We start from the raw sequence: 55,721 nt of genomic DNA on the forward strand, positions 1-55,721 counted from the left end.
TGCAACATCTAAAAAAATAAAGTATATAAGGGAAGGAAAAATTAAAAAAAATACTATAGAAAGGTTTTTACATGACAGAGATAAAAGCATTTAATGGAACACGGTACAATAACATTATAATAGATATAGCAAAAGTTGTTGCACCGCCTTACGATGTAATAAACGAAACGCAACAGGACGAGTTTTATAAAATGCATCCATATAATGTTATAAGATTAATACTCGGTAAACAGCATGAAGATGATAATGAAAACAATAACAGGTACACAAGAGCTAAAAGGTTTATAGATGAATGGAAAGAAAAAGGAATTCTTATAAGGGACGATGAACCTGCCATTTACCTCTATGTGCAGAAATATAAGATTGGCAATAAAAACTATGAGAGGCGCGGATTTATAGCCCTTATGAGGCTTGATAGTGATATATATAAGCATGAAAAAACTCTGTCGAAGCCAAAGGAAGACAGATTTGAATTGATGAAGGCATGCAATAGCAATCTCTCGCCCATCTTTGTTTTATATGATGACAAAAAAAAATGCGTGGAATGTATAACAATAAATCCTAAAATTCATATACCTATTGCACATTTAAAAGATGGAGAAGTTGAGCATTTCTTCTACAAGGTTCCGGATAAAAAAATCATTTCAATTATAACGGATATGATTGGGAAACAACGGGTATACATTGCGGACGGGCATCATAGGTATGAAACCGCCTTAAAGTATAGGGATTATATGTTTTCAAAGTACGGTAAAGATGATGATGCCGACTACAACTATGTTATGTCATACTTCACGAATATGAGTGATGATGGACTTGTTATTCTGCCAACACACAGGGTTGTTCATAATATTAAATACAGAGATGAAGAACTTCTAGATAAATTAAAGGCGGGTTTTAGTATTAAACAATTTTTAGCAGCACCCGATAAAAATAAAATAGAACAATGGCTTTCTGAGATAGGTAAAAACAATAAAGGATTTGGCGTAAAGTTTTATGACAGCGATAAGCTCTACATACTTTATGATTACAAGCCCTTCAACCTAAAAAAAGATAACTCATCGGATGTTTTAAAATCACTTGATGTTTATATCCTTAACAAAGAGATTCTTGAGCACATATTTGACATTGGGGAGGTTGACCTTTCAAGAGGAGAAAAACTATCATACTTCCATAACATAAATGAGGCACTTAATTCCATGATAAATGGAGATGTTATTTTTGTCCTCAATCCTCCATCTGCAATGGATGTAAAATCCGTAGCACTTGCCTCTCTAACGATGCCTCAGAAAACCACATTCTTTTATCCGAAATTGCTCTCCGGGCTGGTTTTTAATTTTTTTAATATAAAACAATAAGAACCGATGTCTTTACAGGATATAAAAGAACGCGTTGAAAGGGTTAAAGAAGAGATCAAAATGGCATGCCGGAATAGCGGCAGGAATACATCCGATGTAAAGCTTGTTGCAGTTACGAAAACGGTTGGTATTGATGTAATAAGACAGGCGATAGATGCAGGGCTTGATACTTTCGGGGAAAACTATGTAAAGGAAGCTATTGAGAAAGCTCAGGGATTACCGCCGCACATACATTGGCATTTTATCGGGAATATTCAGAAAAATAAGGTAAAACATATGGTAAGCCATTTCGAGCTTATTCATTCTATAGGCACCAAGGAGATAATTTCCGAGATTGACGGAAGGGCTATGCAGACAGGTATTATTCAACCGGTATTGTTTGAGATAAACCTTGCACAGGAGGCCACTAAATCGGGATTTACAAAGGATGATTTTTATGAAGCAATACCTTTTATAAAATCATTGAAACACATAATACCTTCCGGTTTGATGACCATACCGCCTCCGGTAAATGATGAACCGCGGTTATCGGGATATTTTTCAGCGCTGCGGGAGATGAGAGATAAATTTTCAGCTGATAATTGGTTGGGAAGCACCTTTAAAGAACTCTCGATGGGGATGTCTTCTGATTTTAAAATTGCTATAAAGGAAGGTGCAACTATGATAAGGATTGGTACAATGATTTTTGGACCAAGGGGGTAATAATAATGGATAAAAAAATAAGTTTTGTTGGTACAGGGAAGATGGCGGGTGCAATAATAGAGGGTTTGCTTGCCAAAAAAAGGGCAAGCAATAAGGATATCATAATAAGCGATAAGTATGATCTCAGACGCTTGGAGGTTGAAAAAACGTACAACGTAAAAAGTGAAGCGAGCAATAAAACATGCATTCGGAATGGAGAGATCATATTTTTCTCAGTAAAGCCTCAGGACATGGGCGCAGTGCTGACCGAATGCCGTGATGAAATAAAAAATAAACTTGTTGTTTCTATAGCAGCGGGGATTGACATCAGTTTTATAGAAAATATTATAGGTACGGGAATACACATCATAAGAGTTATGCCAAACATAGCAGTTACAGTAGCAGAAGGTATGAGCGTAATCATAAAAAACAACAGTGCAGATGCGACAGACATAAACTATGTAAAAGAACTGCTCTCGAGTGTTGGCGATGTCATAGAGTTAAAAAAAGAATCCCTATTACACGCTGTAACAGCACTTAGCGGTTCCGGTCCTGCTTATGTGTTTATGATGCTTGAAGCCTTATCAGATGCCGGAGTGAGAATGGGACTAAATGACGAAGACTCAAAAAGGCTTGCGATACAGACATTTGCAGGGGCCTCCAAAATGGCAAAAGAATCAAATCTTGCTTTTGCCGCATTAAAAAATGCTGTTACTTCCCCCGCAGGAACAACGGCCGAAGCTCTGGCGGTGCTCGAGCATTACGGCATAAGGTCTGCAATTATAGAGGCTGTAAAATCAGCAACCAACAGGTCAATGGAGATCGCATCTGAATCAAAAAATTAAAACGTATAGCTTACTTTGATAAATGCCTCTGAATTATCCTTTACACTGCCAAGATGGGTCGAACTATTTCCGGTAAAAATGTAAGCACCTATTGACGTTATAAGATTATCATACGGCATCCAGTCGATTTGCGGTATAAACATATAGCCTGTTTTATTTTGATGAGCAAGTTCAAACATGCCCGCCAATTGGACCTTCAGCTTGTCATAAAAGAAATTTCTGTATGTATCAAAAAGTAAATAGTCCTCAAGCATATAGCCTTCAAGTTGATCGCCTATCTCATAAGATTGGCCATGCAGATATTGAACATTTAAATATATACCGTTTTCAAAGCTGTAATCCGTACCAATTATATATTTGACAAATGGTTTTGTTGCTATATCCATTGTTTCCGATTGAACATGGTTACCAAGGATATAAGCATTAAACTGCAATGGCTGCTGCGGTATGTTTAAAGCAACCTCACCCCATATACCGTGATCCCCTATTGAACCTGCGAAATCACCTCCTATTATGGAAAATCTCGGGAAATCCAATCCTATATTGGCAATAATATTATTGGCAGATGTGGTTATATTTGCAGAGCTAAGAACTGGAAAACTGTATAACCCGTTATAATAGCTTAAAGAAAAATCGTATCCCAATAATGCCTTCTTAGCAATTCTAACAGCATAGCTAATACTGTCAGGAAATGATTGCTTCGGCATAGACAGATCAAGATTAATCTTACCGATTGGTAACCATGAAGGTATTGGAATACTCGGCTGGAATGCACTAACCCATCTGTCTGAAGGCAGCACCGAAGGAACGAATATGGGTTCTATCACGCCAGTTACCGATATTTCATGCGGCAGATAATACTCTGCGACAAGCATTGGGACCGGCAGCCTGTTGTTTACTTTAAATGGGTCTTCAAAATCATAAGGATTTATATTATTTGTTGGATTTACACCATCAGCGGTACCCCAGGAGAGCAGCTGTTTACCTATTTTAAGATCAAGATTTTCTGTAAGAAATTGATAAAACTCTACATAGACCTGCCTTACATCAAGGTATGTTGGAGGTGCGGAACTGTATTGCTGCAATTGCGGAAGATATGTGGCGGATTGTGTAACGCCAAAACCTCTCAGCCATACTTCACCATAGGCGTATATGTCGTGCGTTCGTTTCGAAGCTTTCAATGTAAGTCTGTATTCTTCTCTTGTTACATCTCCATTGTTTGTTTGAGCCCTTGTATCTAATAAAATACTGCCGGATACAGGGCTATCTGCCATAGCTTTTGTATAAAGTCCCAGAACTGCAATAAAAGAAAAAATAACTAATTTTTTTATCATTTCACTCCCTCATATATAATTGGATAGGATTTGATAACATACTAATAAGTATTTTTCATTCTTTTAAACTAAGGCGTGATCAACTCACAAATACAATATTTTTTATCGCACTTGTTTGTTTAAGAGAGCATCATACCGGTTAATTGCTGTTTCATAGACAAAAGCATACCTCCATCTGCAAAGCTAAAAAACCCATCATTCCCGATTATTATGTGATCATGAAAGGCAATACCCGATAATTCACATACTACAAACATGTTCATTGTGAGCCTTTTATCTTCAGGGCTTGGGTTTATATTTCCTGATGGATGGTTATGAGAAAGTATTATGCCTGTTGCGGTTGATCTTATGACAAGCTCTATAATCTCCCTTGGATAAACGGATGCTGCATTTACGGTACCATTCCCTACCCGCTTGATATCAATAACATCATTTCGGCTGTTTAATAAAATGACCATAAAACTTTCCTTCGAAAGCCCTTTTAAAATAGGTTCTAACAATGTATAGGCGTTTTTAGAATTTGTAATTTTGTTATTAACCCGTCTTGTAGAGTACAATACCCTTCTACCGATCTCTATAGAAGCTTTAAGTTTTGATATTTTTGCCTTGTTTAGTCCGGAAACCTTCCATAATTCATCAATGCCCGCTTTTTCAATACCACTTATTCCATTGAATGTGTTTATAAGCTCTACAGCAAGCTCGTATACGTCCTTACCTTTTGTCCCGGTCTGAAGTATTATCGCGACAAGCTCTGCATCACTAAGTACATTGGCTCCAGACAAAAGCAATTTTTCTCTTGGCATTTCTGACAAAGGTCTTTTTCTAAAATTATTCATAAATAATTTGCGTTTTATTATATATTATACTAAACATATTGTTATGAACAATGTCAATTATTCCAAAGTATTGAGTGCGGCTCTTTATGGAGTGGATGCATCGGTAATCGATGTAGAAACTGATATAGCAAACGGGCTTCCGTCTTTTACAATAGTTGGTTTGCCAGATGGAGCTATAAAAGAGAGTAAAGACAGAATTAAAAGTGCAATGCACAACACGGGTTACAGTATACCGTCAAAAAGGGTTACAATAAACCTCGCTCCTGCTCATATAAAGAAGGAAGGTTCTGCCTATGATCTGCCCATTTGCATCGGTATACTGACGGCAATTGGAATAATTGAGCCTCAGGCACTTGAAGGCATTGTTATGCTTGGCGAGCTTGCACTTGACGGCGTCGTAAAACCGGTGAAAGGCAGCTTATCGACGGCAATCATGGCAAAGGATCTGAATCTCAGAGGTATAATTTTACCAAAAGGAAACGGACTGGAGGCTGCAATTGTTGAGGGATTAAGGATCTTCGAGGTAAGCCATTTATCAGAAGTGGTAAGCATGTTTAGAGGAGAGTTAACGCTAAAACCTGTTAGTACGGATATCAATAATCTTTTTAATAGCCTGTCAACGTACGATATAGATTTTAGCGAGGTAAAAGGACAGGAACACGCAAAGCGTGCACTTGAGATTGCAGCAGCAGGCGGCCATAATGTACTTATGATAGGTCCGCCCGGAACAGGTAAAACAATGCTTGCAATGCGTATTCCAACAATATTACCACGCATGAGTTTAAAGGAGGCAATAGAAACAACAAAGATCCATAGTGCTACCGGCATCCTGTCACTCGCTGCCCCGCTTGTAACTAAGAGGCCGTTCCGTTCACCGCATCATACCATATCGGATGTGGGGCTTGTAGGCGGTACTCAACAACCAAAGCCTGGAGAGGTAAGCCTTTCCCATAACGGAGTTCTGTTTCTTGATGAACTGCCTGAATTTAAAAGAAATGCACTCGAAGCTTTAAGACAACCTCTCGAAGATGGATATGTTACAATATCCCGGGCACAACAAACGATTACATTTCCATCAAGATTCATGCTTGTTGCCGCCATGAACCCGTGCCCCTGCGGTTATTATGGAGATCCGCATCATCAATGTTCATGTCCTGTAAGATCAATAATAAAATACCGTTCAAGGATTTCTGGACCGCTCCTTGATAGATTTGATATACAGATAGATGTTCCTGCTGTTAGGTTTAAAGAAATCATAAGGGATGATGCCAACGAATCTTCCCGGGATATACTTAAAAGGGTTGAAAAAGCGCGAAAGATTCAAGGAGAAAGATTCAACGGATTAAAGATTTTTTCAAATGCCCAGATGTTACCGAGACATACAAAGAAATTCTGTAAACTTAATGAACAATCGATCATCCTCCTTGCCAATGCTATTGAGAGACTTGGTTTATCGGCACGAGCATATTCAAGGATAATAAAAGTGGCAAGAACAATTGCAGATCTTGATAATACATTAGAAATTCAATCTCAGCATATAGCAGAAGCAATTCAATACCGCAGTCTTGACAGAACCTTCGAGAATATTTGAATTAGAGGAATACGTTGAAAAAAATAGGAAGGGCTGTTCAAAGCGAATAAAACTGCTTAAACCGTTTTAATATTTAAGCCGGTAGAGACATCGGGTTGGAGTGAAATGATCAATCCATGTTCGACATATACTGGGTACGTGTAAAGTAAAATTTCTTTCCTTGACTGAATCGGATTTATTCTATATGAACATAATGTGATAAAAATAATTTTGGAGGGTATATGAAAAAATTGTTATTAGCGATTGGAGTATTTGCATTAATAGCGGCTAAGCCTTTATATGCTGCATCTCCAATAGGTCCTGCAATGGATGGAGAAACAGGCATAATGAGGGTTATATCCGCCCGAAGTTTACCTGCCACAGGTTTGATGATGGGCATAAATGGACTATACTTCTGGTCAAACGATCTATTAAACACCGAAAACGATGTAAATCAAAGACTCGAAGAAAGAACAAACCTAACGTACGGAGCAACAGACTGGTTGGAGCTCTTTATTAATGCTACAAGTGCAGCACAGACTATAAAATATACTTCTGCAAATGCTACAATGCTTTTTCAAACACTTGGTGATCTTACAGGTGGTTTTAAACTAAGCTATCTTGTAACACCTGGATTTGCTTTTGGGTTTGATGCATTCGGCCAACTTTTAACCGATGCAAATCAGCTTGGTTATAAATTGAGTGCATCAAACTATGGCGCCAGATTATTATGGACCATTGATCTCGATGCTGCTGAGAACATTCCCTTTAGATTCCATGTAAACTTGGGTTATAAAGTGGATAATTCTCGCTACCTTTTACCCGCACCAAATTATACGTGGACGGGTGCATCTGTTGATAGTATATATGCTACCGGACTCACAAGAACAGAAGAAGAGTATGCACTAGGAATATACCATGACAATCAAATACTGGGTGCGATTGGTGTAGAATTCCCTGGAACATACCTTACCCCATTCATTGAATACTACACAAACCAGCTTATAAACAACCATTCAATTACCGGTCATAGCCTGAGTTTGAAGTATGATCAATCCCCTCAATATATAACACCTGGTTTTAGATTTACACCAGAAAAGGGTGTTGCTGTTGACATCGCGGCAGATATAGGACTAACAAAACAAGAAAGCGTTCAGACGTCCAATGGTCCCGTTAATGTAAGGGCAGTACCGCTATGGTCGGTTATAGTTGGTGCCAGCTATACAATACTACCCGGTGCTATGGTTATAATCCAGAGGGTACAAGCTCCCCCGCCTCAACAGAATGGTGTAGTAGGCGGTGTTGTCCTTGATGAACAAACAAGGCAACCAATAAGTCATGCTATTCTAAGCTTCCCGGGAACAAACCTGTCGGACATAATTACAAATAGAACAAACGGAGCTTTTACAAGCTGTCAAATAAATCCTGGTACTGTTAAGTTAGAAGTTTCTAAAGATGGTTACCAGCCAAAGGTACTTGAGGCCCAGGTGTTAACCGGACAGACAACGAATGTAGACATATTAATGAAAAAGCTTGTTGAGATAGGTGCAATAGCCGGTATGGTGACAGACACAACAGGTAAACCGCTTGCTGCCGTTCTAACATTTAACAACACAACCTTGCCTCCTGGTGCAACTGATCCAAGAACCGGTTTCTATTTTGTAAAATTACCACCGGGTATATACAGCGTTACCGCTGCTGCACAGGGATATATCAGCAGAACATTCACCGTTCCAATTAAAAATAACGTAAAAACTGTTGTAAATATTATGCTTGAACAACACAAGGCTGCAGCAGCACCGCCGCCTCCGGCCCCTATCACTGCTCCCGTAATAATCCAGAAGAAACCGAGGGTTATACTTGAAAAGGCAAAGAAAAAGATTGTAATAACAGAGGCAGTTCATTTTCAGACAGGCCGTGCAACGATATTACCCGAATCGTATTCACTGCTGGATGAGATTGTGCAGGTACTTAAAGATAATCCGGACATATCAATAAGGATAGAAGGCTACACCGATAATGTCGGTTCCCCTTCATATAACCTCAGGCTGTCTCAGGCAAGAGCAGAGTCTGTGATGAAGTATTTTATCCAGGAGGGTTTATCTCCTGATAGGGTACAGGCCAAAGGTTATGGAGATATGTTACCCATAGCGTCTAATAGAACAGCACAAGGGAGAGCTAAAAATAGAAGGGTAGAATTTACAATAATAAAGGAATAAAATGAAAGCCTGCAGCGGTCGCTGCAGGCTTTCATTTTCTAAAGATGAAGTTAAATGGGGATCCAGAAGGTATAGAGGAACTAAAACGGATAAAAGAAGAAAACTTTTTCTATCTTAAATTTATAATTAAAGAGGCAAAAAGTAATACGGACAATAAAACAACCTTTAAAGACAAAACGGGTAAACAAAAATATGATTTTATTTATGATCCTATTACAGATTCTTTTACAGTCTCAAAGATTAAATCTTGATCTTTGATCTGTAAAGCCCCCAATCTACATCAAAATCATATTTTTTCATTGTATTGGTAACAATGTTTTGATACTCTCCCGAATAAAAATACCTGACCATAACACTGGATAAAGGTAATATCAGCTCTTCAGCCTTCCATTCAAAATTCGTACCATCCTTTAAATCCTTTATACAGCCCATAGACATTGCATTGGAAACCTGATCAAGAGGATATCTTGAGAGTGAATGCTCAAGTGCCTTTAAAATGCCATGCATGTATGGATTATAAAATTTAAAAAACTCCGAATAAATCACTGCATTATGATAGTACTGGGGAAAGTTCAAAATACCATCTTTTTTAAGATACTTTGCCACGCTTATGAGTAATTTGTTAACATTCCTTGCCATTCCAAGACCCGGGTATTGTTGCCCAGGTAATTTCGTTTTTTCTGGTAAAAATTGTTTGAGTGGATTCTGCAATACAAGCCACTCGATCATCAGCATATTATACTTATTACTTTTATAGGAAGGTAGGTACTGAACTCTTGGTTTAAAAATACCTTCCGAGAGTATTATCTCTACAAGCAAATGTTCTTTGTTTATCTCGTTAAAATATATCCTGAGGCTATGCCTATGTGGATCATCAGTATTAATGTCTAAAATGGTGTCGGTAAATCCTCTTGTTTTAAGCTCTTGAAAGATGTGAAACCTGTATAATGTATCCATTACCTCTTCTTTTGTAAAAACGCCGAGATACAACAGAGAGCCTTTTTTTTCTTCTAACTGCCTGATTATTTCAGATTCGGAAAGCTTAAAATCGGTATTTTTTAATGAGAACTCCCGAAGTCCTCTGATTATCTTTTGTTTTTGATCCGGCTTTTGCATAATTTTATGTAAGGACAAATAAAGTATACCAGAGCGGTTTTATTTGCCTGTATCTACTATAGAGGATGTTTTTATAAACCACTTATTGCCCTCCTCAAACCAGCGTGTATAAATGGTGGTTCTCTTTTTAAAGAATAATGCTCCGTTTCCCTTTATGAGAATTGTTGCATCAGCATTAGAACTACCTATCCTTATATCTTTTACTTTACAATCAATCACAACAGGCCTTATAAATCCTGCTTTTCGCATTTTAATATTGGAGTAAACTATGAAATTGGAAAGTGAGTCCTGCGTAGTAAAAAAATCCTTCAATGCATTCCTTGTGTATATGCTGGAGATATCCTTATCCAATAATGCATTACATAAATCGTTAATTCTATTATTCAACGCCTCTGCGTAAGCATTTGATGCGGTAATTATAATAAAAAGTGTTATAACAAAAAACATTTTCTTAAGCATTAAAACCACCGTATACGTATATAATGTAAACAAGGTACAGCATAATACTTATAATAAAAGACAACAATGGCATTTTGTAAAGTTTTTCGCCCTGGTTTTTTAAATAAAAAGGAAACGTGATTAACATAATAACAAAAATAAACATCAAAACCTGTAGGATATGGTGAGAATTGTTGCTATTGAGAGCAGCCATAACCTTATAATTAAAATCATATGCTATTTTTCCAAACATGCTGCTGTCATATCATACTGTTATCGTTAGGAAAACAATTTTCATTGTTTAAAAACTCAAGACTCAAAACAATGAAAAATTTTACACTAAATATTATATCGTTTACAATCTTTGGTGTATAGTATAACATATCGCTATGGATCCTGAAAAGCGTAAAAGACGCATAGAATTTATAATAATAATTGCTGTTCTGCTGTTTATTATAGGTCTGACATCCTTTGAGTCAAATATCTATCATGTAACATTAAAAGTACCCATATCAAAAAATGCACTCGTTTTCAGTTTTATAAACCTGAACATAGTTTTGATAACGTTATTTCTGTTCCTTGTGATAAGAAATACTGCAAAATTTGTATTCGGTGAAAAACAGGTATTCGGCAGGCTGAAAGTAAGAGCAAAACTCGCCATGGCGTTTATATTTTTTTCTATCATACCGATCATAATCATGTTTATTATTTCAGCAGGCTTTATAACTCATACAATCAATAGCTGGTTCAGCATAGAAGTGGAGAATTCCCTTACCCAGTCACTCGATATTGCGAAAACATATTATGAGAATACAGCAAAGAATACAATATCTTTCGCCTCTACTATAGGAAACGATCTTATCAAAAGGGGCATACTGTCAGAAGAAACAAAGCCGGAGCTTACCGAATTCATTACAAAAAAATTGAATGAGTATAATCTAACAGCTATCGAGGTGTATGATGAAAACGGCAAACTGCTTGGTATAAGCAAAACCAAATCCGGAATACCAATAAATCTAACAAAAACATCAATGATCCATGATGCATTAGCCGGTGATATTAAAACATACATAGAAAGTATCGGCAGCAGTGACATCATTAAAGGCTTTGCTCCAATATATATATATGGCATTAAACAACCCATCGGTCTTGTAGTATGCAATTATTTTGTAAAAAACAGCCTTGTTGAGAAAATGGCAGATATACAACAGGGTTATAAAGAATACCGTCAGCAGCAAATACTTAAACCGCATTTAAAAACAAGCTATATCCTGTTTCTTGTCCTTATATCGCTGCTCATGATCTTTTCTTCAATATGGCTTAGTGTGTATATAGCAAAAAACATATCCGTACAGCTTGATGGAATTGTATTAGCTACAAAGAGGATTATGACCAATGACTTTGATGTTCAAATAGAGAAGAAAAGTCAAGATGAGGTAGGGGATCTTGTTGATGCATTCAATATAATGGCAAAGGAACTGAAACAGAGCAGGGCTTATCTTGATCACTCTTATACCGAGCAGACACAAAGAAAAGCATACATCGAAGCAATATTAAACAGTATCTCCTCGGGAGTTATTGCCATAGACGGAACTGGATATATAACAATGATCAATACCACAGCAATAAAACTACTCAACATTACTTCTTCCATTATCGACAAATACTACCGCGATGTGATGCCCTACAATTTCATATCTCCGGTTACAGAACTTTTAAGGGAAATGAGATCCAGTAAATCTCCTACAGCCACAAAAGAAATAAGTATAGACCTTCAGGGTCAGATAAGGATCTTTATTCTCAGGTTAACGGCCCTCAAGGCTTATGCTCCGGAGCTGAGTGGGTACATCGCTGTGTTTGAAGATGTTACCGATCTAATAAAAATGCAAAGGATCGCAACGTGGCAGGAGGTAGCAAAAAGAATGGCACATGAGATAAAGAATCCGCTTACCCCTATAAGGTTAGCTGCCGAGAGATTAAGAAGAAAATATATGGACAGGATAGACTCCGACAGAGATATTTTTGACGAATCAACAAAAACAATTATTAAAGAGGTTGATGAACTAAAAAGGCTTGTGGACGAGTTTTATACCTTTGCCAGGCTACCAACCAGCCAACCCAAGATGAACTCCATAAATGCCCTTATTACAGAAGTGTACACACTCTACAGTGAAGCACACAAGAATGTTACATTTATAATTGAAAAGGATGAAGACATACCATTATTCAAATTTGACATAGCCCAGATGAGAAGGGTATTGATAAATCTTATAGAAAATGCACTATGGTCAATTCAAGGAACAGGCGGCATCACACTTGTTTCAAAGTATGATAAGGAACATGGTATTGCAAAGATAGAGGTTATTGATACCGGTATGGGGATTGAGGATACAGACAAATCAAAAATATTTGATCTATACTATTCCAAAAAAAAAGGCGGATCGGGACTTGGACTTGCTATAGTTCAGAGAATCATAACAGAACACAATGCAAGGATAAGGGTTGAAGACAACAAACCGAGGGGCGCAAAATTTACGATAGAACTGTCAACCGCTGATGAAAAAGAATTGTTTGATATTAATGGAGGTAAAATAGCTTGATTCATAAAGGAATAATACTTGTTGTAGATGATGAGGATTATATTCGTTCTACCATTGCAGGCATCCTAACAGATGAACATTATGATGTCAAACTTGCAAAAGACGGCTATGAAGCAATGGAGGTAATAAAAAACTATGAGCCTCAGATCGTTTTACTTGATATCTGGATGCCCGGTATTGATGGAGTAGAGATGCTAAAAAAAATAAAAGAACAAACTCCGGATACAATTGTTATAATGATCTCAGGGCATGGGACAATAGATACGGCAGTAAAAACCATTAAAATCGGAGCGTTTGATTTCATAGAAAAGCCTTTATCCGCGGATAAACTTCTTATAACAATAGAAAATGGATTAAAGTTTTATAATCTCGAAAGAGAGAATAGACAGCTTAGAGGGAAGGTAGAAAAAAAATACGAACTCATAGGTGTTTCAAAATCAATTAAAGACTTGAGAAGGAAGATTGCAATAGTTGCACAAACTGACAGCTGGGTTTTAATAACAGGAGAGAATGGAACGGGCAAAGAGCTTGTAGCAAGATCAATACACAGAATGAGTAAACGGACCGACATGCCTTTTGTTGACGTAAACTGCGCTGCAATACCCGATGAACTCCTTGAAAGCGAACTATTCGGATATGAAAAAGGCTCATTTACTGGTGCGGATAGGCGGAGAATAGGTAAGATAGAGCTTGCGGATAAAGGGACTATTTTCCTTGACGAAGTTGGGGATATGAGTTTAAAAATGCAGGCAAAACTGCTTCGCACGCTCGAAGAAGGCAGGTTTGAGAGAATAGGAGGGAACGATAGTATAAATGTAGATATAAGAGTTATCACGGCAACAAATAAAACTTTGCAAAATGAGATTGAAGAAGGGCGATTCAGAGAGGATCTCTACTACAGATTAAATGTTATACCCATTCATGTCTCTCCCTTGAGGGAAAGAAAAGATGATATACCAGTACTCATAAATTATTTCTTAAAAGATTTATGCGACATAAGCAGAAATGAAAAAACCATTACGGATGAAGCAATGGACGTATTAACCCAATACAGATGGAACGGAAATGTAAGAGAGCTTAAGAACCTGTTGGAACGATTATTTGTACTCACAGAAGCCGATACAATAGATGTCGATGACATACCCGCCGAGATAAAAAACAATAAAGAAGAGAATACAGCTGCCGCTAATCTGCAGTCAGCCAGAACTTCTTTTGAAAGGGAATACATAATCCGAATGCTTAAAGAACATAACTGGAATATCACAAAAACTGCAGCCAAGATAGGTATATCCAGAGAGAATCTTTCAAGAAAAATAAAGTATCTTGGTATTGCAAAGGAGGATTAATGTTCTGGTACGTAAGCGGTTACAGTTTGTCAAAAGGCGTTAATGCGAATCCGGATATTATCAAACACGCAAAAAAGTATAATCATAAGTCGGGTACACAGGTGCAATTTAATATAAATACCGATACAGGTTATATAATATTGTCGGGTGAAATAGTATGTAATTTTAATACAAAGACAGGGCAGTCTCTTGGACTTATATCCCTATCTTCCGGTGAGTGTTACGGCGGTTCTGCAGAGAATAAAGAGGAGGATGTTGTGCTGATTTTTTCAAAGGATGCAATCATTGCAGAGCTATCTTTTGAAGAACTGCACACCATATCGAAGGCTTCTGAACCGCTGCATCTAAGTTTTTCAAAGGGCATACTTTCAAAGAGGGTTGTTATAACATCAAGGCCTGAGCATCTTATTTTCAAATCACCGGATGTAAGACTTCAAGAAGCCATTACAATCCTGTCAGTTAAAATAGGAAAGCATTCCAAAAATGCCGTAATCATAAAGCTGCGGGCTACCTCTGAAAGGTTACATAGAATGGTCGGTCTTGGCAGTTTGCACACGATTTTATCTCTTGCTTCGCTTTACAACAAACATCTTGTAATACCATCCATCAAAACTCTATATATCCCGGTATAAAACAGCTTCTTGCTCTTTATAATACATTTAATTGAACAATGCACAAGCTCAAACTGTCATTTTATTCTTAATTCATCTATTCAATATGCTGCGTGATCTCTGGTTATGTACATAACTTATTATTGTTTTTTATTTAAATTTTTGATAATTTGAAAAAAAACTTTTATGAATAAAACCCTTTTACTTGATATCGCAAAAGTGCTTGGAATTGATGAAAAAGAACTCAACTCCAGAAAAGATTTTATTACAATAACACAAGAAGATATAACAGTACTTGGCAACTTTTATAATACCAATCCCCAGATGTTTGATAAACTTGCAGAGAATTTTTATAAACATCTTCTCTCGTTTGAAGGAACAAAAGAGAAATTAAGTCCTGATCAGCTTCCGGAATTAAAGATAAGATTGAAGGAATATTTAAGACAGATGTTCTGTGGTAAATATGATTACGAATATTTTTTAAACAGATTGTTTATGGGTTATGTCCATAAAGAAGCAGGGATTGAACTTAAGCAGTACATAGGTGCTTATGGAAGACTCATAAGCGATATGGAAAATATAATAGGGAAATTAACCCATAAAAACAGAGAGTCCTTCCCGAAAATCATGTCTGCCATTTTTAAGATCATTCTGCTTGATATAATATCAGGAACGGATGTTTATTCTTATGAATACCTCGCGGATTCAAGAAGGCTTTCAAGGCTATATGCCGTGCTGAGCAATATCAATAGGTTTATAATAAGGGTGCATGATATAAATGAACTGTTTCAAGAGGTGTGTCCTATTCTAATTAACAACGGCGGCTTCAAGTTTGCATGGATCGGTATTGTTGATGGAGAGACAAAAGAGATAAAGCCTGTCTCAATGTGGGGAGATGGAGAGGCATTCCTCCAGAATATAAAGTTGTCAACAAACAAGGATATCCCGGAAGGAAATGGACCAACAGGAACTGCAATAAGAGAATCAAGAATTGTCATGAGTAATGATATAGAACATGATGCAAAAATGCTGCCCTGGATGAAAAGCGCTTTTAGTGTCGGTTTTCGATCATCCGCCTCAGCCCCTTTGTTCATGGATGATAAGGCAATAGGTGCACTGAATATCTACGCAGATAAGCCCTTTCAATTCGGTAAAGAAGAAACAAAACTATTTGAAGAGATTACATCCGACATATCGTTTGCAATAAATAATATAGGAAAGATGCAAAAAATAAAATACATATCGCTGTTTGATCCGTTAACCGATCTTCCAAACAGGGAGCATGTTCTTCAGGAGCTTAACAGGTTCATAGAAAGCAGCGGTAAAAATAAAAAGGTCTCATTGATATTATTTGATATTGATAAATTTAAGTTTATAAATGAATCTCTCGGCTATACAAAAGGGGATGAATTGCTTAAAGAGATATCAAAGAGGCTTATCACAATTACAGACCCACAAACCTTGCTTGGAAGAATAGGTGCTGATGAATTTGCGATCGTATATTTTGATATGAAGAGTGAAGATAAGTTATTCAGGATTATAGAAAAAACAGCGAACACATTTTTAAATCCTATTACCATAAATGAAAAAGATTTTAATATAACATTCTGCAAAGGCATATCCATCTACCCAAATGACGGAAAAGATGCAGAGGAATTGATAAAAATCGCAGAAGCATCGCTTGTGCAGGCTAAAAAACTTGGTCCAAACAGTGTTACAACATATTCTCCGGAGATAAATCAGAAATTATCATACATATTAAAAATGAAAAAAAAGCTTATAAACGCGGTAGAAAAAAGAGAGTTTATCCAGTACTATCAGCCAAAAATAGATTTAAAAACATTAAAAATCTCGGGTGCAGAAGCACTTTTGAGATGGAATGATCAGGAAAATGGTATGGTGCTGTCGAGAGAGTTTATTCCGTTACTGGAAGAAACGGGTCTGATATTGAACATATCTAAATTGTCTTTTGAAGAGGTATTAAACCAGCAGAAACGTTGGGTAAAGCAAGGGTATCATATACCGGTAGCAATCAATGCATCTGCTGTTCAATTGGATCGTGATGATTTCCCGGAACAGATAATTAGCGCAATGAATAATGCCGGCATTGATCCTGATATCATCGAACTTGAGATAACGGAAAGTATTATAATGAAGGATATCGATATCGCTATTAAAAAACTAAAGACTCTCAAAGATTATGGTATTAAAATAGCAATAGATGATTTTGGAACCGGATACTCTTCACTTGCATATCTTAAAAAATTGCCTATAAACTCTCTAAAAATAGATATATCCTTTGTAAGAGACGTTGTGGATAACAAAGAGAGTAATCAAATAATCAAGGCTATTTTATCCCTCGCGAATATTTTGAACCTTAAAACAATAGCAGAAGGAGTAGAAACAAGAAAACAAATTGAGCTTTTAAAAACACTCGGCTGCGATGAGGCCCAGGGTTTTTATTTTTCAAAGCCTTTGTCTGCGGCAGCCTTCGAAAAATTCATAATAGGATTTTCTAAATAACAGATACTCTAAATAGCAATAAAACGTAAAAATTAACTATGAATAAATGGTATAAATATGTTGTTCTTTTTTTTGCGTCAGGGTCATTTGTTGGCTACATCCCCTTTGTATCCGGCACATTCGGGAGCCTGTTAGGACTTATTCTGTACATCGTACTGCACAATTATTTAACAACGCTCTGGCTCATAATCATTTCTATAATATTTTTCTTTATGGGAGTTTACGCTTCGCACAAAGCGGAGCAAATACTCAATGAGCAGGATAGTTCAAAGATTGTTATTGATGAAATTGTAGGCATGATTGTTACCATGCTTTTCTTAAAACCCAATCTAACAAACCTTGCGGCAGGTTTTATTACATTTCGTGCATTTGATATAATAAAGCCGCCGCCAATATCTTACGTTGACAAAAATATTCGCGGTGGGTTTGGTGTTATGTTTGACGATCTTATAGCGGGTGTGTTTGCAAATATCGTTATACATGCCGGGATATTGCTATACCATTTATGATAAGAGCTTTTATCGCAATACCTCTTGAGAAAAAGACAAAAGAAAAGGTTTCAAATATTATAGAAACCTTAGCGCCTCTATCAAATAATATAAAATGGGCAAAAGATGCACAAATGCATATTACAGTTAAATTCCTCGGTAATATAGATGATGATACTATAAACAGGACAAAACTGGCAATGGATACTTTAAAAGAATTACCGGTCTTTAAAATGGAGTTGTTCGGTATAGGTGGTTTTCCCTCCATATCAAATCCGAGAGTATTATGGATTGGCATAACAAGACCCGGGCATTTTAATAGTATTCTTGAACAATTAGCGTTTCATCTACATGATATAAACTATGAAAAACGGGCATTTGCTGCACATCTAACCATAGGAAGGGTAAACGGCATAATCGATAAGCAAGTTCTTGCAAAGGCAAAAGAGTTATGTGATAGTAAAACCATTGCATATTCTATAGTAGATAGGGTTATACTGTTCCGGAGTACGTTAAAACCGACAGGAGCTATTCATACACAGCTATATGCTGTAAACCTTAATAAGGAGGCATTATGACAGGGCTTGATATACAAAACAAGAAAAAAGCAATCGAAATGGCGCTTGCGAACATAGAAAAACAATTTGGCAAAGGCAGCATAATGAAACTCGGCGTCACGGGTGCGGTTGTAGAAACACCCGTTATCCCGACGGGATCCATAGGACTCGATATCGCCCTTGGAGTTGGAGGTATACCAAGAGGCAGAATCGTAGAGATCTTTGGTCCCGAATCCTCAGGCAAAACAACACTTACATTACATATCATTGCACAGGCTCAAAAAGCTGGAGGCGTTGCTGCGTTCATCGATGCAGAACATGCGATCGATGTTAATTATGCAAAAAAGCTCGGGGTAAATATAGATGAACTGCTTGTATCCCAGCCTGATTCAGGAGAACAGGCACTTGAGATAACGGATACACTTGTCAGAAGCGGTGCAATAGATGTTATTGTTATAGATTCGGTCGCAGCACTTGTTCCAAAAGCAGAGCTTGAGGGTGAAATGGGGGATGCTCAGATGGGTGCCCAGGCAAGGCTTATGTCACAGGCATTGAGAAAGCTTACCGCGAACATAAATAAATCTCAAACATCTGTAGTTTTTACAAATCAGATCAGAATGAAGATAGGTGTCTTCTTCGGTAATCCTGAAACAACTACAGGCGGTAATGCCTTAAAGTTTTATTCGTCGGTAAGAATGGACATAAGGAGGATTAGCAATTTAAAAGAGGGTGAGTCGGTGGTTGGAAGCAGGACAAAGGTAAAGATCGTTAAAAATAAGGTGGCACCTCCTTTCCATGAAGCCGAATTTGACATATTATATGGAGAAGGCATATCAAAACTCGGTGAATTAATTGATATTGCAACCGAGATTAAAATTGTGGATAAAAGCGGTGCATGGTACAATTTTAACAATGACCGCATTGGACAGGGAAGAGATAATGCAAGGTTGTTTTTACATGAGCATCCAGATATAGCAGTCAAGATTGAAGAAAAAATTAAACAACATTTTGGTATAATAAAATCGGAAAAAGAACATAAAAAAGAATAGGGTACGGAGGCATAAATGGAGCTAAATGATATCCTGAAGGTTGCAATCAAAGCAAACTCTTCAGACATACATCTAAAAGCAGGGCTACCGCCTATCTTCAGGATAAACGGCTCTTTAGTACCTTATAAGGAAGCACCGAGATTAACCCCGGAAGATCTTGGAAAGATGACGTTTGGCATAATGACACCTATCCAGAGGGAGAAGTTTAAGACAACCTATGAACTTGATATGGCTTACGGCGTGCCGGGACTTGGACGGTTCAGGGTAAATGTGTTTCAACAGAGAGGCACAATAGGTACAGTACTCAGAGTAATACCATTCGGCGTTGCATCCTTTGATCAGCTCCATTTGCCAAAGGTGATGGAAAAAATAGCCACAGAACAAAGAGGACTGGTTCTCGTAACCGGTACAACAGGCAGCGGCAAATCAACAACCCTTGCATCCATGATAGATTACATAAACGGGAGCAGAACATGCCATATTATAACTATAGAAGACCCTATTGAGTATCTGTTGAGGGATAAAAAAAGTATCGTAAATCAAAGGGAGCTTGGAGTTGATACACAGAGTTTTGCAGCAGCTTTGAGGAGCGCATTGAGAGAGGACCCTGATGTGATACTTGTAGGAGAGATGAGAGACTTTGAAACAATAGAAACGGCTCTACTTGCGGCAGAGACAGGACACCTTGTTTTAAGTACATTACATACACTCGATGCAAAAGAAACTATTAGCAGAATCGTCTCAATCTTTCCTCCGTATCAGCAAAAGTCCGTACGGTTGCAGCTTGCAGCCATACTTAAGGCTGTTATCTCTCAAAGGCTTGTTCCAAAGGCTGATAATAAAGGGAGGGTACCTGCTATCGAAGTTATGATTGCAACCGCAAGGATACGTGAACTCATTGAGTCGGAAGAACGGGTAAAAGAGATACCGGACACCATTGCAAAGGGATTTACAACTTATGGCATGCAGACATTTGATCAATCGCTGCTTCAATTGTACAGACAGAATTTGATTACTTATGAAGAATCCCTGAGACAGGCAAGTAACCCGGATGATTTTGCTCTCAGGGTAAAGGGTATTATTGCATCTTCCGATCTGTCATGGGAAGATTTTGACAAGAAACAAAATCCGGAAACGAATAAAGACGAAGACTTTAAAATAGAGAAATTTTAAACCGTGAACACAAAAGACTGCAGAGAGACATTCCTTAATTTCTTTTCAAAGTTGGAGCACAAGGTGATACAAAGCTATCCACTTGTACCGCAGAACGATCCAACCCTTTTATTTACAAATGCCGGCATGGTCCCTTTTAAAAAGATATTTACCGGTGAAGAAAAAGCTGGATTCAAAAGAGCAGCGAGTTCTCAGAAATGCGTGAGAGCAGGCGGCAAGCACAATGACCTTGAAAATGTTGGTTATACCGCAAGGCATCATACCTTTTTTGAAATGCTCGGTAATTTTTCTTTCGGGGATTACTTTAAGAAACAGGCAATAGAATTTGCATGGGAACTTCTTATAAAGGAATTCAAGCTTAATGAGGAACGGCTCTGGGTCACGGTTTATAAAGATGACGATGAAGCATATGAGCTATGGAATAAACATATAAAAATCCCCGGCTCCAGAATCGTAAGGCTCGGTGAAAAAACAAACTTCTGGTCAATGGGTGATACCGGTCCGTGCGGGCCATGCTCTGAAATCATATTTGATCAGGGTGACAGCATAAAATGTGATGATCCTGGTGATGTGGTTGATCTTGAATGCGACAGATACCTCGAAATATGGAACCTCGTTTTTATGCAGTATAACAGGCTTGATGATGGTAACCTTGTTCCCCTCCCTTCCCCAAGTATAGATACGGGAATGGGGCTTGAAAGGATCAGTGCTGTTTTGGCAGGAGTGTACTCTAATTATGATATTGATCTATTCAAGACAATAATAAGTGCGCTTGAAGACATCCTTCATGTTACATACAAGCCCGATACATTCAATGGGGTAGCGTTAAGGGTAATAGCGGATCATATGAGAGCTGCTACATTCCTTATAGGTGACGGAGTTTACCCGTCAAACGAGCAGCGCAGCTATGTGTTGAGAAGGATCATAAGACGTGCCTTGAGATACGCTTTTATGATTGGTATGAGAAGCCCTTTACTTTACACATCGGTGGATACGGTTATTTCGATTTACCGCGGTGTTTATGATGATCTTGCCTCACACTCCAAGATTATAAAGTCTACAATAAAGGATGAGGAAAACAGGTTTTTGACAACGTTTGAAAGAGGTCTTACATTGATCGATGAGCATATAAAAACCATGAGTAGTTCAAATATAAAAAATATTGATGGGACATTTGCATTCAGGCTTAACGATACATTCGGATTCCCCATTGACATACTATCGGATATAGCAAAGGAAAATGGATTTAACATAGATTATGAAACATTTAACATGCTGATGGATGCGCAAAAACAAAAGGCAAGAGAATCAAGCAACATGAGCAAAGGCATTGATGTGAAGGATGTATCCGTTTACAATAAGATACTTGAGACAACGGGTATTACAGAGTTTCTCGGCTACAGAAGACTATCATTGAAAAGCAGGATTATACACATAGTAAAGGATAAACAGTTATTGAGTGAATTAAACGAAGGAGAAGAAGGCATACTTATTTTTCAAGAAACACCTTTTTATCCGCAAGCAGGCGGCCAGGTTGGGGATACGGGTATTATATCATTGAGTTCAAACGAGTTTAAAGTAACAGATACTTTTAAGCCTGTTGAAGGCTTGATTGCGCATGCAGGTAAGCTTGAACACGGGAGACTTACGGTTGGACAGGAAGTAGAGCTCCTTGTAGATAAGGAAAATCGTAAGGCGATTTCTATTCATCACACATCAACCCATCTTTTGCAGTCAGCACTTAGAAATGTCATAGGCTCGCACGTAAAACAGGCGGGTTCTTTTGTTGATCAAGGCAGGCTAAGATTTGATTTTACCATTAACAAAGGGCTTACCGATAATGAGATTTTACATGTAGAGTCAATGGTCAATCAATGGATCCGTGAAAATCAAGCGGTAAATATAACTTTTTCCTCTCTTGAAGATGCTGTAAAAGAGGGTGCAATGGCACTTTTTGATGAGAAATATAAAGATGTTGTCAGGGTTATAACAATCGATAAGATTAGCAAAGAACTCTGCGGCGGGACCCATCTAAAAAGGACTGGGGATATAGGACTATTTATTATACTAAAGGAATCATCGGTAGCTTCAGGGGTTAGAAGAATAGAGGCTGTTTCCGGTGATGCAGCTTACAGGTATGTAAAAGAAAAGCTTTTAGCTTTAAAGGAAGCCGCATCCCTCTTAAAAACTCCTGAGGATGATGTAAACAATAGTATAAAAAAATTACAACAAAGGATAAAAGAGCTTGAAGCAAAACAAAAAAACGACTTTTCAAAACCGCTATCTAAAATAACGGATGAGCTGATGAAAAAGGCAGTTGATATAAAAGGTATTAAGGTTATAAGTGGTATAGTTGAGGATGTAACAATAGAAGATGCAAGAACATTATCTGATATGCTAAAAGGAAAACTTCAAACGGGTGTTGGTGCATTGGGTTTAAGTATAAACAACAAAGCCAATATTATTGTTTTTGTTACAAAGACACTTACAGAAAGATTCAAAGCATCAGACATTGCCAAACAGCTTGCTATAATGATAGGTGGTAATGGTGGAGGCAGGGAAGACTTTGCGCAAGCAGGCGGCACTTCTGTAAATAAATTAAAAGATGCAATAGAGAGTTTACCCGGATTGATTGAGCAAAAAGTATGATATTAAAATGGAGGAATATATGTCAAAAGTATGTGCGATATGCGGCAAAGGCCCATCTTTTGGGCACAAAGTAAGTCATGCAAACAATAAAACAAACAGGCGTTGGGAAGCAAATCTACAAAAGATAAAAGTCGTTTTGAAAGGTGAAACACAAAGAGTCTACGTCTGTACAACATGCATTAAATCCGGCAAAATACAAAAAGTTGCCTAATGGAGTAAAATGATGAGAGAAAAGGATCGCGATTTACGCAGAAAACAAAGAAGAAAATTAAAAATGCTGAAACTAAGAAAAAAACAAAATATAGACCAAAAGGCAGAAAGCAAACACGAGCAAGAATGATTTAACTAAAATAGTGCATTGAAAAACAGATAAATCTGCCCTGAAGCAAAGATGAGGCAGTTCTTTATTCTCTTTAGGTTCCAAAGTAAAGTTTGGAATTGTGTTTATTTTCTCTCGAATAGTTTCTTGTATTGTCCGTAGCCTTCCTTATCGAGTTTTTCCTTTGAAATGAATCTGATTAAGGCAGAGTTTATGCAATAACGCAATCCCATGGGTTTAGGCATATCATCAAAAATATGCCTAAGATGCGAACCGGCACTTAATAACAGCTCACTATATACAATATCCTTATATATACCTTCTCTGTAGTTGTTCCAGCATGCATTGTCAAAAGGCCTTTCTGTACCGCGTTCTTGAGTACTTCGAAAACATGATGATTACCCTATATGATTAAATATCCGCGGCCAAACACTTAGAATACTGTTTCATCGTTAGAAAAAAACAAGATAGCGGGGGAAGGATTTGAACCTTCGACCTTCGGGTTATGGGTTCTAAAAAGGGCAAAAACATAAGGTGTTAAATTATATGGCAAATCCTACGCAACCCCTTTATTTATCAGCACTAACAGATTGTTATGACTTGTTACATGTTGTTATCTGTTTACACCATTTTTATATAGGGGGTGATCACAAAAGGGATCACAGTGTTGTATACAATTATCCTGAATAGGATGAGTATTGCCTAAGCTATTTGTCAATGCCGAGAATTAAGACTGGTATATCTATGTTAGAAATGCCACGCTTTTGAAGATCCCACAGAAATTGTTCAAAGTAAGAAACACCGCTCGACATCTCATTTGCAAAATTTTTGACGGGAACTATTTCTATACCAACATCAATATATCCGAGATTATGAAAAATAGTCATTTTGGCTGCCACGTTGTAAACCATAAAAGCGTATTTGCCAAACTGAACTTCTACTCCGAGCCTTTCCTTCAAGAAGTCCATTTCTCTAAAAGCACCAGCGTGCAATTTTGATGGGTTGTAGCCATCAACATAGTATTCTGTTGGATACTCACACTGTACTCTTTTGGCTTCCCAATTATATTTTTTAAACTCTTTTTTGAAAGCTTTATTTAATCTCTTTGGACTATATAGTATTGTTCCACGCATGGTTTTTTCTTTACTTCGTTTAGTCTTATACTTACTTGCATCAACTGACATGATAATTCTTTTAATTTCATTAAATAATTGTGAATATTGGCTATCAACAGCTTCTTTGCCATTATTGAATGAGTAAATACCGACAATTTTCATTATGTTACTTCTGATTATTTAGCCAACTGAGTGGGATTTGTGATACTTTTTCTTTTCCTGTTGGTTGATAAACAGGTTTGCCAAGTGGACGAATCTTTAAAGTACCATCAAAAAATTGTCCTATTCTTTCTCTGGCAATTTTAATATATTGTGGCTCTTTATCTACTCCCACAACCCTTCGTGAATTTTTAATACCAGCAATTAAAGAAGAGCCTACACCGCAATATGGGTCAAGTACCCAATCGGCCTCATTTGTAAGTGCAAGAATACACCTTTCAACAAGCTCTATAGGGAATTGGCAAGGGTGAATTGTTTTCTCTGGATGATTTGCTTTAACATTAGGAATCTCCCAAATTTCCTTGTCCCAATCTTCATTAATTATTCTCCATAAATCTGAAGGATTTTTACCTAACGGATTCCCTGAGGGTAGCCCTATTTTATTACCTTTAAAATGTGTTTTACCCGGGTACTTTGATGGAATACGGACAGCATCTAAGTTAAATAAATAGTCGTCTGTTTTTGTAAACCAAAGAATCACTTCGTATCTACCTGAAAATCTTTTTGAAGCATGTAATCCATGTTCAAAATGCCAAATAATTCTATTCCGTAGTTTAAGGTTATGTTTTTTAAAGATATTATAATAAAAAATATCTAATGGAAATACCTCTACGTCCTTTACAAAATTTCCAACCTGCCAACAAAGGCTTCCTTTATTATTAAGAGTACGTATCAATTCATTTATGACTTCTTCTTGAGTTTCAAAATAGTTTTCCATGGCAGTTCGTTTCTCATATTCTTTACCCAAATTGTAAGGTGGAGAAGTTATAATTAATTGAAACCATTCATCGGGAAGGGTATGAAGAAATTTTAACGTGTCACCATCATGCAAAACAATTTCTGCATCCTTTGAAAAATTTGTATAAATGTCAGACGGTTTAAATATGTTCATATTAATCTATTCCTAATTTATTGTATAAATACTTTTTTTGCAAGCTTTTAGTGTCCTGTTCGGGGATAGTTGAAACCCCTTGCCTTCAGGCGAAGCTACTTACGGCGAAATGGGCTAAGCCTATGAGCTAATATTTTTTTGTTTCTTGTTTTACAGCCGACTTCAAGTCGGCAGACTTATGAACCCATCGGCTTATAGCCGATGGTCATTGAGTTGATGAGTAATTTATTTAAAGCAAGCATGTAGAAGACAGGGTAAAAACCTGCCTTCTTTATTGCTCAATATCATAGCAGACCTTTTATCTTATAACTCAATAATAATGGATCGAATAATGGTGTTATCGAATATCGTAATTGCATTATAGAATAGAATTCCATGTAAGGAATATTCGATATTTACGTATCGGGTATCGATGAGATACCAAAGGACTGACCGGAAGATACTGGTGGACTACTGATTCATCAATTGATGATATTGTAAGTATTTGATATTTCGTATAGCAGAATGTGTAACTTATTGTTTTTCCGTAGGCAGGTAGACGCCGGATAACATGGAGCGTATACTGTAAGCTACAAAAGCATAACACTTCATCGTAAATGAATCGAACAATATCATAGAATATAGCAAGTGAATCAGAGAACATCCGATACAAATCGATTTAAGATCGGTATTTCGGTGTGAGCTACGGAACGTAAATCGATTAAAGACCGGTTATTCGGATTTAATTTCTATGTAAGGAATGTTTGAAATCGTTTTGCTATATGAATGCATCGGCATAAGTAGACGGATACTATTTTAGGGATGATAGTAACCTGATTTAGTCATCAAGTCTAATTCTTTTTTAAATTCCTGTGCGGATTCAATTTTAACATAGTATTTAGTTTTTATTGTGCCTTGCCTATATAATAGATCGAGCTTCCATTCTCTAAATGCATTATGAAACAAAATAAAATATTTATTGATAGTGTTGTCAGATACGCTCTGAAGAAATATTTTATTATAATTTTTTCTAACAGGTTTTTTTCTTTCATTTTTAAACTTATCAAATTGCTTTCTTATAGTATTTTCTGTAATGGAATAGCCACTCATTTTACTAAAATGTGTCACTATTGCTATTAAGAGGTCTAACCATTTATTTATCTTGTCTGTACAATATTGGACGGCATACGTATATAAACTACCTGCGAAGTATTCTATATTTAAAGGCAAGCTTTGATTGTTTTTTATGCGTTCTTTTTCTTTGTCTATTTTTTTTACCCATCGTGTTAAGGTGCATAAGGTAAAGGGAGATTCATAAATTTCTACATATGGGATTAATCTATTTTCTAATATGTTTTGCAATGTCTTATGAGGGGTTGCTATAGTATAATTTTTTCCCTTTGTTCCTTCTTGCTCAAAAGGTATCGGTTGTTTATTTATGAATTTTTCTACAACAAGGTTAGATATTGATAAGTGATCCGATGAAGCTATCTTCAAAGTGCCGTCTGGTAGATGTAATGCTTTTGAGAGACCTTCTTTGATTGTCAAAGTATTCTCTATTTTTATATAAGGGTTTTCCTTTACCCGCTCTTTTATTTTCTCTACTTCATAATATGCCTTAAAAGCATCTATTTTCTGTTTTATATCATCTTTAAATTTTGAATCCATATTTTTATCTGTCCACTTATTAAACAAACATATAAATAAAAAGCCTGCATAATCTGCAAGATGTTTATAGTCTAAATCTGATTGCGTAGTTTTATGATTTGAATTTTGGGAAGTATTTTTTTGAATTTGTAATTGCAGAAACGGCTGGCTTCCTACAAACGTACTAAGCCAGACTGCATAATTTGTGATCCGCTTATCGTTTGATATATTAGCGATGTAATCCTGCCAGTTGATCGCCGGTTGTAAAGGATTGGGATAGGTCGGAGCTATTTTCTCAATAACCCTTTTATTCTCTTTAGAAAGCGAGGTCTCTAACATCGTGTATGAAACCGTCTTTGCTTCACTCAATAAATGTAATTTACTTGTTTTCATGCAAAGTAACTGCCTTTTTTAAATACCCTATTTTTTGCCTATTTTCCCCGCAAACCAGCATGGACAAACATTTGAACATCTGCAAAGGTAGTTTACCACATTCCGATGAAATAGTGAATGGACTTAGATTATGGGTGAAAGGAGAATTAAAAATATGCTTATAGATATAAAAACAGCAGCATCGGAATTGGGCATAAAGACCGGAACTTTATATGGCTATTGTTCACGATCTCTCGTGCCCTATGTCAAGGTCGGGCGGGTTATCCGCTTCGATTTAAATGAACTTGTGTCTTGGTTTAAAAACGGCTCATTTCAAAAGGCAAAAGATGAGGTTTTTAATAGATCAAAATGTCATGAGCATCCCTAACCAACTGTTATGGTTTTTAAAAGAAAATATAAAAAAATGAAAACATTCTTTAGTTATTTTTTAGTCTTATTCAGTATCACGCCGAGGAACACTTTTTACGCTAAAATAGAACATTCGGTGAATATGGTTGTTCCACTCCATAGAACATTAGTTCTTCACGGTAGAACAAGGAAAATTTATGTCATATACGAAAATTTCTAACGACATTCTCCTGAACCTTAAAGAGCTTAGACTTACGCCCTACGATCTGACTGTTTACATGATTCTACGGCTTCACGACTACGACAAAGGTTATTCATATCCATCGGTACGAACCATTGCAAAAATTACCGGATTATCACTTGGGGCTATCGTGAATTGCACCAAAAAATTACAAAACTCTGGGATTATATCTATAAAGAGAGAAAAAAATCATAATGTTTACACATTCCTCGACATTCGCAAGGAAAGTATGGATGCCTCAAAGCAGGAATACAATAAACTTGATGTCGATGTAATTCCAAAGCAGTACCCAAAAATGGAAAACAGACTGTTAACATGCAGGGACAACCAAACTGGAGAAGAGTACGAAGGTTCAGAAAGCAATGGGATAGTGACCTTGACTCAATCCGAGCCGGTTTCTTCTCCAGACAAGAGGAATTTTTTAAGCCTTTCAGTCGTTAATTTGTTAATCCATTTTTCAGAAATATAAAAAATAAGGAAAGGAGGTGAAAAGGTCATGGCAAAGTCTAAAGACTTAGTAGAAGTAACGGTAAAAATTCCAAAGGGTACTTACGGCAAACTGCTGGTAACTTCAGAAGATGAGGGCATACCGGTTGACGATCTGGTAACGGAAGCAGTCGAAGATCATCTTGAACCAGAGGAAAACCCTGAATGAAAGGGGTTAAATTTATGGGGTGGGCATTTATTGCCTGCCCCCTTCTTGTGATACGGGAGTTTTACAAAAGTAGGTATTTTGTAAAGCAAACAGGCATTTTTAAGAGGTAAAAGCATGAATTTGAACATGCTAAAAGACGTAAAATTTAACAAAAGGTATAGGAATTGTAAACATGAATAACCTGCCTGTTGTTCAAAAACTTTCAATGGCACGGTATGAAAGCAAGGACATACCTGTCTACCTGTCCGCTCCAGAGGTCAACGCAATGCTGGAAGCCTGCAAGAATAATAAGCGGGATCATTTGCTTATAAATGTTCTTTGGCAATCAGGGTGTCGGATCACGGAAGGCCTGAAGATAACACGCAATGATGTTGATCTATACAATTTATCTATTAAGGTTCTGACCGAAAAAAAGCGATCGAAAAAAGGAAAGCCTATTTACAGGGTGATCCCTATAACGGCAGAGCTATCAAACGAGCTTGCCAGTTACGCTTTAACACAGAACATAACGGAAAGGTTTTTTGATATTACAAGGCAAAGGGCTTTCCAAATTATCAGGTCTATTGCACACAAAGCTGGTATCACAAAGCCCGTCCATCCGCACACATTAAGGCATAGTTTTGCCGTCAACTGCATAGGTCAAGGCGTACCTTTGCCGGTAGTAAAAGACCTTTTAGGACATTCAAGCGTACTTACAACAATGGTGTATTTGCGGATCGTCCAGCTGGATACACGGCAGTTTTTATCAGGGATTAAGTTTTAACATGAAAAAACCGATCACGGACTACTTAAACACATACCTTTATATAGGCTATTTTGTTACGCATAGGCACGTAGAAACGACGATCTTCCCGCTATTCATATCTGACTACCAGTCAAGTACCGGAAGGGCTTTTAAAGCCCCTAAACACATATTTTTGCATTCTAAGCAGAAAACAATAAACCGTATCACTACATCTAAACATATAAAAGAAGGTCTTAATTGTTGCAATTCCTATGTCGATAAAGTATATTTATCAGGGCGTAGGGTTGCCATATTTTTTACCGCCTTAAATACAAACAAAGGGGGTGAAAGACATTGTATTTAAGAGGAGAAATATGGTGGACGCAATTCAAACGCAACGGTAAGCTTATACGCCTTTCGACTAAGGAAAGGGATAAAGGCATAGCAAAGAAAAAAGAAGCCGAGCTTATAGTAGATTTCGACAAACATGGATTAAAAAACGAAGGTAAAAAAAAGAGATTCAAGGATATGGCGGATCGGTACATGACAGAGTATGCAATTACAAAAGCACCCAAAAGTCAGGTAAGAGATTCAATCTCTTTAAAACACCTGCTCCCCGTGTTCGGAAATATGCCGCTTATTCAGATCACACCCGATCAAATAGCACGGTACAAAACGAAACGTAGGAACGAAGGTGCTGCACCCAAAACCATAAACCATGAATTGGGCTTCTGCAAACATGCCTTTAACATTGCAATCCGTGAATGGGACTGGATTTCGGTCAATCCCTTCTATCGTGTAGCAATGGAAAAGTTACCACAGCCCCGTGTGCGTTACCTAACAAGGGAAGAATTTGAAAGATTGTATCAGACAGCTAACGACAGGCTAAAGCCGATCATCGTGATCGCTGTACACACAGGAATGCGCCTTGGCAATATCTTGGGTCTCACATGGCAGGACATAGACCTTACCAGAGGTATGATTACACTCGAACACACGAAAAACGGAGAGCGTCTTGGTCTGCCCATGAACGGAACAGTCAAGAATCTGCTGGTACAGCTCAACAAAGTAAGGCATATCAAAAGCCCCTATGTGTTCCCTACTTCGACAGGCACAAAGTTTGACAACTCAAAGATCGGTAAATGGTTCAGGGACGCATGTAAAAAAACAGGGATACGGGATTTCAGGTTTCACGATCTCCGGCACACCTTCGCAAGCTGGTTGGTGCAAGCGGATGTTAATCTTTACAATGTGCAAAAACTTTTAGGTCATAAAGATTTTAAGATGACACAGCGGTATGCGCACCTTGCACCTGACAATCTGAAAAATTCTGTAGCTGTTTTGGATCAAATTCAAGGCAGGGTGATCACAATAGGGGATCACAGTGGTGAAATTCAATGACGAAAAGAACCCCTAACCTATTGAAAAACAAGATAGCGGGGGAAGGATTTGAACCTTCGACCTTCGGGTTATGGGCCCGACGAGCTACCAGACTGCTCCACCCCGCGTCAAATAATGTCTATATAAATAGAAGTTATTGCGTCTTGTCAAGGTATATGTCTAACTTGCCGAAATCTCAAATATCTTAAATGGATCAAAGTGTTCAGACAAACTACCCTATTGCATTTTTTTGTTAATTAATTATAGTATAGATCCAGGTGGGAGGTAGTATGGGAGTTTCATTAAATATATATCATAAGGTTCGCTGGCTCACTATAATCCTATTTATAGGTTATTCATTATTTAACCTTTCTGGTTGTACTTCATGCAGTAAACGATCTTCATCCTCCACTCCTCCTCCGCCTGTTTACATTGATTCATTCACTACAACAAGCGGAGGCCGGGTTACCGACACCGGATATACGCCTGCAACGTTCACATTCACTGTAACTGCCCACTCTAAAGCATCCATCGTATCATACAAATGGAGTTTTATAGATGATCAATACGGCAATCCACAGTTTATAGCGACCACAACATCACCAACAGCAGTTTATACTTATACACAGCCAACCCCTAACGGTACATATAATATTATAACAGTAAGGGTAACGAACAATAAGGGTGTTTATAAAGACGCCAATGCCTCGATCACGGTGAATCAATGGACACCGCCAACCCTTGCCCTTATGCCATCAACATTATTGAACCAGCAAATACCATTTTCAATAATTATTCAGGCTGATGCGTATCCTTCATCGGGCGCTACGATCACGGAATGCGAATGGGATTTTGGTAATGGGCAGGGATTCTCGGTTACACAGACCACCTCTCTTTTACCGGGTCATTTCCACCAGCTTGGGGAGTTTACCTATTTCACTGTCGGCACATATCCTATTATTGCAAAGGTTATTGACTCTGCTGGGTTCACCGCAACCGCATACCTGACTGCAACTGCTGAGGTTAGTATTAATCCTACTTCTATGTATCAATTAAACAGTCAGGGTAATTATATTAATTTTGGAGATATCGGCGGCACCCCTTATGCATTCCTGTCAGATGGACAAGCAGGTATAAAGGTATTTGACATGTCAAATCCACAATCACCTGTAATGGTAAGCAGGTGGTATGATCCTCATTCTATGCCTGCTGAGGCATGCTCATTACTTGGGAATTATCTTTATTGTGCATTCCAGCAGACGGTGTACATATTTGATGTTTCAAATCCGTCTTCACTTCAATGGATAAAAGCAGTATTGCCTCCAGCAAATATTACTTACAAGATTTTATCAAGGGCACTCGCAACAACCATAAGCGGAACAAATTATCTTTTTGTCGCAGATGCCCAGGCGGGTACAATTGATATCTTCAGCCTTGCCAATTTTACACAGGCGGCATTCATAACACAGGTAACCGCCCCCTATATTTCCGGAACCGGTTATCCCGCACCCATCAATGACATATTTATAACATCAACCACAGGCACGAGCCCAACATACTATGCTTATGTTGCGGCAGATACAGGCGGATTTGCCATCTACAATGTAACAAATCCAACAGATACAACACTGCTTGGTGTAGCATCTAACTCCTCTAATCCGTACTTGAGCATTAATAACGCAGTTGGTGTATGGATGACCGATACAAATTACGCGTATGTAGCAGATTCAAGCAATGGAGCTGTACTTGTCGATATAAAAGCTCCATCACACCCTGTTGCAATAGCATCTTACCCTGCTTCAGCAACCGGCATATGGGTTACAGGAACAACAGTGTACCTTGCCGCAACATCGGGTTTGTACCTGTGTCCTGTCAGCTTTGGATTAATTCCATCAATCTCCTGCGGTTCGCCGATTCAGCTTACCTTCAGTAGTTTTAGTCCCATCCAGGCAAGTAATGTGTACGGCGGCATGATCAGCGGTAGTTTATATGCATTTGTACCTCAACTCTACGGATTTGATACATTCACAACAACAAACTCTTCTTTGCCAAGTCATACGTCGTTCTATCAAACTTATGGGCATGGAAATAGTGTGATTGCAACCGATACCGGCAGCATGTACCCGGGACTCGCAGGGCTGGGCTTTAGTTATATCGCATTTATTACCAATAGTTTTCAACAGGGTTTTTCATTCTCGGGTGGCGGCATTGATATTGTCGGCTATAATCAAGGTTTTACACAACCGGACTTTTTAAGCCGTATAACTACGAATACAAATCCTTACGGCGTTGCCATAACCTCTACCTCATTTACAGGGACATCTTACACCGTGTCTACAATTGCAGCAGGCTCGGTTGTTGATCTAGCGGACATGTCAAATCCTGCATCACCATACTGGCTTCCCGGAAGCTGGGATGATGCTGTTAATGTGAGTTCTAATCAGTGCGCATCACCATTCTACGACAAGATATATTTAACAGACCCGCAGCATTTCATTGTTGGAGATAATTCTGAATGCGGCGGGTATTATGTCACCATGCCAGCGGCATTTATTACACCGACTACTACTTATTATAATATTTATGGAATCCCTAATACAAAAGGTGATACAGGACAGGATATGTGTTTATTAAACAATACGGTTTTTATTGCAGGTAACCTCTACGGCACAAACGAAACTGTTCTAAATGCATATCCGCTTACAGCCAATATGGTGATTTCACAATTCAACTTTGGGAGCACCGGAAGTGCACCTTCACTTTTCTGTGAGGACAGTGGACGGATCTTTATTGCCATGGGTGCATCCGTTACATCCATCAATTACAGTAACCTCAATGCACCACAGATCATCTCTACATTTACGCCCTCGTCAAATACAATTCTCACTTCATTTACGGTTGTTGATAATATTGGCTTTGCAGGTTATTCCAATGTTGTAAATTCACCTGCAGAAGGTGGATTTTATGTGTTGGATTTACGGAACCCTTCAAACATGTTACTCATCGGCAGTATGGATTACAATATCCTGAGCCTCGATCCGGATTACAGCTTTATTAGTGATGATTATCTTATACCAAACAGTATTTACGCAATAAAAGGGACGGATGGGTATTATTATGTATTGCTCCTTACCCCAAACCGTGTGATTACATTCCAGATTTACGGCGCGCCATAAAGCACAGCTGCTCAAAAAGAGCAGGTAAATGAACTTCTGTATCATGCAAAAATTTATATATAGTATTATATTCATTCTATGAAAATAGAAAACATACCCTTTCCAAAAGAGTATGGCTCATGGGGCATACTCCTAACATCCTGTATAATAGGACTTGCAATATCTGGACATATAATGCGGCAATCTTATTTAGCGTTTATGGGCATTGCCATAATCTTTATGTCAAAGGCATCGATTGGTATCTTCATAAGAAGGCATGATAAAAATTCACTCATCTTTACGGTTGTTTATCTTGCAATAGGACTATTACTTATCCTGCCTGCACTTCTGCTGATAGATATGAGCATAATTATGGTTTTACTCATAATCCCATTGGCTGCTATTATCGTATATGCATTATCAGCCTACCTGCATAAAGAACGCTCATCAATTGTCGAGTTTTTCGCAATGGCAGCACTTACACTACCTGCTGCCTTTTTCCAACTTCTGCCTGTCAACAGAATAAACATGACGATCCTTGTTATATGGCTAATGGTGTTTCTTTACTTTTCTGCGAGCATATTCAGGGTTAAGATGCTTATATTCAAAAATAAGACGTACAGGCTGGCTAACATGATCTATCTCATAATAATTGTAATATTTATTTATGCAGCCATTCATGAGCATGTGATGCCATGGCTAGTAGGTATAGCGTTCTTACCACTCATTGAAAATCTTGTTGACACTTTCAGGTATATTAACAAACGCAGCCTAAAGGTCGTCGGAGTAACAGAGCTTATCAAAGGAACCATATTCGCTGTAATTCTTATCCTGATAGCAAAGAATGCGTTTTTATAAAAAATTATTAACCCGAAAAATGCAATTGAGAAAAATCTACCTCTATCACGAACAAATGAAACGGTACCGGGCAATTACATAAAAATAAAAGCAAAACAATTAGATGTCATCTTATAAAAAGACTTCTGTAATAAAGCATAAAGTAAACATAAGAAACAGGTAAGCCAAATAATAAAGCATCTATTCTATCCATTACACCGCCATGACCCGGAAAGATTGTGCCCGAATCTTTGATACCGGCATCTCTTTTAATCTTTGATTCAATAAGATCCCCGATAAGGGCGGCTATGCTTAGCAATACCGATAGTATAAGTGCATGTTTAAGCGGTAAGAAATCGGGAACTATGTACCATATAACGGCACCGGTAAAAAGGCTTGAAACAATACCGCCGATAACCCCTTCCCATGATTTTTTAGGACTTATATTTGGGGCAACCCTGTTTTTCCCATAATTTTTTCCTACGAAATAAGCACCCGTATCATTCATAAATACAACAGCCACGACAAAGAATAACCCGTACACGCCTGTCTTTTCACTTATATGTATGGAACTTAAAAATGTACCGCCGATATTTTTATATCTATCCAAAAGAAACAAACCGAGGTTCCTTATGAGTAAAGAGAAGCTTAATAAACCGGGTATATATAGAACTGCAAAGATCGTTCCGCTTATTCCAGATATTGCAGCCTGATTATCCTTTTCGAACAAACCCATAAATGAGATAAGAAGGAGTGCACAGAAAATCACTATAAAATAGTATGATGGATTCTTAAAGAAGTAAAAAGAAAAAACAATAAACAGCCCTGAGACATAGCCTGCAATCTTAACGGGCTTGTATTTCTTTAACTCCATAATGCTGAAAAATTCCCATAATCCCACAAACATTACAAACACTACAAGGGTGAGTAAAAAATAACCGCCGTACAAAAACGCATATATGAGAACCGGTACGCCGATTGCTGCTGTTAAAACTCTTTTTGCAAGTTCACCAAACTTCATGTCTCACTCTTATGCGTGTTCAAGACTTCAAGCATCGCTGCTGCAGTTTGATACCGTTTAACCTTATCTTTCTCAATACCTTTCATTATAAAACCATCAAGCCATTCAGGGATTTTTGTAACCGTCGATGGGACCGGAGGGAACATCCTTATCTGTTTTGCCATTACCTCAGAAGTACTGCCTGTAAATGCGGGTTTTCCAGTTACAAGTTCATAGATAATCATTGAGAACGAATATATATCACTGCGTTCATCAACGTCTTCACCCATCGCCTGTTCCGGCGACATATACCTTGGTGAACCCATGATTGTTCCTGCCATTGTAAAAGAGGCAGAACCTAGTATCTTTGCAAGTCCAAAATCCGCAATCTTGAGAATGCCATCCCGTCTTAAAAGGATGTTCATCGGTTTTAGGTCCCTGTGTATGATTTTCATACCATGTGCATACTCTATGCCCATCAGTATCTGTTCCGCGTAATCTAGTATTGATTTTAACTGTAGCTTAGAGTTTTTTGATGCCATATCGAGTGAATCTCCATCCACTAATTCCATTGTATAATACAGGCCTTTTGTATCTTCTATTATATCATAAATCTGCACTATGTTTGGATGTGTAAGTTTTGCAAGCAGTTTTGCTTCTCTCAAAAATCTGTTCTTGAATTCCCTATCATTAGAAAATTGTATCGGCAGTTCTTTTACGGCAACCTGCCTTTCAAGGACTTTATCTTCAGCAAGCCATACAACACCCATGCCTCCGCGGCCAAGTTCGCTGATCTTTTTATATCTGTTCAGGATGATGCCTGCTTCTATGGATGGCTGTTTTACGACTGTTCTTTCACCGGCATTTTCAGGGATTTCGCTCACAATAGTCATTGTCGGATTTCTTACAGAACCTAAGATACTTTTCAGTTTATCTATTTTATTTTCTATGTCTGAAATGATCTGAGGATCCGTAACAAGAGATAATGCTGTTTTTAAGTTATATATTGCAGATGATAAATCCCGCTGCTTTTCCGCGCGTTCTGCCTTTTCAAAAGACTCCTTTACCAACCCCTCAGCCTCACTTAATGTTGACTTTAATAAGAGTAAAGCCCACGGTACCGCTGCGCCAATAGTCAGCAGATAAAGATAAAAAGACCATTCATCATATTCTACGAGCCATTTTTTAGAATGTTGTTCTGTTTCTATAAGTCCCAGAAATCTCTTTTCCTTTTTTACAGGCGGGTATTTATGTTGCAAATATACTGGGAGCTCATGCTTAATACCTATAACCGCTATTACCAAAAAGATATACAGGGGTATTAATTTTCTAGCTAACAACCGCCATATCGCAGGTTTTTTTATTGCTTTAAATATTCCCATATCTTTTTTTTACTCTCACAATATTCTTAGACGCACCGGTATCATCAGATGTAACAACAACCCCTTGAAGTTCTCCATGTCCTTTTGCAGGCTCAAAGTGCCTTTGTATGGAAGTTAAAAACCGAGATATAACCTGTTCCCTATCCATACCTATGACCCCGTCTACAACACCAGTCATACCGGCATCTGTAATACAGGATGTTCCTGAAGGTAAGATGGTTTCATCAGAGGTTTGTACGTGCGTATGAGTACCTATGACCGTGGTGACCTTTCCATCAAGATACCATGCAAGCGCTTGTTTTTCGGATGTTGCCTCTGCATGAAAGTCTACCACAATATGTTTCAAATCAGGGTATTGTGATTTTATCTCCCGTATTACCGTATCCGATGTGTGAAATGGACATTCTGCAGGCGGCATGAATACCCTGCCGATAAGGTTTACAACAGCAATGGACTGACGGTCTTGTTTTGTCATTATCGTCCACCCCCTGCCAGGCGCTGATAGAGAGATGTTCATGGGTCTTATAATGGTATCATCGGTTGATAGATAAGGGATGATCTCTTTATGTTCCCAGATATGATTGCCTGTTGTTATAATGTCTATACCCATATCATGAAGCTCTTGAACAAGTGCAGGTGTAATTCCAAATCCGCCTGCCGCATTCTCACCATTGGCTATCACGTAATCGATGCTGTATTGATCTTTTAAATCCTTTAACAAGGCTGCTATAATATTTCTTCCTTGTTTAGCAACGATATCTCCTATAAACAGGATGTTCATTTTTTATCTCCGTTCTTTATTCTATTTTTACCACTTCTGAGACCCTAACCAATAAAAACACATTAAGAAAAAAAGTGTCATTGCGAGAAACGGCACTTTGTTCCATAACGAAGCAATCCCTCGATACCGGTAGATTGCTCGACCCAGCTTAGCTGTGTGCCCATGCTTTCAATGACAATGCAAAAATATTTATTGCGTTTGTATTATTTTGCAAATACAGATGACCTTGTTTCTCTAATAACAGTTACCTTTATTGTCCCCGGGTAGCTCATTTCTTTCTCTATCCTGTCCGCGATCTGTTTACTCATTATTGTTATATCATCATCTGAAACCTTGTCAGCAGCTACAATAACCCTGATTTCTCTTCCTGCCTGGATTGCATAAGCTTTTTCTATGCCATCAAAAGATTTAGACAGTCTTTCAAGATCATCAAGCCTTTTAACGTAAGCCTCATACATCTCTCTCCTGGCCCCCGGCCTTGCCGCAGATAGTGCATCAGCAGCCTGCACCAGAATACCAAGTATGCTTACAGGGTTATCATTATGATGCTGCTCGATTGCTTCAACAACCCTTGGAGCCTCACCATATTTCCTGGCAAGATTTCCGCCTATAACAGCGTGCGAGCCTTCGACCTCATGATCAACTGCTTTACCTATATCATGCAAAAGCCCTGCTCTTTTTGCCTGTTTTATGTTTAACCCGAGTTCTGCTGCCATTATACCCACTATAAACGCAACCTCTATTGAATGCTGATAAACATTCTGTGCATAACTTGTTCTATACTTTAGCCTTCCTACCAGCTTGATCAGTTCGGTATGGATACCGTGTAACCCGAGATCAAACACAGCACGATCACCTGCATCCTTCATACTCTTTTCCACTGTCTGAGATGTTTTGTTTGCTATTTCCTCTATTCTGCCGGGGTGAATGCGGCCGTCCGATATAAGCTTTTCGAGTGAAAGCCTTGCTATCTCTCTTTTTACCGGATCATGCCCGGATATGGTTATAGATTGAGGGGTATCGTCAATTACAATATCAACACCCGTTGCTGCTTCTATTGCTCTTATATTCCTTCCCTCCCTTCCTATGATCCTGCCCTTAATCTCATCGCTTGGTATACTCAGCTTTGTTACCATAATGTCCTGTGCATATTCACCGGAGTATCGTTGTATCGCTACTGCAATGATCTCCCTTGCTTTATCCTCTGCAGTTTGTTTTGCCGCATCCTCAAGTTGTTTAAGCATTTTTGCGATATCGTGTTTTGCTTTTTCTTTAGTGCTTTCTATCAACAATTGTTTTGCGTCTTCGAATGAAAGCTCTGAAATCCGCTGGAGTTCCCTGTTGATATCTTCTATTTTTCTCTTATACTCTTCTTCCCTCTTCTGAAGGGATTGTTCCGTGTTCCCGATATTTCTTTCTTTTTTCCCCACTTCAAAGTCTCTTTTATTAAGTATATCTTCTTTCTTCTCAAGATACTCCTCCTTCTGGAGGATCCTTTTTTCAAGCATTACTAATTCTTCTCTGCGTTCTTTTGTCTCTTTTTCAAATCCAGCCCTTAATTCAAGGAGATTATTTTTTGCATGCAGCGCGGATTCTTTTTTAATATGATCCGCCTGTATCTTTGCCTCCTCAAGTATTGTTTTTGCCCTTTGTTCAAGCTGGTTGATCTTTGTTCTGGCTATTTTTTTATTCAAGAAACTGGACAGCAGATAGCCTATTACAAGACTACCCAGACCCAGACCGATACATGTTATTAACATAAAGTTTACTCCTTTTTCCTATGTTTAATTCCTATCTCCGTAAAGATCATATCAACAGGGATATCAAACTCCTCGCATGTTATCTCATCGATAATACACCTATTAAAAGTTAAGCCAACCTTAATGGTATGTTTATTTAAGGTTGATAAAAATCTATCGTAATACCCTTTACCATAACCTATTCTATTACAGTTAATGTCAAATGTTATGCCCGGCACAATAACTACATCTATACCCGATTCCGGATACGGATCATTACACACAGGCTCTTTCGTTTTGTATATGCCTTTTTTGAGAGCCGTGTTTATTGTATAGACAACAGCCCGTATATCCTTATTTTTTATAACTGGTAATAAAATGGTTTTCTTGTCTTTAAATGCATTTTCTATGATAATAGATGTATCGGGCTCATTATCTATAGGTATGTAAAGCATTATTGAATGTGCATTTTTATAAACAGATGATTTTATAAAATGTGTTTGAAGCCTTATACTTAACTGCCTGTAGTGATCATCAGGAATCATTTTCCTGCATTCAAGCATGCGGCTTCTCACAACCGTTTTCTCGATCATACCTTATTAAGTGAAAGGTAAATGAAAAATCTTACACTAAAAAAATCCCCGCAAACATGCCGTGTGAACCTATTTAAAAGACCTCGAATACCAGGTGGAAGCCATTTTACTGCTTCGTGCTTCCCCGTAAAAGGGCTTGCCGTCCACAGTGAGGGACAGCCTCCATTCTTTAATAGTTACGGGTCTTAAAATCAGCTCATTCACGCGCAAGAGCAGGGATAAATTCATATTGAAACCTTTGTCTCTATCATCTTTATAAGCTCTTCTATTTTTGTTTCAAGATACATTATTCTCTCTTTATATTCTTTTTCATTTTTAAAAAATTCATCGGCAATGTTCAGTGCGGTAAGCACTGAGAGAATTGATGTATCCGAAACAGCTGCGCTGCTCATGTTACTTTTTATTTTTTCCTCAACATATTTCGCAACCTTTTCAACATACTCCGGTTCATCCTCACTCATTACGGTCAACTCAATACCGAGTATGTTAATAGTGTAAGGCTTCTTCAATAACCGCTACCTCTCACAGATTTACCTCGTTAATACTGTTTATTATTTTATCTATCCTTTCTACCGCATCTTTCTTGAATTGGGCCAGCTCATCTATTTCTCTTTGCATATCTTCAATCTTTTTTATGAGCGAGTTCTTTTCATCTTTCAATGCAAGGTATTTTTCTATCAAGATATTTATTTTTGCTTCAAGTTCATGAACATTTTCCGTTTCCATTCTTCTTCTCACTCTCCGTATGATTTATTTTTTAAGTTTTTGTGCATTTTTTAATCTTGCCTCTGAAATAGACCAGTTTACATTATTAAAGAAGCTGTCTATGTATGGGGGCCTTTTTGGTCCCTGATCAGTATAATAAGCATGCTCATACACGTCCATTACCAATATGGGAATTGTGTTCAAAAATCCATAAATGTTGTGCGCATCAAGCCCATTGACCATAAGTCTGCCTGATGTAATGTCATAAACGAGCACTGCCCATCCCCTGAGTGCAATCCCGCATGCCTTAAAATCTTCTTTAAATTTATCAAAACTTCCAAAATTTTCGCTGATCTTTGTTTTTAGTTCTGCACCAGGTTCTCCACCTTTACCATCTTTCAGGTTCTCAAAATAAAGTTCATGCAGAACAGCACCCATATAGTTAAAGCTCTCTTCTACCTTTAAGGCACGATAATCACTAAAGTTTTGATTTGCCTTTGTCCTGTCTACAGTATCAAGTTTTTCTGATACCTCGTTATATTTATTTACATATCCTTTATAATGAGTTTCAAAATGATACTCGATTTGCTGATCCGAAATACCTTTTAAACCTTTTGGTTTCAAAGCATCTTTTGCACTTATCTTATATGCCATTTTTATCCTCCTTTTAAATTAATGTTTTTATATTATTATAATCCTATTATTTTAAAAAAATTGCAAGGATAAAATATATAGCTTGAATTCATTTACTAATTCTACACTTTATGAACCAAAAAATACATTTAAAAAAATCGGGGAGCGAACACACAGGTTTCCCTCTGCGAACAGAGGATATACATATTTACGTCGGCTCGTCGGGTCGCTTCTGCAGGTGGATCACGGGTTTGAGACAGGGGGCAGATTTAAAACCCTACTGTCTCAAATGATTCCTATGGCTTCACCATGGCTGCTGCTGCAATATGTCATATAGATACTCCGGCAGCTCAAGAAGATACAATGTTTTTAGTTTGTAGTTGGTCGTAGGACTGCCACCTATAGATGTTACTGAAAATTCTGAGCCCCCTACAATCATTGATTGAACATAGCCGCCTGGTATAAGCTGCATAAATGTCGTAGGTGCTGCCGGGACACCGGAGCCGAGTGATTGATATGTATACTGGCCCGCGCCTATCGAACCTGTGTATGAAAGCCCTACCAACACACCGCTGCCGCCTGCTGACCGGCATGAGAATTGGGTTGTGCTTGCTGGAACACATGCAGACTGTTTAGGTGTAAACAATGTGAAAAATATCATATTATCAAAGAATAGAGCAGGTGCAAGGTTCTTTGATCCGGATCCGGTACCTGTAAAAGATGATACAGTTATATACCATCCATTACTTTGAAGTGATGCATTAGAACCGGGTAATATTTGCGTAAGATTTGCCTCTGTCAGGGGTATTGACCCGCCATAAGTTGTTTGTGTCGCATAAAGCTGAGGCGATATGAATGAGTAGAATCTATTATTATCAGGCGGGCTGCACAATAATGGATTCATTCTATCACCTGCACCAACGCCCAATCTTACATCGTATGGCGGGAATGGCATAAATGTTATACTTGGTATGTAAAAGAACTTCTGTGGGAATGAAGGTGATGGGTATTGAGGGGCTTGAAAGATCAGTTGAGTTGACCAGCAATTTGTATTAATTGACGGTACAAGGCATGTTCGAACCTCGCCAGTTGACGAATACGCACCAGGTGTTCCATTTGATCCAAGGTTATACCTCCACACATCCCCGCCAAGGTCGGGTAAAAATATCTCATCGAACCCGTTCAATGTGCTCTGAACACCTCCAGGCGTTGCAGGTGTCGGATATGCCATACTATGGTCTTCCCAGATCTTTTGACCCGTTTTGAGATCAATTATGTAGAAGCCTCTGCCCCGCCAGTTATATATCGGGGTAGACTCGCTAAGGTCATCACCTGCACTCAGCCATGCGACCCATCGTGTTGTTGTGGTAATCTGGCTTGGGTTGTCAAAATTGTATCCAAGCCACACAGGACCCATTGGCGCTGAATGCCCGAATACCTGAGAATATGTGAATCCCATATCCTGATCAGTAAACTCCCACATAAACTTTGGATGCAGTCTGTCCGTTATATCAAGTGCAATATAGTATACGCCTCCAAGCCTTTCTCCGATGATCATTACGGTGTGCCAGTAAGCCGCATCATCTGACAATCCAAGTCCATTATCATCACCCGGCAAGTAAACATCCCTTATCAGGGGCGCGCCATCAACATAAAACACATGTGATGTATTTGTAGTAATGTATGTGCCTTCTGCTGTCCAGTAAGCACCTGTTGTAGTTGTAGGCAAAAGCCCCGTGTTCCACATATACTGTAGCTTTGGTAACAGGTCATTCGGTATAAATGCCCATAGTTCTCTGCCTGTGCCTGCGGAATAATATGCTGAAAACGGCTCATAATTCCCTTCCTGGACGGTTGCTGATGTAAGTGAGCCTGCATCAAATGCATGGATCATCCCGTCATCGGCACCTGCTATAACGATCCTTGGCTGGTTGTAGATTGCATTAAGGAACTCCTGATAGTATTGACGCGGGGGCAAAAGGGGCGGTCCTCCATTAAGATAAGCCAGCGTATCTGTATTATCAACATCTACAGTAGTCGGATCAGAATGGTCTATATCCCCGAGAACATGCCCTTTTGCGTCTTTTGGACCAAGCACATAATCGATAATGCTGTCCATATCGGTGAAATCATCAGCTGCTAATCCAAAATCAGATGGAATGAGGTTTGTATTGGTTGTTGTAAACAGGTTCGCGGAGCCAAGAGTAACAGGAGGAATAGGTCCTTGAAGTATTGTAGCACCATTATCAGGGACAGCGGTAAATCCGGGGTTTGTTAGTCTGGTAATTGTATAAACGGTTCTGCATGAACCTGGCGTATTGCATGATGGCGATGCACCGCATGAACTCGGGGTTATCAGACAGGCTGCTGCATCCCATAAAGGAGGAGGTACAGTTCCTAAGCTACATTGCCCTGTTCCTGATTCACCTGTAAAAGGGGCACCTGTTGCATCAAACAGGGTAAAAACAGGACCCGTAGGCCCCGATATAACCGCGCCCGTATAAGCCCTTAAATCACCCTGCCAGAAGTTATTGACACTTGGTATAAACGATGCCAAATACACATTTGTCTGATTCGATGTTCTTATAGTGGGCACGCTTGGCGCTCCGTAAGAATGATTCTTTTGATTAATATCTGCAAAGAACTTGTACAGAGCTGCTTCAAGCGTTTGCCAGCTACTTGCTGGCGCAAACATGCCTCCACCATTATTCGCTGCTAGTTGTAAGGCATACGTATTAAGTGCTATGCCATTTGCTGCTGTGCCAGCGAAACCAATTGTGTATGTGTCTATGTTTGTTGTGCATTGAGGTGGTAATTCAGTAGCAGGTCTTATACTTTTTGCATTCAAAAATCCAGCAACCTCATCTATGTTGCATGAGTCACCTGGTGCATTTGAACATGCTGATTCATTAACAGTAGACAGGTCGTAACTCCCTATGGGCCAATTGGGTAAACCTGATGGGCCTGCATTCTCATTACCATCCGTCATAACAATAACAAAGTTCTTCTCACAAGAATAATTGGTATTGTAGCATCCGCACCATGAGTCATTTGCAGAACACGCAGCTCCGAGACTTGCGCCGGAAAGCCCAGAGCAATAGCTACTGCCATTGCAACCAAGGTTGTTATAAAACGTTGCATTTGAGTTATTATTGGCAAAATACCCGCCTACCTGAACAAGTGCGCCTGCAAGCGGTGTGCTATGATCCCACTTTAGGCTATACAGGGTATTCAAATAGTTGCCTGGTGTTGGGTTACTTCCAAGCTGTGAACATGGCGGATAGATCTTTATATCTGCTTCAGCGCCATAGCTGCTCGAATTAAACGAGAAAACACCAATCCTTACGCCCTTACCGTTTGTATATAAATTAGAATTATATGTTATAAGGTCGCTCATAACCTTTCTTGTTATAACAAACTTTGGGGGATAGAATTCAAGCAGATTGCCGGAAAAATATGCTTCATCATTACCTTCATAATCAGCTCCTGCATATTGATAGCCATATTGGGTAAGATTGTTTATGCATTGTCCTGCCGGGATTCCCAATACAGATTCATTATTGCAAAAATAATTGATCGTTCCGCAATCATACCAGCGAGAACCATACGGCTCTCCCGAGTTTGCCTGTGGTATTTGGTTACATACGTTGTCTACTGTATTATATGCAAAATAGCCGTTTATATATACGTGCGCTTGATTAGGATCAGTTCCGCCATAGAAGCATCCTGCCTGACCCGGGCTTACGTTACTGTCAAAGCATGTTGTGTTGTTTGAATCATAGCCATAGTCTGTATTAGGATGGTAGCCCCATTGAGTTATAAAGTAAGAACTACCGTCATCTGTGAGCCCGCAGGAATCTTCCATATCGGGTACTGCACATGGCAGGGATGACATAGAACCTGATGTATCCAGCAATATTGCAACAGCAGGCGGCGGGGGACTTGTTACGGGTTGCAGAAACAGGACAGTATCATCTGCAATACCTGACGGGATGAATACAATACCTATAAACAGCACTGCCAAACCGATTAAAAATGATTTTATCTTAAATGTTGTTCTCATAAAAAAGTCTCCTTTTTTGTCATTCCACCAGTATTAAGAGGGAATCCATTTTACAAACCATGTGGAAACATCCATTCTATTTCCCATAGTAAAAGCCCCTCTCAACCCCCATCTCCTCACCGGTTGGTCCAAAGCCTATTACAAGTGCGCTGTTTACGCTGTTCTTGCTCCCCCCTGCAAACTCGTTTGTTATATCCTGACCTGCAATCAGGGCTTTGCCTGACACGCTTCCCACGGTTGTACTGCTGATTTGATTGAGATCTGGATTCGTATATGAGTTTGTATAATCTCCTTTATACCATCCATATCCATTACCAAGCTCCTGCCTTACCTGGTTTGCTGAATACTGAAAAGGCTGCACAGAATAACTATTAAGCACTCCACTAAGAACATTTGTACCTGTAATACCAGCCTGTATCGTTGTCTGATTGAACATTTGAATGCCTGCTTGCCTTACATCAGAAGAGGCGATCAACATTGCACCCAATCCCGCAACTGTAAGCGCAACAAGCATCAGTAATGTTAATACCATTATATATCCTTTTTGATTCATTACATGCCTCCTTTAAATGCTTGTGAGTTGTATAAAATATTTTTCCACGGTATAAGGTTGGGAAGATTAACCGTAAGTGTATATTCTCTGGTTACTGTTGTTGCCGTAGCAGAGACACCCATAAATTGATTGGTCTGTGCCGTTAGTCCCAATAATATTGCTATTATATTTGCAGGGTTTATGGTTGTCGGGTCGGTTACATATTGTGTTGGATCAGGCCAGGGATATGGCGGGGTAATTAGTGGATTGCTGTACTGAAACGAGACCTGCAAATTAGAAATACCCTGTGCAAGCGGAATCGTAGTAAAGCCGTTAATCTGCATCATCAGTGCCGGATTGGAAGGATCGGTATTGTCGATATATACCTTATATATATTTACAGGCATTATAGTGCCTGTTGAGAGACTTGCCTGATTAGTAGTGGTTGCAGTTATTTCATTATAAAATGAGGGTGTCGAACTAAAGTTCATATTTACTGTTACTTGAGACCCTGTAGTTGAAGTTACCGGAGTGCCCTGAACCGTAAGAATAGCATGATATGTGTTTTGTTGATCAAGTAAAAACACGGCAGATCCCTTTGAAAGTGTAAATGGCGGCACATTGGGTACGGAAACATACGTAAACGTTAATGATTTTGTGTTTAGATTAATATTCTTTACCCAACCTAATTGAGATGGATCCCTTTCTGCAAATATAAGCTCTGCACTGCCGTTAGGACCACATGCCTGACACGAGTCATTAAAATCAAATGCAGCCTGCCCCGCCGTCGTATTGGGTAAAACGGGTGTAGCTGATGTAATGCCTAAACCTGCCTGTGCTAATAACTGGCTAAGCGTATCAAGTGTTGTACGCGCGTTCTGCTGCATCTGCTGAATCTCTCTTGTTGATTGATAAGCCCTGCTCTGTATAATGAATGTGCCTATGAGTGCTATTGCCATGATGGATGCAATAACAATTGCAACCATCATCTCTACAAGAGTAAACCCGACTTGCGCTGCCCATTTATTTTCCCTGGATCTGTTCATAAGAGTCCTCCATATCCTATAAAGGCAGTTTACTCGTGTACATTGTGACCGACCTATTCAATACCCCGTCCGTCCATGACACTGTTAATGTTATGCCATAAACATTGTTACTGACTAAACCGCTGCCGAGTGTTTGAGGTGTAACGGTCCATGATATACTATAACTATTCCCGCAAAGACCAATGGGACTTACATTACAGCTGGTTGGACATTGAAGGCATCCTTCACCGCTTGCGGGATGGGAGCCTTCGCTAAATTCGCCGGGGTTAGATGCGTTATATGGGGTTGCCTGTATTTCATTTATCATGCTGTTCGCAAGTTCAACCGCCTCTGTTGTTCTCTCACCAAGATAGGCGCCTTTGATGGCAAACACCTGTAAAGCCATCAAACCAAGTATACCGATGACAAATATTACTATTGATACAAGCACTTCAAGCAATGTAAAGCCTGATTCTTTATTTTCAGCCTTTATTCCCATATTCATTCTCCAAATTTAACAACAGCACCTGTCATGCTGACAAAGCCTATGATAATCTGTCTTGATGAATTATTATTTATGAGATCACTATCGGGGATAAGTACTATTGCACCGCCAATGCCGTTAGAAGAGGCCGGATCAGGACTAAACATGTTTATAGCCTTACCAGATGCATTAAATTCTATTGCCCCGATGTTACCCTTACAGAATAATGCACACGCAGTTGTAGTTGCTGTTGGGAAGATTGCAGAATAGGCTTGAGGCACCGGATTTGCTACCTGCACATAACCGAACTGGATTGTCGGGGGCAGTGTATACGTCCGGCCCAGATCTCCCGACTGCACGCATGACCCGCTTGTAACATCGCTCAAATTAGTGCAGTCCCTGTTAGCGTCATTGATCACATAATAGCTGTTATTTGAAAGATTAAAAACTACAATCTGATTTGAATTGGTGTTTATTGCTGTTAAACGCGCGGCTGCCAATGTGTTCATAATATTGTCCGCAGAACTTTTCAATTGAAAGCCTGTATACCAATTTCTTATGCCTGGGCTTGCTATAATAAGCATAATACCTATTATAACAATAACAACCATTAACTCAATCAGTGTAAACCCTCTATCTTTCATAAAAGCCTCCCTTAAATATATGCAAGGCGTATGCCAGAATAAATGTTATATATCTTAATATGTTACTGAAATAACATATAAATGGATGTATGTAAAGATGTATAGACAATGCAAAAAATGCATGTTTTTTTTATTAGCCCAGAAAATCTCTAACCATTGGGGATATGAACATATGCGAAAGGTCATAAGCATTTAATACGGATTTTAATAGTATGAGCTTTGAATCTATATCCATATCTATCTCAAGAAGGAGACACCTTTTACCTTTGTAAGTGCACAATCCGCTGCTTGCATCAACAAGATGCTCATACCTCAATTCTATATCAAGCCTTGCAATAAGCTGTTCAAGCTCTTGCAAGAGATAAACCTTTTCTTGTAAATTCATAGTCATACTTAATAAGTTGTGTTACATATCAGCCAAAAAACAAAGGAGACTTACATGTCAGGAATTCCTTCAGTAAGTTATAGCATAACAGTAAGGCTTGAGATACATAATGTGCCGGGCATGCTTGGAAGGGTGACAACGGTCATCGGCAAGGCAGGAGGGGATATAGGAGCGGTTGACCTTGTAGGTTTTACAAAAGACAAAATCGTCAGAGATATAACTGTAAAGGCAAAGGATGAAGAACATTCTCACGAAATCATAACGGCATTGAAAAAGTTAAAAGGTGTTGATGTTGTAAGTGTCTCTGACAGGGTATTTTTGTATCATCTTGGAGGAAAGATCAGTGTAGTTGCCAAGAATCCTGTAAAAACAAGAGATGATCTTTCTCTTGCTTATACCCCCGGAGTTGCAAGGATTGTAAGGGCCATAGAGGAGGACAAGAGTAAATCTTTTACACTTACTATAAGGAAGAATACGGTCGCAGTTGTGTCCGACGGCACTGCTGTTTTAGGGCTTGGAGATGTTGGACCGGAGGCAGCACTGCCTGTTATGGAAGGCAAGGCACTGCTGTTTAAAGAATTCGCAAATGTCGATGCGTTCCCTATTGTGCTCAATACAAAGGATCCAGAAGAAATCATAGCAGCAGTTAAGCACATATCCAGCGGGTTCGGCGGAATAAACCTTGAGGACATCTCAGCACCGAGATGCTTTTACATTGAAGATGAGTTAAAAAAATCACTTGATATACCTGTTTTTCATGATGATCAGCATGGTACTGCAATAGTGGTGCTTGCAGCATTGACCAACGCTTTAAAGGTTGTGAAGAAGCATTTTGAAGATATAAAGGTTGTTATGTCGGGTGCGGGTGCAGCGGGCATGTCTATCGCAAAGCTGCTAATCATGAAGCATGTAAAGGATCTCATTGTGTGTGATAAGGATGGACTGATCTGCAGAGGAAGAACAAAGTCTATGAACCCATACCTTGAGTGGCTTGCACATTATTCAAATAAGCAAAACCTCAGTACGAATTTTTCGGATGCATTTAATGATGCAGATGTGTTCATAGGTGTTTCAACATCAAATATCGTAAAGCCTTCCGACCTTAAACGAATGGCAAAATCACCGATAGTCTTTGCAATGGCAAATCCGGATCCCGAGATTGAGCCGGAGATTGCAAAAAAGCATGCACGGATTGTAGCAACAGGCAGATCGGATTACCCGAATCAGATAAACAATGTTTTGTGTTTTCCGGGTATGTTTAGAGGTTTACTGGATGCAAGGGCAAGAACCGTTAACGGTCAGATGAAATTGGCAGCAGCCAATGCAATCGCATCTCTAATAAAACCTGCGGAACTGAGTGAGGATTATATTGTGCCGAGCGTGTTTGATAAAAGTGTTGTAAAAGCCGTTGCAGATGCCGTCAGTGCAGCAGCTTATAAAACAGAAGTAGCAAGAAAAAAGCATAAAACCTTTTTATAGGCTGACCCGAAAAATGCAATAGAAAAACCTCTGAAGCAGGAGAGATACAGAGCCATTCACTGTGTACAGGATTAAACGTCCTACAAGGATAAAACCGGGTGTAGGCAGGTATTAATGACCACTTGATGCTGTTCCGTTAGTACGATATATATAGGCAGAAACCTTTTTGCTTATGGCAGTATAATATGTACCCACTACATAATGTATCAACTCGTATATCACACCAATTACTATAAATGTAAACTTCAAAAGCCACATAATTTTAGCCTCCGTTTATATAATAAGCAAATTTTATGCCAGTAAAAAAGTCCTGTGATTTCAAGTTATTACATTTATTGATTGTGATTCAGCAGTTATACAATGTTACAAAAATATCACACAGTATAAAAAAGTGTACAACGGATCAATACTTTTACTTGACACAAAAAAAACTTAAGCTTATCTAAACGCATAAAATGCGTATAAGGAGAAATAATATGAACATCGACCTGCTTTCGGAACCATACACTAACAAAAAAGAAAAGGGACAGGGCATGACAGAGTACATCCTGATCGTAATGCTGATTGCAATAGGCCTGATTACCGTGTTTATGGTTTTCAGGAATAAACTGGGTTCAGGCGTTGATACTGCCGCGAAACAAATAGATACGATCAGCAAGGACAAAGGTTACAGTCCGAGTACCCAATAACAAGAATGAAGGCAGTTATTATGAAAGACGATCATGGACAGTCCATGCTTGAGTTTATAATTTCCTTTCCACTTGTTCTGATTATTGTGCTTGCAGTTATACAGCTTTCTCTGCTTGCACAAACAAGGCTTTTTTTGGAGTACGCTGCGTTTAATTCCGCGAGGGCAGCGATTGTCCAGCCTGATAATATGGAAGCTGTTACAGATGCGGCAAGGCTGTCAATGACGCCTATTTCACCTGCACTTGATAAAGTTATCGGACTTGGAGTGCTAACCGATACAATTAACAGCGTTAGCAATGCCATAGCAGGTATCAGTTCATTACCTTTTAGGTATGCTTATGCATGGCAGTTTACAAATACAAAGTTCGCCGCAAACACCCTACAGAATGATGATGATATTACTGTTCATGTTGATTATCTTGCATACCTTTACATCCCTTTAGTTAACAGGCTAATGGGTCAGAAAGGCTCTGCCCTATTAAAGATATTATCAGATTATTCAAATAATACCGATAATGGATGGTTAAGTACAATAGCCTCTGTAATCGGCAATGACTATTTCTACCCTTTATCAACAGAGATGACCTTGTCGATTGAACGAACCGATGGGTCAGAAGCTGCTGATCCGTCAAAATGTACATACTCATATACAGACAACAAAGGTCTAAAACATAACTATACATATGATGAGGTTTACAAATCAGGGACATACAAGAACGGCAGGCCACAATATCATACCGACAAAAGCAGGACAGGCATAAGCAGGATCGTTAAACAGGAGTGCCCATGAGTATAGCAAGATTAAGATACGATGAGCATGGCCAGGCAATGGTATTTGTTGTTATAACATTGATTACGTTAATCATATTTATCTCTGCTGTTGCGAATGTCGGCAGAGAGCTATCATACAAGATAGAGCTGCAGAATACATCAGATAATGCATCTGTTGCAGGTGCAGTATGGGAGTCAAGGGGCTTGAATCTAATAGCAGGACTTAATCAGGGGATCGTATTATCGGTTGAGCTGATTATCTTAACCATAACAGCCATTGCAGTTCTAAGTGTTTGCTCTGCTACATTATGGTGGGCCGGTATTGGAGAGGCATGCGCTTCAGCATTACCACTTATGGTAAATTTTGCAAGAAAGGCAATTCCAAGACTCTGGAATACTGCTAAAGAATTATCAAAGCTTGAAAAAAAGATCGCAGAGGTCTTCCCTTACATAGTGCCTGCAGCAGTTGAGTTAGCATCTGGTGCGGACACATACAGCCCTTTATCAATTACCTATCCTTATAGACCTTCTGGTGATGTGCCTCCGCCCCTCACACCTGAAGCAATATCATTAAATGTAGATAAAGGCACATTCTCTGATCTGATCAAGGCAATTATGAGTGATATAGAGAACAAGATTGAATCCATTTCACCGCTTTTAGCAAAGGCATTTAGTAAGTTAGATAAATCTATAGATTTAAGTGCGCTTGCTCCAAACGGCTCTGTAAAGACATCGTATAATGATAATCATAGCTATGGTGACTATACAGATGCAGTTAATGCTTATAATAAAGCAAAAGAATCTCCATCTTCCTACCCTGATGTATCAACTACAAAAAAGGTAGATGCAAACTGGCATTACATAACAACAACCTTTTCAAACCCTGATCCATGTGCTGATTGCACCCAAAAGGTTGTATCAAAAACAGGCTGTACGGATATATCATGGATTAAGAACACTGCACCGGATGAAAAATTTTTAGATGATTTTGTAAGCTGCGTACCGGAGGACTGCAGCAATAATCCGCCTATACAAAAAGGTGGGGTGCTTAACATGCCGCTTAATGAGAAGGTTTTTTGTAAACTTGATATGTCCATAGAAACAACCACTAAAAGTAAGTCACCTTCAGAGCTTCCATTCCCCATGAAACTCCATGAAAGGGCTAATGAGTTTTTATACATAGCTGTTGCTACAACTGACCTTGGTAAAAAAAGGCAGCCTGTTTTTATAAGTAATAAAGCATTACTGCCGGAGGATAAAAACCCCTGGGGATTTCTTGCTTTTTCGCAATCAAAGCCGCAGAGCAAAAGCACGGGTCCCGGAGATGTTTTACTTGAAATGGATTGGGATGCCCATCTTACAAAATTCACAGCATTACGATCTGTTTCACAGCAGTTAAAGCTAAAATCTTCTAACTTTATTAATTGGATAGATGAAAAACTTATACTTCATTAAATCGAAAACCGGTCAGGCAATGACTGAGTTCCTAATAGTATTCCCCGCACTTTTATTGAGTATCGCAATTGTTGTATTCTTTGCAAGGTGGCTCGTTTTAAAACAGCGTACGGTTACAGCCGTAAGATACGCATCATGGTATGCCGGCAGGCATGGAGATACATTGCCAGATGAGAAGCAGATTAAAGCCTTATTTTTTGCGACAGATACAGAGATCAAGTTTACAATGCCCGATGCATCCGTTGGATTTGCCGGTAACCAGCTTGGAGACCTCGGGGATATTTTAGGTAGTATAGCCGGACTCAAAGGCACAGGCATACAAGTACGAGCAGATGATATCCCATTTACTGGCACAAAGTCTTATGCAAGTGCTGTTAACTTTGTATTCATGGATACGTGGAATGATAGCAGTATTACAGGAAATGTATTAAAGTACGGTTTATGGGCCATTGCGGTAGCTAAGGCATTCAAAGGCAGTAGTGTTAATATTGATCTTGAGAAACCACATCTATAAGGATTGAACTGTTGAAGCAGAATACTTTACTCATTATATCTTTTATCGCAGCCTTCATCTTCATTATATCTGTATCTCTTAGTAAAAGCACTATTTATGATATGGTGAATTTGCCAACAAAATCTTTAAATCAAAAAATAATTCACTTTAAGATCAATGGTCAATCAGTGGATATGTTTATAGCAAAAAATAATGATAATGGTGCATTACTGAGTAAGGAAAGGGGAAGCTATCCATTACCGTTCTATAGAGATAGAAATGGAGGGCTTTGTGTACATTTTAAAGGTATTGATAAAAACCACATAAATAAAAACGGATCGCTGTTTGCATTGATAGAACCGGTAATAGGTTTTAACAACCTTAAAAGCGGCTCAACGCAGTATGTATCTATAAGATCCGGTAACGATTTTGATCCCGTTGCATTTCTTAACGATGATCAGCCTGACAATAATATTATCCCGAGATATCCGGGCTCACAAAAGGTAAATGTAATAGAAACTAAAAATATGTCTATCGGACATTATAATGTCTTTGTAACAAACATAAATGCAATAATGCTTTTTTTTAATATGAAGTTCCGCTCAATGGGTTATAACAGGCTCAGAGCTGAAGGGAATTTTATCATGTATCAGGGAAATAGTATGTATCTTACCGTTTATGCAAAAGAGGAGGAAGGACATGTGTCAATTGTTACATACGCCGTTAAAGAGAAATAAAGGTCAGGCTATGATCGAGTATCTGATTGTTACTGCAGTGCTTGTTATTTTTGCAGGTATTGCAGTGGACAAACTTGCTATTGCAATGAGCAGTTATTTTGGTTTTATCATATCGTTTATATCGCTTCCTATACCATAAGGGTTTACCGTGAAACTTGATAAAAATAAAAAACTTATCATCGGCATTGGTAGCGGTATCATTGCAATCATTTTTTTACAGCTTTATCTTATAGCCTTTAGGCACAGCATTTATAACGAGCTTGGAACAATAGGTGTGCTTGTCTCAAGGGTAGATATAAAGCCGGGTACCATAATAACAAAGGAACATATAACCATAACACAGGTACCCAAAAGATACATATCAAAAAACACCATCCTTGAGAGGGATATTGGTGCTGTTTTAGGTCACCGCAGCGTAATGCGGGTAGAAAAAAATGAGCCGCTGCAATGGACAATGCTTGGTGCTTCAAAAGGTTCAGGTTTTACCTCACTTATAAAAGAGGGTGAAAGGGCAATATCAATACCCGTTGATAGTCAAACAAGCGTCTCAGGACTCATCAGACCTGGGGATCATATTGATATACTCGGAACGTTCTCATTCCCTTCGGCAGGCGGTTCCACAAAGCTTGCAACAATAACCCTATTACAGAATGTAACAGTGCTTGCGACAGGTGGTATCTGGGGTGCCGGTTCATCCGAGCCGGAGGCATACAACTATTCATCCTTAACACTTGCTGTTTCACCTGTTGAGGGAGAGATTCTCACATTTGCATCGGAGAGAGCGAGATTGAACTTTGTTTTAAGGAATGTAGATAACATAAGAACAGAAGAAA

At 38.6% G+C, this 55,721-nt stretch carries 53 protein-coding genes, 1 tRNA gene, 1 other RNA gene and 1 pseudogene; 31 read left to right on the forward strand and 25 right to left on the reverse strand.

The features are described from left to right. The first annotated feature begins 71 nt into the window (after nucleotides 1-71). From M1381_06560 to proC, 3 genes are read left to right on the forward strand one after another with little or no spacing between them, the layout of a single operon-like run. Complete coding sequence (locus tag M1381_06560) at nucleotides 72-1,358, forward strand: DUF1015 domain-containing protein (protein ID MCL4478745.1); 1,287 nt, start codon at nucleotides 72-74, stop codon at nucleotides 1,356-1,358. A 6-nt stretch (nucleotides 1,359-1,364) separates the two neighbouring features. Continuing rightward, nucleotides 1,365-2,060: a YggS family pyridoxal phosphate-dependent enzyme gene (locus M1381_06565; GenBank protein MCL4478746.1), complete on the forward strand. Its 696-nt coding sequence runs from the start codon at nucleotides 1,365-1,367 to the stop codon at nucleotides 2,058-2,060. Nucleotides 2,061-2,065: 5 nt separating this feature from the next. Then, nucleotides 2,066-2,884, forward strand: a complete 819-nt coding sequence (gene proC / locus M1381_06570; GenBank protein MCL4478747.1) for a pyrroline-5-carboxylate reductase — start codon at nucleotides 2,066-2,068, stop codon at nucleotides 2,882-2,884. Here proC and M1381_06575 read toward each other — a convergent pair. Both M1381_06575 and radC read right to left on the reverse strand, forming a co-directional pair. Next, nucleotides 2,881-4,218, reverse strand: a complete 1,338-nt coding sequence (locus tag M1381_06575; GenBank protein MCL4478748.1) for a hypothetical protein — start codon at nucleotides 4,216-4,218, stop codon at nucleotides 2,881-2,883. The genes proC and M1381_06575 overlap by 4 nt on opposite strands. A gap of 119 nt (nucleotides 4,219-4,337) precedes the next feature. Then, nucleotides 4,338-5,021 carry a DNA repair protein RadC gene (gene radC / locus M1381_06580; protein ID MCL4478749.1) on the reverse strand — a complete coding sequence of 228 codons (684 nt, stop codon included), beginning with the start codon at nucleotides 5,019-5,021 and terminating at the stop codon, nucleotides 4,338-4,340. 76 nt (nucleotides 5,022-5,097) lie between these two features. Here radC and M1381_06585 point away from each other — a divergent pair, with 76 nt between their 5' ends. From M1381_06585 to M1381_06595, 3 genes are all read left to right on the forward strand, one after another. Continuing rightward, nucleotides 5,098-6,645 (forward strand): YifB family Mg chelatase-like AAA ATPase, encoded by a 1,548-nt coding sequence (locus tag M1381_06585; GenBank protein MCL4478750.1) that lies wholly within the window; start codon nucleotides 5,098-5,100, stop codon nucleotides 6,643-6,645. 221 nt (nucleotides 6,646-6,866) lie between these two features. Further along, on the forward strand, nucleotides 6,867-8,843 hold the full coding sequence (locus M1381_06590) for an OmpA family protein (GenBank protein MCL4478751.1): 1,977 nt from the start codon (nucleotides 6,867-6,869) through the stop codon (nucleotides 8,841-8,843). A gap of 44 nt (nucleotides 8,844-8,887) precedes the next feature. Then, a complete protein-coding gene (locus M1381_06595; GenBank protein ID MCL4478752.1) occupies nucleotides 8,888-9,094 on the forward strand; it encodes a hypothetical protein in 207 nt (68 codons plus the stop codon). Here M1381_06595 and M1381_06600 read toward each other — a convergent pair. Next, the gene (locus tag M1381_06600) at nucleotides 9,084-9,959 is read right to left on the reverse strand and encodes a hypothetical protein (protein MCL4478753.1); all 876 of its coding nucleotides are present in this window, start codon (nucleotides 9,957-9,959) and stop codon (nucleotides 9,084-9,086) included. The genes M1381_06595 and M1381_06600 overlap by 11 nt on opposite strands. Nucleotides 9,960-9,998: 39 nt before the next feature. Then, nucleotides 9,999-10,418: a hypothetical protein gene (locus tag M1381_06605; GenBank protein ID MCL4478754.1), complete on the reverse strand. Its 420-nt coding sequence runs from the start codon at nucleotides 10,416-10,418 to the stop codon at nucleotides 9,999-10,001. A gap of 368 nt (nucleotides 10,419-10,786) precedes the next feature. Between M1381_06605 and M1381_06610 the strand changes: the two genes are divergently transcribed. The 10 genes from M1381_06610 to rpmB all read left to right on the forward strand — a co-directional run bounded on the left by M1381_06610 (nucleotide 10,787) and on the right by rpmB (nucleotide 23,604). Then, complete coding sequence (locus tag M1381_06610) at nucleotides 10,787-12,997, forward strand: ATP-binding protein (protein MCL4478755.1); 2,211 nt, start codon at nucleotides 10,787-10,789, stop codon at nucleotides 12,995-12,997. Next, nucleotides 12,994-14,343: a sigma-54 dependent transcriptional regulator gene (locus tag M1381_06615; protein ID MCL4478756.1), complete on the forward strand. Its 1,350-nt coding sequence runs from the start codon at nucleotides 12,994-12,996 to the stop codon at nucleotides 14,341-14,343. Before M1381_06610 ends, M1381_06615 begins: the two co-directional genes overlap by 4 nt. Further along, nucleotides 14,343-14,975, forward strand: a complete 633-nt coding sequence (locus M1381_06620) for a hypothetical protein (GenBank protein MCL4478757.1) — start codon at nucleotides 14,343-14,345, stop codon at nucleotides 14,973-14,975. The genes M1381_06615 and M1381_06620 overlap by 1 nt, the downstream gene beginning before the upstream one ends. Before the next feature lie 165 nt (nucleotides 14,976-15,140). Further along, complete coding sequence (locus M1381_06625; protein ID MCL4478758.1) at nucleotides 15,141-17,477, forward strand: EAL domain-containing protein; 2,337 nt, start codon at nucleotides 15,141-15,143, stop codon at nucleotides 17,475-17,477. 38 nt (nucleotides 17,478-17,515) lie between these two features. Beyond that, nucleotides 17,516-17,986 carry a phosphatidylglycerophosphatase A gene (locus tag M1381_06630; GenBank protein ID MCL4478759.1) on the forward strand — a complete coding sequence of 157 codons (471 nt, stop codon included), beginning with the start codon at nucleotides 17,516-17,518 and terminating at the stop codon, nucleotides 17,984-17,986. Beyond that, a complete protein-coding gene (thpR, locus tag M1381_06635; protein MCL4478760.1) occupies nucleotides 17,983-18,543 on the forward strand; it encodes an RNA 2',3'-cyclic phosphodiesterase in 561 nt (186 codons plus the stop codon). Before M1381_06630 ends, thpR begins: the two co-directional genes overlap by 4 nt. Continuing rightward, on the forward strand, nucleotides 18,540-19,571 hold the full coding sequence (gene recA, locus M1381_06640; GenBank protein ID MCL4478761.1) for a recombinase RecA: 1,032 nt from the start codon (nucleotides 18,540-18,542) through the stop codon (nucleotides 19,569-19,571). Before thpR ends, recA begins: the two co-directional genes overlap by 4 nt. A gap of 15 nt (nucleotides 19,572-19,586) precedes the next feature. Beyond that, nucleotides 19,587-20,744, forward strand: coding sequence for a type IV pilus twitching motility protein PilT (locus M1381_06645; protein MCL4478762.1), 1,158 nt, complete (start codon nucleotides 19,587-19,589; stop codon nucleotides 20,742-20,744). A gap of 63 nt (nucleotides 20,745-20,807) precedes the next feature. After that, nucleotides 20,808-23,393: an alanine--tRNA ligase gene (gene alaS / locus M1381_06650; GenBank protein MCL4478763.1), complete on the forward strand. Its 2,586-nt coding sequence runs from the start codon at nucleotides 20,808-20,810 to the stop codon at nucleotides 23,391-23,393. Nucleotides 23,394-23,412: 19 nt separating this feature from the next. Next, on the forward strand, nucleotides 23,413-23,604 hold the full coding sequence (gene rpmB / locus M1381_06655; protein ID MCL4478764.1) for a 50S ribosomal protein L28: 192 nt from the start codon (nucleotides 23,413-23,415) through the stop codon (nucleotides 23,602-23,604). A 233-nt stretch (nucleotides 23,605-23,837) separates the two neighbouring features. Here rpmB and M1381_06660 read toward each other — a convergent pair. From M1381_06660 to M1381_06675, 4 genes and pseudogenes are all read right to left on the reverse strand, one after another. Next, nucleotides 23,838-24,092, reverse strand: a pseudogene (locus M1381_06660) (peptide-methionine (R)-S-oxide reductase). Between the two features lie 327 nt (nucleotides 24,093-24,419). After that, nucleotides 24,420-24,989 carry a restriction endonuclease gene (locus M1381_06665; protein ID MCL4478765.1) on the reverse strand — a complete coding sequence of 190 codons (570 nt, stop codon included), beginning with the start codon at nucleotides 24,987-24,989 and terminating at the stop codon, nucleotides 24,420-24,422. 4 nt (nucleotides 24,990-24,993) lie between these two features. Then, on the reverse strand, nucleotides 24,994-25,938 hold the full coding sequence (locus M1381_06670; GenBank protein ID MCL4478766.1) for a site-specific DNA-methyltransferase: 945 nt from the start codon (nucleotides 25,936-25,938) through the stop codon (nucleotides 24,994-24,996). Between the two features lie 795 nt (nucleotides 25,939-26,733). Further along, nucleotides 26,734-27,957 (reverse strand): hypothetical protein, encoded by a 1,224-nt coding sequence (locus tag M1381_06675; protein MCL4478767.1) that lies wholly within the window; start codon nucleotides 27,955-27,957, stop codon nucleotides 26,734-26,736. Nucleotides 27,958-28,111: 154 nt separating this feature from the next. Here M1381_06675 and M1381_06680 point away from each other — a divergent pair, with 154 nt between their 5' ends. The 5 genes from M1381_06680 to M1381_06700 all read left to right on the forward strand — a co-directional run bounded on the left by M1381_06680 (nucleotide 28,112) and on the right by M1381_06700 (nucleotide 31,326). Then, nucleotides 28,112-28,324 (forward strand): helix-turn-helix domain-containing protein, encoded by a 213-nt coding sequence (locus M1381_06680; GenBank protein ID MCL4478768.1) that lies wholly within the window; start codon nucleotides 28,112-28,114, stop codon nucleotides 28,322-28,324. 178 nt (nucleotides 28,325-28,502) lie between these two features. Further along, nucleotides 28,503-29,015, forward strand: a complete 513-nt coding sequence (locus tag M1381_06685; protein MCL4478769.1) for a helix-turn-helix domain-containing protein — start codon at nucleotides 28,503-28,505, stop codon at nucleotides 29,013-29,015. A gap of 27 nt (nucleotides 29,016-29,042) precedes the next feature. Beyond that, entirely contained in the window at nucleotides 29,043-29,201 is a 159-nt protein-coding gene (locus M1381_06690) for a hypothetical protein (protein MCL4478770.1), read from the forward strand. Between the two features lie 172 nt (nucleotides 29,202-29,373). Beyond that, nucleotides 29,374-29,964 carry a tyrosine-type recombinase/integrase gene (locus M1381_06695; GenBank protein MCL4478771.1) on the forward strand — a complete coding sequence of 197 codons (591 nt, stop codon included), beginning with the start codon at nucleotides 29,374-29,376 and terminating at the stop codon, nucleotides 29,962-29,964. Between the two features lie 315 nt (nucleotides 29,965-30,279). Continuing rightward, nucleotides 30,280-31,326, forward strand: a complete 1,047-nt coding sequence (locus tag M1381_06700; GenBank protein ID MCL4478772.1) for a site-specific integrase — start codon at nucleotides 30,280-30,282, stop codon at nucleotides 31,324-31,326. 33 nt (nucleotides 31,327-31,359) lie between these two features. On the opposite strand, the gene M1381_06705 is transcribed toward M1381_06700, so the two are convergent. Next, nucleotides 31,360-31,433: transfer RNA gene (locus tag M1381_06705), tRNA-Met, on the reverse strand. 162 nt (nucleotides 31,434-31,595) lie between these two features. On the opposite strand from M1381_06705, the gene M1381_06710 reads away from it, so the two are divergent. Both M1381_06710 and M1381_06715 read left to right on the forward strand, forming a co-directional pair. Then, a complete protein-coding gene (locus M1381_06710; GenBank protein MCL4478773.1) occupies nucleotides 31,596-34,481 on the forward strand; it encodes a hypothetical protein in 2,886 nt (961 codons plus the stop codon). Between the two features lie 78 nt (nucleotides 34,482-34,559). After that, on the forward strand, nucleotides 34,560-35,318 hold the full coding sequence (locus M1381_06715) for a YwiC-like family protein (protein MCL4478774.1): 759 nt from the start codon (nucleotides 34,560-34,562) through the stop codon (nucleotides 35,316-35,318). A 106-nt stretch (nucleotides 35,319-35,424) separates the two neighbouring features. Here the strand turns inward: M1381_06715 and M1381_06720 are convergent, their stop codons facing one another. From M1381_06720 to M1381_06790, 15 genes are all read right to left on the reverse strand, one after another. Further along, nucleotides 35,425-36,318, reverse strand: coding sequence for a phosphatidate cytidylyltransferase (locus tag M1381_06720; GenBank protein ID MCL4478775.1), 894 nt, complete (start codon nucleotides 36,316-36,318; stop codon nucleotides 35,425-35,427). Further along, on the reverse strand, nucleotides 36,315-37,679 hold the full coding sequence (locus M1381_06725; protein ID MCL4478776.1) for a serine/threonine protein kinase: 1,365 nt from the start codon (nucleotides 37,677-37,679) through the stop codon (nucleotides 36,315-36,317). The genes M1381_06720 and M1381_06725 overlap by 4 nt, the downstream gene beginning before the upstream one ends. Continuing rightward, nucleotides 37,666-38,460, reverse strand: a complete 795-nt coding sequence (locus tag M1381_06730) for a TIGR00282 family metallophosphoesterase (GenBank protein MCL4478777.1) — start codon at nucleotides 38,458-38,460, stop codon at nucleotides 37,666-37,668. The genes M1381_06725 and M1381_06730 overlap by 14 nt, the downstream gene beginning before the upstream one ends. A 203-nt stretch (nucleotides 38,461-38,663) precedes the next feature. Then, nucleotides 38,664-40,220 (reverse strand): ribonuclease Y, encoded by a 1,557-nt coding sequence (rny, locus tag M1381_06735; protein MCL4478778.1) that lies wholly within the window; start codon nucleotides 40,218-40,220, stop codon nucleotides 38,664-38,666. Nucleotides 40,221-40,225: 5 nt separating this feature from the next. Further along, complete coding sequence (locus M1381_06740; protein ID MCL4478779.1) at nucleotides 40,226-40,792, reverse strand: 5-formyltetrahydrofolate cyclo-ligase; 567 nt, start codon at nucleotides 40,790-40,792, stop codon at nucleotides 40,226-40,228. A 41-nt stretch (nucleotides 40,793-40,833) separates the two neighbouring features. Then, nucleotides 40,834-41,014, reverse strand: a non-coding RNA gene (gene ssrS / locus M1381_06745) — 6S RNA. Nucleotides 41,015-41,016: 2 nt separating this feature from the next. Next, the gene (locus M1381_06750; protein ID MCL4478780.1) at nucleotides 41,017-41,301 is read right to left on the reverse strand and encodes a cell division protein ZapA; all 285 of its coding nucleotides are present in this window, start codon (nucleotides 41,299-41,301) and stop codon (nucleotides 41,017-41,019) included. A 13-nt stretch (nucleotides 41,302-41,314) separates the two neighbouring features. Continuing rightward, nucleotides 41,315-41,518, reverse strand: a complete 204-nt coding sequence (locus M1381_06755; GenBank protein ID MCL4478781.1) for a hypothetical protein — start codon at nucleotides 41,516-41,518, stop codon at nucleotides 41,315-41,317. Between the two features lie 24 nt (nucleotides 41,519-41,542). Continuing rightward, nucleotides 41,543-42,151 (reverse strand): superoxide dismutase, encoded by a 609-nt coding sequence (locus tag M1381_06760; protein MCL4478782.1) that lies wholly within the window; start codon nucleotides 42,149-42,151, stop codon nucleotides 41,543-41,545. Nucleotides 42,152-42,434: 283 nt separating this feature from the next. Beyond that, complete coding sequence (locus tag M1381_06765) at nucleotides 42,435-46,193, reverse strand: PilC/PilY family type IV pilus protein (GenBank protein MCL4478783.1); 3,759 nt, start codon at nucleotides 46,191-46,193, stop codon at nucleotides 42,435-42,437. A gap of 76 nt (nucleotides 46,194-46,269) precedes the next feature. Continuing rightward, on the reverse strand, nucleotides 46,270-46,746 hold the full coding sequence (locus tag M1381_06770) for a hypothetical protein (GenBank protein ID MCL4478784.1): 477 nt from the start codon (nucleotides 46,744-46,746) through the stop codon (nucleotides 46,270-46,272). Further along, nucleotides 46,746-47,771 (reverse strand): prepilin-type N-terminal cleavage/methylation domain-containing protein, encoded by a 1,026-nt coding sequence (locus tag M1381_06775; GenBank protein ID MCL4478785.1) that lies wholly within the window; start codon nucleotides 47,769-47,771, stop codon nucleotides 46,746-46,748. Before M1381_06775 ends, M1381_06770 begins: the two co-directional genes overlap by 1 nt. 16 nt (nucleotides 47,772-47,787) lie before the next feature. Then, nucleotides 47,788-48,249 (reverse strand): prepilin-type N-terminal cleavage/methylation domain-containing protein, encoded by a 462-nt coding sequence (locus M1381_06780; GenBank protein MCL4478786.1) that lies wholly within the window; start codon nucleotides 48,247-48,249, stop codon nucleotides 47,788-47,790. Between the two features lie 2 nt (nucleotides 48,250-48,251). Then, nucleotides 48,252-48,878 (reverse strand): prepilin-type N-terminal cleavage/methylation domain-containing protein, encoded by a 627-nt coding sequence (locus M1381_06785; protein MCL4478787.1) that lies wholly within the window; start codon nucleotides 48,876-48,878, stop codon nucleotides 48,252-48,254. A gap of 133 nt (nucleotides 48,879-49,011) precedes the next feature. After that, complete coding sequence (locus M1381_06790; protein ID MCL4478788.1) at nucleotides 49,012-49,263, reverse strand: hypothetical protein; 252 nt, start codon at nucleotides 49,261-49,263, stop codon at nucleotides 49,012-49,014. Nucleotides 49,264-49,317: 54 nt separating this feature from the next. Here M1381_06790 and M1381_06795 point away from each other — a divergent pair, with 54 nt between their 5' ends. Beyond that, complete coding sequence (locus tag M1381_06795) at nucleotides 49,318-50,742, forward strand: NAD-dependent malic enzyme (GenBank protein MCL4478789.1); 1,425 nt, start codon at nucleotides 49,318-49,320, stop codon at nucleotides 50,740-50,742. Between the two features lie 111 nt (nucleotides 50,743-50,853). On the opposite strand, the gene M1381_06800 is transcribed toward M1381_06795, so the two are convergent. After that, entirely contained in the window at nucleotides 50,854-51,000 is a 147-nt protein-coding gene (locus tag M1381_06800; protein ID MCL4478790.1) for a hypothetical protein, read from the reverse strand. Nucleotides 51,001-51,218: 218 nt separating this feature from the next. Between M1381_06800 and M1381_06805 the strand changes: the two genes are divergently transcribed. The 7 genes from M1381_06805 to cpaB form a co-directional block, all read left to right on the forward strand. Then, a complete protein-coding gene (locus M1381_06805) occupies nucleotides 51,219-51,431 on the forward strand; it encodes a hypothetical protein (protein ID MCL4478791.1) in 213 nt (70 codons plus the stop codon). Nucleotides 51,432-51,451: 20 nt separating this feature from the next. Continuing rightward, nucleotides 51,452-52,222: a pilus assembly protein gene (locus M1381_06810; GenBank protein ID MCL4478792.1), complete on the forward strand. Its 771-nt coding sequence runs from the start codon at nucleotides 51,452-51,454 to the stop codon at nucleotides 52,220-52,222. Continuing rightward, nucleotides 52,219-53,658 carry a pilus assembly protein TadG-related protein gene (locus M1381_06815; GenBank protein MCL4478793.1) on the forward strand — a complete coding sequence of 480 codons (1,440 nt, stop codon included), beginning with the start codon at nucleotides 52,219-52,221 and terminating at the stop codon, nucleotides 53,656-53,658. Before M1381_06810 ends, M1381_06815 begins: the two co-directional genes overlap by 4 nt. A 19-nt stretch (nucleotides 53,659-53,677) precedes the next feature. After that, on the forward strand, nucleotides 53,678-54,172 hold the full coding sequence (locus M1381_06820; protein MCL4478794.1) for a hypothetical protein: 495 nt from the start codon (nucleotides 53,678-53,680) through the stop codon (nucleotides 54,170-54,172). Nucleotides 54,173-54,345: 173 nt separating this feature from the next. Continuing rightward, the gene (locus M1381_06825; protein ID MCL4478795.1) at nucleotides 54,346-54,888 is read left to right on the forward strand and encodes a hypothetical protein; all 543 of its coding nucleotides are present in this window, start codon (nucleotides 54,346-54,348) and stop codon (nucleotides 54,886-54,888) included. Continuing rightward, nucleotides 54,851-55,027, forward strand: coding sequence for a hypothetical protein (locus tag M1381_06830; GenBank protein ID MCL4478796.1), 177 nt, complete (start codon nucleotides 54,851-54,853; stop codon nucleotides 55,025-55,027). The genes M1381_06825 and M1381_06830 overlap by 38 nt, the downstream gene beginning before the upstream one ends. Before the next feature lie 9 nt (nucleotides 55,028-55,036). After that, nucleotides 55,037-55,721 (forward strand): Flp pilus assembly protein CpaB (gene cpaB, locus M1381_06835; protein MCL4478797.1); only part of this gene is annotated, 685 nt, incomplete at its 3' end.

The organism is Deltaproteobacteria bacterium, from assembly GCA_023382265.1.
GTDB lineage: Bacteria > JAMCPX01 > JAMCPX01 > JAMCPX01 > JAMCPX01 > JAMCPX01.

Coding starts and splice junctions, on each gene's coding strand:
- M1381_06780 (MCL4478786.1), bottom strand. CDS start 48,249: ATGGGAATAAAGGCTGAAAATAAAGAATCAGGCTTTACATTGCTTGAA.
- M1381_06815 (MCL4478793.1), top strand. CDS start 52,219: ATGAGTATAGCAAGATTAAGATACGATGAGCATGGCCAGGCAATGGTA.
- M1381_06805 (MCL4478791.1), top strand. CDS start 51,219: ATGAACATCGACCTGCTTTCGGAACCATACACTAACAAAAAAGAAAAG.
- thpR (MCL4478760.1), top strand. CDS start 17,983: ATGATAAGAGCTTTTATCGCAATACCTCTTGAGAAAAAGACAAAAGAA.
- M1381_06685 (MCL4478769.1), top strand. CDS start 28,503: ATGTCATATACGAAAATTTCTAACGACATTCTCCTGAACCTTAAAGAG.
- M1381_06825 (MCL4478795.1), top strand. CDS start 54,346: ATGTTTATAGCAAAAAATAATGATAATGGTGCATTACTGAGTAAGGAA.
- proC (MCL4478747.1), top strand. CDS start 2,066: ATGGATAAAAAAATAAGTTTTGTTGGTACAGGGAAGATGGCGGGTGCA.
- M1381_06710 (MCL4478773.1), top strand. CDS start 31,596: ATGGGAGTTTCATTAAATATATATCATAAGGTTCGCTGGCTCACTATA.
- M1381_06630 (MCL4478759.1), top strand. CDS start 17,516: ATGAATAAATGGTATAAATATGTTGTTCTTTTTTTTGCGTCAGGGTCA.
- M1381_06725 (MCL4478776.1), bottom strand. CDS start 37,679: ATGGGAATATTTAAAGCAATAAAAAAACCTGCGATATGGCGGTTGTTA.
- M1381_06680 (MCL4478768.1), top strand. CDS start 28,112: ATGCTTATAGATATAAAAACAGCAGCATCGGAATTGGGCATAAAGACC.
- M1381_06790 (MCL4478788.1), bottom strand. CDS start 49,263: ATGAATTTACAAGAAAAGGTTTATCTCTTGCAAGAGCTTGAACAGCTT.
- M1381_06585 (MCL4478750.1), top strand. CDS start 5,098: ATGAACAATGTCAATTATTCCAAAGTATTGAGTGCGGCTCTTTATGGA.
- M1381_06560 (MCL4478745.1), top strand. CDS start 72: ATGACAGAGATAAAAGCATTTAATGGAACACGGTACAATAACATTATA.
- M1381_06740 (MCL4478779.1), bottom strand. CDS start 40,792: ATGATCGAGAAAACGGTTGTGAGAAGCCGCATGCTTGAATGCAGGAAA.
- M1381_06730 (MCL4478777.1), bottom strand. CDS start 38,460: ATGAACATCCTGTTTATAGGAGATATCGTTGCTAAACAAGGAAGAAAT.
- recA (MCL4478761.1), top strand. CDS start 18,540: ATGACAGGGCTTGATATACAAAACAAGAAAAAAGCAATCGAAATGGCG.
- M1381_06590 (MCL4478751.1), top strand. CDS start 6,867: ATGAAAAAATTGTTATTAGCGATTGGAGTATTTGCATTAATAGCGGCT.
- M1381_06775 (MCL4478785.1), bottom strand. CDS start 47,771: ATGAACAGATCCAGGGAAAATAAATGGGCAGCGCAAGTCGGGTTTACT.
- M1381_06795 (MCL4478789.1), top strand. CDS start 49,318: ATGTCAGGAATTCCTTCAGTAAGTTATAGCATAACAGTAAGGCTTGAG.
- M1381_06600 (MCL4478753.1), bottom strand. CDS start 9,959: ATGCAAAAGCCGGATCAAAAACAAAAGATAATCAGAGGACTTCGGGAG.
- M1381_06645 (MCL4478762.1), top strand. CDS start 19,587: ATGGAGCTAAATGATATCCTGAAGGTTGCAATCAAAGCAAACTCTTCA.
- M1381_06605 (MCL4478754.1), bottom strand. CDS start 10,418: ATGCTTAAGAAAATGTTTTTTGTTATAACACTTTTTATTATAATTACC.
- M1381_06620 (MCL4478757.1), top strand. CDS start 14,343: ATGTTCTGGTACGTAAGCGGTTACAGTTTGTCAAAAGGCGTTAATGCG.
- M1381_06820 (MCL4478794.1), top strand. CDS start 53,678: ATGACTGAGTTCCTAATAGTATTCCCCGCACTTTTATTGAGTATCGCA.
- M1381_06670 (MCL4478766.1), bottom strand. CDS start 25,938: ATGAACATATTTAAACCGTCTGACATTTATACAAATTTTTCAAAGGAT.
- M1381_06695 (MCL4478771.1), top strand. CDS start 29,374: ATGAATAACCTGCCTGTTGTTCAAAAACTTTCAATGGCACGGTATGAA.
- M1381_06785 (MCL4478787.1), bottom strand. CDS start 48,878: ATGAAAGATAGAGGGTTTACACTGATTGAGTTAATGGTTGTTATTGTT.
- M1381_06770 (MCL4478784.1), bottom strand. CDS start 46,746: ATGAATCAAAAAGGATATATAATGGTATTAACATTACTGATGCTTGTT.
- M1381_06690 (MCL4478770.1), top strand. CDS start 29,043: ATGGCAAAGTCTAAAGACTTAGTAGAAGTAACGGTAAAAATTCCAAAG.
- M1381_06610 (MCL4478755.1), top strand. CDS start 10,787: ATGGATCCTGAAAAGCGTAAAAGACGCATAGAATTTATAATAATAATT.
- M1381_06575 (MCL4478748.1), bottom strand. CDS start 4,218: ATGATAAAAAAATTAGTTATTTTTTCTTTTATTGCAGTTCTGGGACTT.
- M1381_06720 (MCL4478775.1), bottom strand. CDS start 36,318: ATGAAGTTTGGTGAACTTGCAAAAAGAGTTTTAACAGCAGCAATCGGC.
- M1381_06755 (MCL4478781.1), bottom strand. CDS start 41,518: ATGGAAACGGAAAATGTTCATGAACTTGAAGCAAAAATAAATATCTTG.
- M1381_06760 (MCL4478782.1), bottom strand. CDS start 42,151: ATGGCATATAAGATAAGTGCAAAAGATGCTTTGAAACCAAAAGGTTTA.
- M1381_06625 (MCL4478758.1), top strand. CDS start 15,141: ATGAATAAAACCCTTTTACTTGATATCGCAAAAGTGCTTGGAATTGAT.
- M1381_06715 (MCL4478774.1), top strand. CDS start 34,560: ATGAAAATAGAAAACATACCCTTTCCAAAAGAGTATGGCTCATGGGGC.
- M1381_06800 (MCL4478790.1), bottom strand. CDS start 51,000: ATGTGGCTTTTGAAGTTTACATTTATAGTAATTGGTGTGATATACGAG.
- M1381_06595 (MCL4478752.1), top strand. CDS start 8,888: ATGAAGTTAAATGGGGATCCAGAAGGTATAGAGGAACTAAAACGGATA.
- radC (MCL4478749.1), bottom strand. CDS start 5,021: ATGCCAAGAGAAAAATTGCTTTTGTCTGGAGCCAATGTACTTAGTGAT.
- M1381_06675 (MCL4478767.1), bottom strand. CDS start 27,957: ATGAAAACAAGTAAATTACATTTATTGAGTGAAGCAAAGACGGTTTCA.
- M1381_06830 (MCL4478796.1), top strand. CDS start 54,851: ATGTGTCAATTGTTACATACGCCGTTAAAGAGAAATAAAGGTCAGGCT.
- rpmB (MCL4478764.1), top strand. CDS start 23,413: ATGTCAAAAGTATGTGCGATATGCGGCAAAGGCCCATCTTTTGGGCAC.
- rny (MCL4478778.1), bottom strand. CDS start 40,220: ATGTTAATAACATGTATCGGTCTGGGTCTGGGTAGTCTTGTAATAGGC.
- M1381_06810 (MCL4478792.1), top strand. CDS start 51,452: ATGAAAGACGATCATGGACAGTCCATGCTTGAGTTTATAATTTCCTTT.
- M1381_06765 (MCL4478783.1), bottom strand. CDS start 46,193: ATGAGAACAACATTTAAGATAAAATCATTTTTAATCGGTTTGGCAGTG.
- M1381_06565 (MCL4478746.1), top strand. CDS start 1,365: ATGTCTTTACAGGATATAAAAGAACGCGTTGAAAGGGTTAAAGAAGAG.
- M1381_06665 (MCL4478765.1), bottom strand. CDS start 24,989: ATGAAAATTGTCGGTATTTACTCATTCAATAATGGCAAAGAAGCTGTT.